This window comes from Streptomyces sp. NPDC001515, from assembly GCF_053597115.1.
Genome location: NZ_JBSFHN010000043.1, coordinates 1 through 56950 on the forward strand (window position 1 = coordinate 1; position 56950 = coordinate 56950).

The 56950-nt window shown below is 72.9% G+C and carries 46 protein-coding genes, 3 pseudogenes and 1 riboswitch (1 of these 50 cut by a window edge); of the genes and pseudogenes, 11 read left to right on the plus strand and 38 right to left on the minus strand.

All coding sequences use genetic code 11. The annotated features are described in order from the left end of the window. Positions 1-79: 79 nt before the first annotated feature. The 9 genes from ACWCXC_RS32875 to ACWCXC_RS32915 form a co-directional block, all read right to left on the minus strand. A complete protein-coding gene (locus ACWCXC_RS32875) occupies positions 80-976 on the minus strand; it encodes a transglycosylase SLT domain-containing protein (RefSeq protein WP_450891397.1) in 897 nt (298 codons plus the stop codon). 5 nt (positions 977-981) lie between these two features. After that, positions 982-1166: riboswitch (cyclic di-AMP (ydaO/yuaA leader) on the minus strand. 532 nt (positions 1167-1698) lie between these two features. Continuing rightward, positions 1699-4515 (minus strand): hypothetical protein, encoded by a 2817-nt coding sequence (locus ACWCXC_RS32880; RefSeq protein ID WP_450685705.1) that lies wholly within the window; start codon positions 4513-4515, stop codon positions 1699-1701. Further along, positions 4512-5624, minus strand: coding sequence for an ATP-binding protein (locus ACWCXC_RS32885; RefSeq protein ID WP_450685706.1), 1113 nt, complete (start codon positions 5622-5624; stop codon positions 4512-4514). The genes ACWCXC_RS32880 and ACWCXC_RS32885 overlap by 4 nt, the downstream gene beginning before the upstream one ends. A gap of 12 nt (positions 5625-5636) precedes the next feature. Then, positions 5637-7082: a VWA domain-containing protein gene (locus tag ACWCXC_RS32890; RefSeq protein ID WP_450891398.1), complete on the minus strand. Its 1446-nt coding sequence runs from the start codon at positions 7080-7082 to the stop codon at positions 5637-5639. Beyond that, positions 7079-8500, minus strand: a complete 1422-nt coding sequence (locus ACWCXC_RS32895; protein ID WP_450891419.1) for a hypothetical protein — start codon at positions 8498-8500, stop codon at positions 7079-7081. The genes ACWCXC_RS32890 and ACWCXC_RS32895 overlap by 4 nt, the downstream gene beginning before the upstream one ends. Further along, the gene (locus ACWCXC_RS32900) at positions 8470-8988 is read right to left on the minus strand and encodes a hypothetical protein (RefSeq protein WP_450891420.1); all 519 of its coding nucleotides are present in this window, start codon (positions 8986-8988) and stop codon (positions 8470-8472) included. Before ACWCXC_RS32900 ends, ACWCXC_RS32895 begins: the two co-directional genes overlap by 31 nt. 160 nt (positions 8989-9148) lie before the next feature. Beyond that, complete coding sequence (locus tag ACWCXC_RS32905; protein ID WP_450685708.1) at positions 9149-9931, minus strand: SGNH/GDSL hydrolase family protein; 783 nt, start codon at positions 9929-9931, stop codon at positions 9149-9151. Positions 9932-10117: 186 nt separating this feature from the next. Further along, on the minus strand, positions 10118-10522 hold the full coding sequence (locus ACWCXC_RS32910; RefSeq protein ID WP_450685709.1) for a VOC family protein: 405 nt from the start codon (positions 10520-10522) through the stop codon (positions 10118-10120). Positions 10523-10675: 153 nt separating this feature from the next. Beyond that, the gene (locus ACWCXC_RS32915; protein ID WP_450685710.1) at positions 10676-11149 is read right to left on the minus strand and encodes a MarR family winged helix-turn-helix transcriptional regulator; all 474 of its coding nucleotides are present in this window, start codon (positions 11147-11149) and stop codon (positions 10676-10678) included. 188 nt (positions 11150-11337) lie between these two features. Here ACWCXC_RS32915 and ACWCXC_RS32920 point away from each other — a divergent pair, with 188 nt between their 5' ends. Then, positions 11338-12153 (plus strand): alpha/beta fold hydrolase, encoded by an 816-nt coding sequence (locus ACWCXC_RS32920; protein ID WP_450891399.1) that lies wholly within the window; start codon positions 11338-11340, stop codon positions 12151-12153. A gap of 146 nt (positions 12154-12299) precedes the next feature. Then, on the plus strand, positions 12300-14510 hold the full coding sequence (locus ACWCXC_RS32925; RefSeq protein WP_450891400.1) for a HelD family protein: 2211 nt from the start codon (positions 12300-12302) through the stop codon (positions 14508-14510). Positions 14511-14516: 6 nt separating this feature from the next. On the opposite strand, the gene ACWCXC_RS32930 is transcribed toward ACWCXC_RS32925, so the two are convergent. Continuing rightward, positions 14517-15065 carry an FABP family protein gene (locus ACWCXC_RS32930; protein WP_450891401.1) on the minus strand — a complete coding sequence of 183 codons (549 nt, stop codon included), beginning with the start codon at positions 15063-15065 and terminating at the stop codon, positions 14517-14519. Positions 15066-15400: 335 nt separating this feature from the next. Continuing rightward, a complete protein-coding gene (gene katG, locus ACWCXC_RS32935) occupies positions 15401-17629 on the minus strand; it encodes a catalase/peroxidase HPI (RefSeq protein ID WP_450891402.1) in 2229 nt (742 codons plus the stop codon). A 236-nt stretch (positions 17630-17865) separates the two neighbouring features. Here katG and ACWCXC_RS32940 point away from each other — a divergent pair. Next, a pseudogene (locus tag ACWCXC_RS32940) lies at positions 17866-18273 on the plus strand (Fur family transcriptional regulator); the annotation flags it as partial. Between the two features lie 128 nt (positions 18274-18401). Here the strand turns inward: ACWCXC_RS32940 and rph are convergent. The 6 genes from rph to ACWCXC_RS32970 form a co-directional block, all read right to left on the minus strand. Continuing rightward, positions 18402-20996 (minus strand): rifamycin-inactivating phosphotransferase, encoded by a 2595-nt coding sequence (gene rph / locus ACWCXC_RS32945; protein WP_450891403.1) that lies wholly within the window; start codon positions 20994-20996, stop codon positions 18402-18404. Between the two features lie 258 nt (positions 20997-21254). Then, positions 21255-23495 (minus strand): serine/threonine-protein kinase, encoded by a 2241-nt coding sequence (locus tag ACWCXC_RS32950; RefSeq protein WP_450891404.1) that lies wholly within the window; start codon positions 23493-23495, stop codon positions 21255-21257. Positions 23496-24221: 726 nt separating this feature from the next. Then, positions 24222-25271: an aldo/keto reductase gene (locus ACWCXC_RS32955; protein WP_450891405.1), complete on the minus strand. Its 1050-nt coding sequence runs from the start codon at positions 25269-25271 to the stop codon at positions 24222-24224. 126 nt (positions 25272-25397) lie between these two features. Beyond that, positions 25398-26924: a hypothetical protein gene (locus ACWCXC_RS32960; protein WP_450891406.1), complete on the minus strand. Its 1527-nt coding sequence runs from the start codon at positions 26922-26924 to the stop codon at positions 25398-25400. 73 nt (positions 26925-26997) lie between these two features. Continuing rightward, positions 26998-28602 carry a VWA domain-containing protein gene (locus ACWCXC_RS32965; protein WP_450684789.1) on the minus strand — a complete coding sequence of 535 codons (1605 nt, stop codon included), beginning with the start codon at positions 28600-28602 and terminating at the stop codon, positions 26998-27000. Next, positions 28599-29873, minus strand: a complete 1275-nt coding sequence (locus ACWCXC_RS32970; protein ID WP_450684788.1) for an AAA family ATPase — start codon at positions 29871-29873, stop codon at positions 28599-28601. Before ACWCXC_RS32970 ends, ACWCXC_RS32965 begins: the two co-directional genes overlap by 4 nt. A 151-nt stretch (positions 29874-30024) precedes the next feature. On the opposite strand from ACWCXC_RS32970, the gene ACWCXC_RS32975 reads away from it, so the two are divergent. Together ACWCXC_RS32975 and ACWCXC_RS32980 are read left to right on the plus strand one after the other, a co-directional pair. Then, the gene (locus tag ACWCXC_RS32975) at positions 30025-30381 is read left to right on the plus strand and encodes a hypothetical protein (RefSeq protein ID WP_450684787.1); all 357 of its coding nucleotides are present in this window, start codon (positions 30025-30027) and stop codon (positions 30379-30381) included. 205 nt (positions 30382-30586) lie between these two features. Continuing rightward, a complete protein-coding gene (locus tag ACWCXC_RS32980) occupies positions 30587-31390 on the plus strand; it encodes a uracil-DNA glycosylase (protein ID WP_450684786.1) in 804 nt (267 codons plus the stop codon). Here the strand turns inward: ACWCXC_RS32980 and ACWCXC_RS32985 are convergent. Together ACWCXC_RS32985 and ACWCXC_RS32990 are read right to left on the minus strand one after the other, a co-directional pair. Continuing rightward, positions 31378-32082, minus strand: a complete 705-nt coding sequence (locus ACWCXC_RS32985) for a restriction endonuclease (RefSeq protein ID WP_450684785.1) — start codon at positions 32080-32082, stop codon at positions 31378-31380. The two genes, ACWCXC_RS32980 and ACWCXC_RS32985, sit on opposite strands and share 13 nt — an antisense overlap. Before the next feature lie 155 nt (positions 32083-32237). Next, on the minus strand, positions 32238-32834 hold the full coding sequence (locus ACWCXC_RS32990) for a TetR/AcrR family transcriptional regulator (protein WP_450684784.1): 597 nt from the start codon (positions 32832-32834) through the stop codon (positions 32238-32240). A 107-nt stretch (positions 32835-32941) separates the two neighbouring features. On the opposite strand from ACWCXC_RS32990, the gene ACWCXC_RS32995 reads away from it, so the two are divergent. The 3 genes from ACWCXC_RS32995 to ACWCXC_RS33005 all read left to right on the plus strand — a co-directional run bounded on the left by ACWCXC_RS32995 (position 32942) and on the right by ACWCXC_RS33005 (position 35412). After that, entirely contained in the window at positions 32942-33880 is a 939-nt protein-coding gene (locus ACWCXC_RS32995; protein ID WP_450684783.1) for a TIGR03620 family F420-dependent LLM class oxidoreductase, read from the plus strand. A gap of 160 nt (positions 33881-34040) precedes the next feature. Next, positions 34041-35198 (plus strand): PP2C family protein-serine/threonine phosphatase, encoded by a 1158-nt coding sequence (locus ACWCXC_RS33000; RefSeq protein ID WP_450891407.1) that lies wholly within the window; start codon positions 34041-34043, stop codon positions 35196-35198. Between the two features lie 19 nt (positions 35199-35217). Further along, entirely contained in the window at positions 35218-35412 is a 195-nt protein-coding gene (locus ACWCXC_RS33005) for a hypothetical protein (protein ID WP_450684781.1), read from the plus strand. A gap of 22 nt (positions 35413-35434) precedes the next feature. Here ACWCXC_RS33005 and ACWCXC_RS33010 read toward each other — a convergent pair whose 3' ends face one another. The 4 genes from ACWCXC_RS33010 to ACWCXC_RS33025 all read right to left on the minus strand — a co-directional run bounded on the left by ACWCXC_RS33010 (position 35435) and on the right by ACWCXC_RS33025 (position 39428). Further along, positions 35435-36412: an aldo/keto reductase gene (locus ACWCXC_RS33010; RefSeq protein WP_450684780.1), complete on the minus strand. Its 978-nt coding sequence runs from the start codon at positions 36410-36412 to the stop codon at positions 35435-35437. Between the two features lie 230 nt (positions 36413-36642). Further along, positions 36643-37653 (minus strand): 4-hydroxy-2-oxovalerate aldolase, encoded by a 1011-nt coding sequence (gene dmpG, locus ACWCXC_RS33015; protein WP_450684779.1) that lies wholly within the window; start codon positions 37651-37653, stop codon positions 36643-36645. Continuing rightward, on the minus strand, positions 37650-38612 hold the full coding sequence (locus ACWCXC_RS33020; RefSeq protein WP_450684778.1) for an acetaldehyde dehydrogenase (acetylating): 963 nt from the start codon (positions 38610-38612) through the stop codon (positions 37650-37652). The genes dmpG and ACWCXC_RS33020 overlap by 4 nt, the downstream gene beginning before the upstream one ends. 9 nt (positions 38613-38621) lie before the next feature. Further along, the gene (locus tag ACWCXC_RS33025) at positions 38622-39428 is read right to left on the minus strand and encodes a 2-keto-4-pentenoate hydratase (protein WP_450684777.1); all 807 of its coding nucleotides are present in this window, start codon (positions 39426-39428) and stop codon (positions 38622-38624) included. A gap of 70 nt (positions 39429-39498) precedes the next feature. On the opposite strand from ACWCXC_RS33025, the gene ACWCXC_RS33030 reads away from it, so the two are divergent. Then, on the plus strand, positions 39499-40248 hold the full coding sequence (locus tag ACWCXC_RS33030; protein WP_450684776.1) for an IclR family transcriptional regulator: 750 nt from the start codon (positions 39499-39501) through the stop codon (positions 40246-40248). Between the two features lie 67 nt (positions 40249-40315). Here ACWCXC_RS33030 and ACWCXC_RS33035 read toward each other — a convergent pair whose 3' ends face one another. The 7 genes from ACWCXC_RS33035 to ACWCXC_RS33065 all read right to left on the minus strand — a co-directional run bounded on the left by ACWCXC_RS33035 (position 40316) and on the right by ACWCXC_RS33065 (position 47840). Then, the gene (locus ACWCXC_RS33035) at positions 40316-41599 is read right to left on the minus strand and encodes an FAD-dependent oxidoreductase (protein ID WP_450684775.1); all 1284 of its coding nucleotides are present in this window, start codon (positions 41597-41599) and stop codon (positions 40316-40318) included. A gap of 36 nt (positions 41600-41635) precedes the next feature. Beyond that, positions 41636-42355: a maleylpyruvate isomerase family mycothiol-dependent enzyme gene (locus ACWCXC_RS33040; protein ID WP_450684774.1), complete on the minus strand. Its 720-nt coding sequence runs from the start codon at positions 42353-42355 to the stop codon at positions 41636-41638. Next, positions 42352-43179: a fumarylacetoacetate hydrolase family protein gene (locus ACWCXC_RS33045; protein ID WP_450891408.1), complete on the minus strand. Its 828-nt coding sequence runs from the start codon at positions 43177-43179 to the stop codon at positions 42352-42354. The genes ACWCXC_RS33040 and ACWCXC_RS33045 overlap by 4 nt, the downstream gene beginning before the upstream one ends. 2 nt (positions 43180-43181) lie before the next feature. Beyond that, on the minus strand, positions 43182-44342 hold the full coding sequence (locus ACWCXC_RS33050; RefSeq protein WP_450891409.1) for a cupin domain-containing protein: 1161 nt from the start codon (positions 44340-44342) through the stop codon (positions 43182-43184). Between the two features lie 149 nt (positions 44343-44491). Continuing rightward, positions 44492-45340: an alpha/beta fold hydrolase gene (locus ACWCXC_RS33055; RefSeq protein WP_450891410.1), complete on the minus strand. Its 849-nt coding sequence runs from the start codon at positions 45338-45340 to the stop codon at positions 44492-44494. Next, positions 45340-47604 (minus strand): FAD-dependent monooxygenase, encoded by a 2265-nt coding sequence (locus ACWCXC_RS33060; RefSeq protein WP_450891411.1) that lies wholly within the window; start codon positions 47602-47604, stop codon positions 45340-45342. Before ACWCXC_RS33060 ends, ACWCXC_RS33055 begins: the two co-directional genes overlap by 1 nt. Continuing rightward, entirely contained in the window at positions 47601-47840 is a 240-nt protein-coding gene (locus ACWCXC_RS33065; RefSeq protein WP_450891412.1) for an FAD-dependent monooxygenase, read from the minus strand. Before ACWCXC_RS33065 ends, ACWCXC_RS33060 begins: the two co-directional genes overlap by 4 nt. Before the next feature lie 177 nt (positions 47841-48017). Here ACWCXC_RS33065 and ACWCXC_RS33070 point away from each other — a divergent pair, with 177 nt between their 5' ends. Next, positions 48018-48674, plus strand: a complete 657-nt coding sequence (locus ACWCXC_RS33070) for a TetR/AcrR family transcriptional regulator (protein ID WP_450684767.1) — start codon at positions 48018-48020, stop codon at positions 48672-48674. Here the strand turns inward: ACWCXC_RS33070 and ACWCXC_RS33075 are convergent. From ACWCXC_RS33075 to ACWCXC_RS33095, 5 genes and pseudogenes are all read right to left on the minus strand, one after another. Continuing rightward, positions 48658-49527 carry an endonuclease/exonuclease/phosphatase family protein gene (locus tag ACWCXC_RS33075; RefSeq protein ID WP_450891413.1) on the minus strand — a complete coding sequence of 290 codons (870 nt, stop codon included), beginning with the start codon at positions 49525-49527 and terminating at the stop codon, positions 48658-48660. The two genes, ACWCXC_RS33070 and ACWCXC_RS33075, sit on opposite strands and share 17 nt — an antisense overlap. Positions 49528-49864: 337 nt before the next feature. After that, complete coding sequence (locus ACWCXC_RS33080; protein WP_450891414.1) at positions 49865-50281, minus strand: FKBP-type peptidyl-prolyl cis-trans isomerase; 417 nt, start codon at positions 50279-50281, stop codon at positions 49865-49867. A gap of 277 nt (positions 50282-50558) precedes the next feature. Then, a pseudogene (locus ACWCXC_RS33085) lies at positions 50559-50735 on the minus strand (IS5/IS1182 family transposase); the annotation flags it as partial. Between the two features lie 362 nt (positions 50736-51097). Further along, positions 51098-51531 (minus strand): annotated as a pseudogene (locus tag ACWCXC_RS33090) (transposase family protein); the annotation flags it as partial. Positions 51532-51728: 197 nt separating this feature from the next. Continuing rightward, on the minus strand, positions 51729-52151 hold the full coding sequence (locus ACWCXC_RS33095) for a YjbQ family protein (RefSeq protein WP_450891415.1): 423 nt from the start codon (positions 52149-52151) through the stop codon (positions 51729-51731). Between the two features lie 70 nt (positions 52152-52221). Here ACWCXC_RS33095 and ACWCXC_RS33100 point away from each other — a divergent pair, with 70 nt between their 5' ends. Next, complete coding sequence (locus ACWCXC_RS33100; RefSeq protein WP_450891416.1) at positions 52222-53301, plus strand: NAD(P)-binding domain-containing protein; 1080 nt, start codon at positions 52222-52224, stop codon at positions 53299-53301. A gap of 219 nt (positions 53302-53520) precedes the next feature. On the opposite strand, the gene mltG is transcribed toward ACWCXC_RS33100, so the two are convergent. The 3 genes from mltG to ACWCXC_RS33115 all read right to left on the minus strand — a co-directional run. Next, positions 53521-54372, minus strand: coding sequence for an endolytic transglycosylase MltG (mltG, locus tag ACWCXC_RS33105; protein ID WP_450891417.1), 852 nt, complete (start codon positions 54370-54372; stop codon positions 53521-53523). A gap of 375 nt (positions 54373-54747) precedes the next feature. Continuing rightward, the gene (locus ACWCXC_RS33110) at positions 54748-55356 is read right to left on the minus strand and encodes a hypothetical protein (RefSeq protein ID WP_450685431.1); all 609 of its coding nucleotides are present in this window, start codon (positions 55354-55356) and stop codon (positions 54748-54750) included. A 76-nt stretch (positions 55357-55432) separates the two neighbouring features. Beyond that, on the minus strand, positions 55433-56950 hold the 3' portion of the coding sequence (locus tag ACWCXC_RS33115) for an ABC transporter ATP-binding protein (RefSeq protein ID WP_450685430.1). It continues 288 nt past the right edge of the window; only the last 1518 of its 1806 coding nucleotides appear in the window; its start codon lies off the right edge, out of view; the stop codon is at positions 55433-55435.

A 56950-nucleotide genomic window follows, 5' to 3' on the forward strand; every position in this document is an offset into this window, starting at 1 on the left:
GGTGCCTGGCCGGGGTCCCGCTCCCGCCCACCCCTGGTCATGCCCGGCTGTGCGGGCGGGTGACGTGTGTCCCGGTGGCTCAGTAGGCGCCGAAGACGTTGTCGATCGAGCCGTAGGTCGCGGCGGCGTAGTTGCATGCGGCGGTGATGTTGGCGACCGGGTCGTAGATGTCCAGCGAGGTGCCGGGCACGTGGTACGCGTCGAAGGTGGGCTGGATCACCTGGAGCAGGCCCTTGGACGGGGTACCGGCGACGGCGTTGGAGTCCCAGTTGTTGATGGCCTGGGGGTTGCCCGTGGACTCCCGCATGATGTTGCGGTAGATGCCGTCGTAGCTGCCGGGGATGCCGTGCTCGGCCATGACGGCGAGCGATTCCTTGATCCAGCCGTCGAGGTCGTCGGTGTACGCGGTGGCGGTCTTCTCCGCGACGGGCACGGCCTCGGTGGTCTCCTCGGCGACGGGCGCGGCCGTCGGGCGCTCGGAGCGGTCGGCGCGGTCGGTGCTCTCGACGCGGTCGGCCGTGGCCTCGGCCTTCTTCTCCACCGGCTTCTCGGCCTTCTCGACCTTGAATTCGGCGCCGGTCGCGGCCTTCGGAGCGACGGCCTGGGAGGTGGCGCCGATGACGAGCTTCAGACCGGGGTGGATGAGGTCGGGGTTGGCGCCGACGGCACTCCGGTTGTCCTTGTACAGACGCTCCCAGCCACCGCTGAGGGAATGTCCCTGAGCGATCTTGTAAAGCGAATCGCCGGAGACCACGGAATAGGTCGTGGGCGTGGCCTCGCGCTCGGCAATTACCTTGCCGGCGAAGGAGGTCGGGGCCGCGGCCTTTTCGGCGACGACGGTCTTGGCGGGGGCGGCGGAGGCCGATCCGGCAGCGATCAGGGGCAGTGCGAGAACGACTCCACCCGTGCTCACGGCGATGAAGCCGCGGGTCAGGGCGGTGGACTGGGCACGACGGTGCTTACCCACGATGGGCATGGCGCTGTTCCTCTCCGTCGCCTGCGAGGTGAGCTGTCGGGTTCGGACTGGAGATGTCCGGTCGCACAAGGCGACTTCACCCCTAGCCGCTCCGGAATTCCCGGACCGGCGGCAAACCTGGGTCCCCCGCTCCTGCCGTACGTATGTGGTCGGGTTCCCGGACGGCGGCAGGATTCGGCGTTCCATCCGGTGGACCGAGACCGTAGGCGAGAAAGTCCGAACCGAACAAGCCCGGAATTCCTGATCATTATCGAATTCCAAGATCAATGAACGGAAATATGTGTCACGGGCCACATGAACCGAGGTCAATTTTCTTGGCGCGCCAGGGAACCGGACGCGACGATCTTGCGTCCGGGCCGGCAAACGTGACGCTGCCCACTCGGTCCGATATGGGCGATTTGAGCACTCGATCGAGCGCGCGAAGCGGCGAACACGGACCCGGAGCGCACCGATTGACCATCGGGGGGATCGGGGGGGTGATCGGGGCCATCGGGGCCATCAGAGGGTGATCGGGGTGTTCGGCGGGGGATCGTGACGTTCGGCGCGATTCGGGCTCATCGCTCGCGTGCTTCCGGGCACCCCGGGGTGCGCCGCCCCGGCAGGCCCCGGTCCGGGCTGGTGGGACCGGGGCCGGCGAGGCGGTTCCAGCCGTGGTCGGTCGCACGCCCGCCGGACCGCCCCGGCCCCTCCCTCTCCCCTCCCCCGGCCCCGTTCCCCGGCGCTCAGCCCGCCAGCAGCGCCCCCACGGCCGAGGCGGTGTCCGGGTAGCGGCCGATGAGTGCCGCGCCGGCCGGTGCGGCACCGGCGACTCCCCAGGGCTCGTCGCAGCCGAGCAGCGCCGCGACCGCGCCGCACGTCTCCCGGTGGGCCCGGAGCAGGACGGAACCGGTCGCCGCTCCCGCCGCGCCGGGCGGCGGCGCGGTCTCCGGCTGGGCGCGCCACGGCGGTATCCAGCCGTCCAGCTCCGCCAGCCGGCCCGGGAAGGTGCGTCCGGCTTCGCGGATGAGGAGCGGGGCGAGGTCGGCGCCGCCCGCCCGGAGGGTGGTGATCAGGGTCGGGAGCCAGGGCAGGAGCACGGGGTCGGGCAGCCGGCCGAATGCCTGGGACACCGCCTCCACGACGAGGTCGCCGAGCGCGGGCACCGGATCCAGGGCGTGGACCAGACCGCTCAGGTAGCGCGGGTAGGCCGGCACGACCAGGGGGTTGTCCAGCAGCTCGGCGAGCCGGGCCCGCAGCTCGGTGCGGGAGAGGTGGCCGAGCTGGACCTGCGCCGCCCACAGCAGGGCCGTTCTCGCCGGGTCCTTCGGGTGCGACTGGGCCAGCGCCAGACGGAGCTGGGCCCGGTCGCAGCCCAGCGAGAGCGCCAGGTTCTCCATGCTGAACAGGAAGCCGAGCATGGCCGCGACCTGTCCCACGGTGGCGTCCTCGTCGGCGCACGCGGTGGGCAGCAGGGTGCAGTAGTGCGCGTAGCCGGTCTTGACGAAGGCTTCGATCCACGCGGGCAGGGCGGGCTCGTTGGTCCGGTAGTGGGCCAGCAGCCGGCGGATCCGGCGCAGGACGTCCGGTGCCCCGTCGACCGTGCGCTCGGCGGCCAGCACCTCCAGGGCACGGGTGCCCAGCTCGTCGGCGAGCCGCCGGCTGCGCAGGTACAGCATCGCGTCCTCGACGGCCTCCAGGACGGTGGCCGTCGTGGCCTGTGGCGCGTACGCGGTGCGGCGCAGCCGCTGTTCCAGGACCTGCTCGATGCTGACGCCCTCGTAGCCCAGCTCGATCAGCGCCCGCTGATGGGTGCCGAGGGCGAGGTCCCAGGACTCCTGGATCGAGCGCTCCCCCAGGCTCCTTTCGCCCATGATGGGCCGGACGGCGGCCGGCGGCATCAGCCGGCGCAGCATCCACAGGACGTCGGAGCACGGCTCCAGCTCCGGCCGGGAGGCGAGGTCCAGGAGCGCCCGGCGCACCCCGCGCTGTTCGAGGCGGAGTCCGAGGACGGCCAGCCGGTCGTGGACGTCGCGGGCGAGCGGCGGCAGGGCGTCGTAGCCGACCCGGCCGATCCGGTCGCCGCCCATCATGATCTCCACGAGGCGGCGCACATCGCGCCGGCCGGGCACGGTGTCCTTCTCGATGCAGGTGACGGCCGCGTCCTGGAAGTCGTACGGCGTCGGCCGGGCCCGGTCGCGCATCCCGGCCAGCAGGATCGACGTCTCGAACACCGCGATGGCGTCGGCCGTGGAGGCGAGATAGCCGTTGCGCCGGGCGGCGCGCACGATCTCCACGCACCAGCCGAGGAGTTCGGCCTCGTCCAGCCGGTCCGGGACGGGTGCCTGGGCGAGGAAGCCGGAGAGCCGGTCGGTGGCGGGCGCCTCCGGTTCCGGGGCCGGGAGGGCGGTCGCCTTCGCGGCCCTCGCGGACTTCGCGCCCGCCTGGCCGGCGAGGCGGTAGGGCTTCACCCGGGTGCGCTTGACGTTCTTCGCCCAGAGGGACGCGGCGATCGACACGGAGCCGGGGGCGAGGCCGAACTGCCTCTCGATGGCCGCGTGGCTGGACGGGATCAGGCCGTGCTGCCAGGTGGTGGCGGTGCGCGGGCCGATCTCGAAGGTGTCGGTGCCGTGGAGGCCGAACTCCGGGACGCGGCTGGCCGCGTGGAAGGCGCCGCAGACGTAGAGGCAGTCGGCGGGGTCGGTCCCGGTCGCCGCCAGGTGGTCCCGCATCCGCTTCCACATGTGGCGTTCGCGGTCCTCGTCGACGCGCACCCGGTGCGGGTCGCCGGGGGCCAGGTGCCGGAACAGACTGCCGATCAGCAGCATGACCTGGCGGTAGGTGTCATCGTCGCCGTCGCCGAGCGGCAGCTCCACGTACTGGTGCCACCACTCCGACCAGTGCCGCACCTTGCCGTGGCGCAGCAGGTGCTCCTCCAGTTCGGCGAAACGGGGGCGCAGATCGCCGATCTCCACGCCGACGGCGTCGCCGTGCAGCGCCGCCTCCTCGGCCGTGGCCTCCCCCGCCCCGGCCGCCGGGGGCTCGTCGGAGGGCGGGGTGGTGTCGCCGGTGTGCTCGCCCGGCGCGTCCCACTGGTAGACGTGGTCCGAGGAGCGGTCGACCAGGACCAGCTCGACGCCGGGGGTGTCCAGCGCGTAGGCGATGGCCTGGTACTCGGCGGATGCCTCCGTCAGGGGGGCGACCACCGACAGCGGTGCCCAGTCGGCGGGGAAACCGTCGATCTCGGCCGCGAACGCCTGGACGGCCACGGGCAGGGTGCAGTTGCGCAGTTCGGGCAGGAGCGGTGCCATGTCCTCGCACAGCTCCAGGTAGATCACCTTGGGCTGTTTCTCGCGCAGCCGGCGGGCCATGGCGAGCGCGGAGGCGGGCGAGTGGTGGCAGACCGGGAAGATCTCCAGCGGCTCGCGCACGGCGCGGTCCACGTCGTCGACGATGCCGAGGAGGATGCTCTCCAGGGCGTCGGGCCCGTCCGCGAAGGTGGCGGCGGCCCCCTGCAACTGGGTGCGCAGCGCCTCGAAACCGGGCCGGTCGGGGCCGGTCACGAGAGCGTGGCGATCGCGTCGCGGCCGCCCTCCAGGAACTCGGGCCAGGAGCCGCCCTCCTCCTTGCTGCGCGGCTCGACCACCCCGTGCAGGTACTTGTTGAGGATGGCCAGGTCCTCGGGGTCGCGCCGGGCCAGCGAGCCGACGAGCGAGGAGGCGAGGGTGCGGGCGGTGAGATCGCGTTCGCCGAAGAAGTCGCCGTGCAGGATCGCGTCCTCCAGGACGCCGATCTGCTCGGCGGTGGAGAGGGAGGACTCCAGCTTCTCGTCGTCGCTCGCGGCCGCCGCGGCCGAGGCCCGCAGATCGGCGAAGCTCCGCAGCAGGACGTCCAGGAGCGTGGGCGGCACGTCCAGCTCGATGCTGTGCCGGCGCAGCAGTTCCTCGGTGCGGAAACGGACGATCTCCGCCTCGCTCTTCTTGTTGGTGACGACCGGGATCCGTACGAAGTTGAAGCGGCGCTTGAGCGCGGACGAGAGGTCGTTGACGCCCCGGTCGCGGCTGTTGGCGGTGGCGATGACGGAGAAACCGGGCTTGGCGAAGACGATGTTGTCGCTGTCCAGTTCGGGGACAGAGATGTACTTCTCGGAGAGGATCGAGATCAGCGCGTCCTGGACGTCGCTGGTGGAGCGGGTCAGCTCCTCGAAGCGTCCGATCGCCCCGGTCTCCATCGCCGTCATGATCGGTGAGGGGATCATGGACTCGCGGGACTGTCCCTTGGCGATGACCATGGAGACGTTCCACGAGTACTTGATGTGGTCCTCGGTGGTGCCGGCCGTGCCCTGCACCACCAGGGTGGAGTTGCGGCAGATGGCGGCCGAGAGCAGCTCGGCCAGCCAGCTCTTGCCCGTGCCGGGGTCACCGATGAGCAGCAGTCCCCGGTCGGAGGCCAGGGTGACGATGGAGCGCTCGACGAAGCTGCGGTCGCCGTACCACTTCTGGGTGATCTCCCGGTCCAGGCCGTCGGAGCGCTCGGAGCCCAGGATGAACAGGCGGACCATCTTCGGGGAGAGCCGCCAGGAGAACGGCTTGGGGTGGTGGTCGACGGATTCGAGCCAGGCCAGCTCCTCGGCGTACTTGATCTCGGCGGGGGCGCGCAACAGGTCGGACATGGAGGGGCCTTTCTAGGCGAGGAAGGTCTTGAGCTCGTGGACGAGCTTGCTGATGTGTCCGGAGACGACCGGGGTGCCGAGCGCCTTGAACCGCTCGCGGAACCAGGGGTTGACCTGCTGACGGCCGGAGCTGGTGACGGATCCGACCGGAATGAACTTCACGCCCGAGCGGTGCACGGCCTCGATGCCCTCGAAGAGCGGCTGGGAGCGGTCGAATTCGTAGAAGTCGGAGATCCAGACCATCACCGTGTCCTGCGGGTCCGTGATCTTCGGACGGGCCATCGCCATGGCGACGGGCCCGTCGTTGCCCCCGCCGAGTTGCGTGCGCAGCAGGGTCTCGAAGGGGTCGTGCACCCAGGGGGTCAGGTCGAGCGCCTGGGTGTCGTACGCGATCAGGTGGACGTCCACCTTGGGCAGTCCGGCGAAGACGGAGGCGAGGATGGTGCAGTTGACCATCGAGTCGACCATGGAGCCGGACTGGTCCACCACGACGATCAGCCGCTGGGGTGTCGTTCTGCGGACGGTGTGCCGGTAGTAGAGGCGGTCGACGTAGAGCCGCTCCTCCTCCGGGCTCCAGTTGGTCAGGTTCTTCCAGATGGTGCGGTCGAGGTCGAGGTTGCGGAACACCCGCTTGGGCGGCACGGAGCGGTCCAGCTCGCCCACCGTGGACTTCGCTACCTGGGTCCGCAGGACCTCGGCGACCTCGTCGACGAAGCGGCGGATCAGGGCTTTGGCATTGGCCAGGGCGATGCCGGAGAGGTTGCTCTTGTCGCGCAGCAACTGCTCGACGAGCGACATGCTGGGGGTCAGCCGAGCGGCGAGCACGGGATCGCCGAGCACTTCGCGCAGCCGCATGCGGCGGACCAGGCCGGCTTCCAGGGAGCCGAGTTCGGGGCCCGTGCCCGGTGCCGCGCCGGTCCGTCCGCTGCCCCCGGTCCGGCCGCCGCGCAGATCGCCGGGTTCATGGCCGAGGGCGCGCTCCAGCCAGCCCGCGTCCGACTGCCAGCGGGCCAGTTGTTCGGCCGAGACCGCGCCGGAGCCGGTGGAGAAGACGTTGAGGAGGACCTTGGAGACGAGTGCGGCGCGGCGCACCTCGGCGGCCCGGTCGCGGGTGTCCTCGGGGTCCGGGGTCATCAGGCCGTCGAACTCGCCGGCCAGCTCCGGATGGCGCTGCACGACGGAGTCGACGGATGCCTGCGGGTCCAGCAGGGCGGCGGGCAGTCCGAGGTCCTCGAGGATGTCGAGACCGGCGGACTCCAGGCCGGCCTGCTCCTCGGGGTCGAAGAGCCGGGCGAGCAGCCGCCAGTACAGCACCTGGCGGCGGTTCTCGTGCGGGTCGGCCTCGGGGGTGCGCGGGGCGAGCGCCGGGTCGAAGGGGGTGGCCGGTGCGGTTCCGGCGGTCTGTGCCGGGAGTACGGGGGTGGCGGCGACGGGGGCGGCGGTGCGGGGATCGGTCATTTCCGCAGCAGCCTTCCCGCGCGCTCGCGGAGGACCGCGACGGCGTCGGTGGCGGCCTTCTCCGCCTTGACACCGGCCTTGTCCGTCGTCCCGCCGGCCCAGGCGCCGCCGTGCAGCACGACGGCCTTCTTCCGCACGGTGGCCTCGACGGCCAGTGGCTGGAGGAGGTAGGCACCCGCGTCCCAGCGGAGCAGGGCGATGCAGGCGCCGGACGCGGCGACGGCCTCGGGCGTGAGCGGACCGGCGGCCGGGACGCGGTCGGTGTCGACGGCCAGCGGCTGCCCCGCGACCGTGAAGGCGAGGGCACCGTCCTCCTGGTGCGCGGTGTATCCCTCCAGGAACACGGGGACGGCGATGCGCACCGGGTGGCGGTCCAGCGGCGCGGTGTACGCGTCGGTGGCGGTGGGCAGCACGACCCTGGCGGTGGCGAACGGGTCGGCGGGCTGTCCGGTGCGGGCCTGCGCGTCGCTCCAGATCAGATCGCCCTCGGCGGTGACGGGCATGGCGTCGAGGTCCATCGACAGGCCGTCACCGAGGGCCGCCAGCAGGGACATGCGCGGGCGGAGCAGTTGCCAGAGCCCGGCGCCGACGACCGTGTCCGGCTTCGGGGCGGACGCCCCGGCGCGGACCAGCCGGGGCGCGGAACCGTCGGCCGGTTCGAGCACGGCGTGGACCTGGGCCTGGACGGCCGTGGGGTGTTCGTGCAGGTCGACGCCGAGGGGCAGCAGCCGCCCGGTCGCCGTCTCCGTCGCGGGGGTGGTGGCCGCGCCGGGCACGGTCAGCAGCATCGCGCGGGCCCAGAGGTCCGCCCAGCGACGGGCGGGCACCCGGTCGACCGCCGTTCCCGGGCCCGAGGCGGCGAGTTCGGCGGCGAAGCCGTCGAGCAGGGTCGCGAGTCGGCGCAGCGAGGGGTCGGGGAGCATCGCGGAGACGACCGGGGCCGAGGCGGCGATCGTGTCGTGGTCGAGGCCCGTCCATCCGGCCCGGGCCAGGTCGGCCAGCCAGGAACGGGCGGCGAGGAGCAGAGGGGCCGGCGGGGGCGTCCCGGCCACGGACGGGGGCGTGGACTGCGCGCGTCCCCGTCCCGTCGCTTCCGCGATGCGCTCGGTCAGCGCGTCGTGGACCGAGCCGAGCAGGGCGGTGCGGGCTCCCGCGAGGGCGAGGTAGTCGTCCTCGCCCGAGGATCCCTCCGCGGTGCGGGCGGCGGCCTCGGCGGCCGACGTGGCGAGCGGGGTGCCGGCGAGGGCCCCGGCGAACGCGGTGAGTCGGGCGGTCTGGTCCGGGCGGGGGCGGAGCACCCCGGAGACGAGCGCGTCGTCGAAGCCGTCGACGGCCTCCATCGCCTCGTCGAGTCCGGGGACGGGTGCGAGCAGGAGATCCGTACGCATCAGGCCACCGCCCGGGTCGGCGGGAACCAGTGCATCTCCGGCAACGGGTCGGTGCTCGGGGCCAGTTCCAGATAGGCGAGGTGGCGCAGGAACCTACTGAAGACGGGTGCCGCGTCCTTGCTGTCGCCCTGGGCGGGCCGGGCGGCGCTCATGTGCGCCGCGACACCGTGCGCGGTCGGTTCCCCGTTCCCGTCCTCGGCCTTCAGATAACGGGCGACGCGCGCCGCTCCGTACTGGAGCACGGCCTCGCTGACGAGGGCCCGGATGTGATTGCAGAACGAGCCCCGAGCACCGCCGCAGGGCCGGTTGTTGTTGGTGCTGCACGCGAAGACGTAGGTGCCGGCCGCTACCGACGAGACGTAGACGCGTCCGATGTCCGAGCCGCTCGACACCACGCCCTGCAACCGCCCGTCGGCCAGCTCCACGAACGGGACCTTGGACAGTTTCCGTGGCCGCGCGGGCGCCGCCACCCGTGCCGTGCTCGACCTCTCCCAGTCCGACAACGCGCCATCTCCTATGCACCGAGGGGGTGTCCACGCCGGATCGGCGGGACACCACTGAACCTACGTGCGACCACTGACAACGGGGCCGGAGCAGAACGGATGGAGAGGTTCCTGGAGGGTGCGGAACGCGGGGCGCCGCCGGCGCGCCCGGACATCCCGACGGACTGGTCCGCCGTCAGAACTCGACGGTCACGGGCCGGAGTTGAGGCCGTTTGGCGGTGCGCCCCTCGCCGGACGAACGCCCCCGGATCCGGCGCCCGAGCCAGGGGCCGAGGAACCCCGCCGCCCAGCGCAGCTCGGCGGTCGCGGTCTGCCATCCGGTGCGGCGGGCGAGCGGCGGGAGCGGCGTCGTCCAACTGGCGTCGCTGCCGGGCAGGCCGACGGCCTCGGCGACGGCAGCGGCGATCCGCGCGTGACCGAGCGGTGCGGCGTGCAGCCGGTCCGCGCTCCACAGGCGCGGGTCGGTGGCGACGTCGGCGAGGCCGGTCTCCGCGATCGCGACCCCGTACCGGGCAGCCGCCTCCCGGATGCCGGTGTTCAGCTCCCTCACCCGGTTCCTGACGGGCCGGGCGAGGGGTGCGATCTCGGCCACATCGGGAAAGGTCAGCGTCACCACGCGCGCACCGGCTGCCGTGAGCGCGGCAAACATCTCCTCCAGGTGCCCGGCCGTCGCCACGGCATCGAACCGCGGCCGGAGCACGTCGTTGACGCCGGCGACGACGGTGGCCAGATCGGGGCGGAGCGCCAGCGCGGGTTCCAGTTGTTCGGCGCGGACCTGGGCGGCGGTCTTGCCCCGTACCGCGAGGTTGGCGTACCGCACGCCCGGCCCGGCGGCAGCGAGGTGTTCGGCGAGGCGGTCGGCCCAGCCACGGAGCCCGACGGTGTCGTCGCCGTCGCCGAGCCCTTCGGTCTGACTGTCGCCCAGGGCGACATACCGCAGATACGTGCCGTTCGGCATCGGGCCGCCTTCCTGTCCCGCCGCATCACACCCAAGGATGTGAGTATTCAACTCCTTGACTAGGTGAGAGGACACAGCGGGGTACGGAAACCGCCCGGACCCGGTGGCGAACCGGGTCCGGGCATGGCTGACCGGACATCAGGAAAGGACGGACTCACCCCCGCTCGGGGCGTGGGGCGTCGGACGTCAGGACGCGTCGGGCGCCGTCTCCGCGAAGCCGTAGGGCCGCGTGATGATCTCCATGCCGTGACCGGCGGGATCCATGAAATACAGCCCGCGTCCGCCGTGCTCGTGATTGATCTCGCCGGGCTGCTTCAGATGCGGGTCCGCGTAGTACGCGACTCCCGCGTCCTCGATGCGTCGGAACGCCGCGTCGAACGCGGCGTCGTCGATCAGGAAGCAGTAGTGCTGCGGGGTGATGGACGCGGCCGGAATGGTGGCGAAGTCGAGCGTGACGCCGTTGGTGAGCGAGACCGGAATGAAGGGTCCCCATTCCTGACCGATCTCCAGATCGAGCAGGTGCGCCAGGAATTCGGCGGAATCCCGGTTGGACCGGGCGTGAACGATGGTGTGATTGAACTCTACAGACACGGTGGAATGCCTCCGAGGGCATCTCCCGGACACCTCCATGCCTCACCCAGTCGGTGACCGACACGCGATGTCGTCCGAAGATCATACGAGGCCCGCGCGACGCCTGTCGAGACCTTATTCTTCCGGCGCCCCGCCCGCGCGCGCTCGCGGAGGTCAGGGCCGCAGACGCCCCACGGCCTCCGGCGTCAGATACCGGGCGAGCACATCGAGCGCGTCGGCGACCTCGCGCAACCGCTCGGCGTCGTCCGTGCCGAGGGCGCGGCCGAGCGCGTCGTCGATCCGGGACCGCCGCACCTCCGCCACCCGCTCGGACACCTCGGGGGCCCTGCGGATCAACTGCCGCCTGCCGTCGGCGGGATCGGGTGCGGTCTCGACGGAGCCCGCCTCCTTCAACCGGGCCACGGCCCCCGACACCTGACTCTGCGGCAGCCCCGTGCGCCGCGCGATCGCACTCACGGACGTGTCCGGATGGCCCAGCAGATCACTGAGCACGACGAGCGAGGCACGGGTGCCGGTGCGGTGCGCGTCGGCGCCCGCGGCCGGCCCGGGAAGGGACTCCTCCCCGATCTTCATCAGGGTCCGCCCGAGGAGGAACAACTCGACGGGGGTCATCTCGGAGGACGTCATGGCCCGCATGCTACCCAGCTTCCATCACTCCCGATGCATCCGAACCGATACATCCCCACCGTCGAACGCGCGGATCGACGCATCGATAATGATGCATCACTCTTGATGTATCGAAATAGATGGACTAGATTACGGAGCACGGAACGGCACCCGCCGCTCCCCGTCCCCACCCCTGCCCGGAGGCACTCATGCTGCTCCCCACCGACGGCGCCACGCTCCACTACGAGGTCCGGGGCTCCGGCCCGCTGCTGCTCATCTCCCAGAGCGGTGAGGGCGACGCCGACCGCAGCACGGATCTGGTGGACCGCCTCGTGGACCGCTACCGCGTGGTCACGTACGACCGCCGCGGCCTCTCCCGCAGCCCGCTCGTCCGTCCCGAGCGGGGCGTGACCATGGAACAGCACACCGACGACGTGCACCGGCTCCTCGGTGAGCTGACCGACGAGCCCGCGCTGATGCTCGGCTGCAGCATGGGCGCCGCCATCGGACTGCACCTCGCGGCCCGCCACCCCGGGCAGCTCCGCGCGCTCGTGGCGCACGACCCCGTCACCCCGTCCCTGCTGCCCCCGCGACGGCGCGCACAGCACGTGGCCGAGCTGACGCGTCTGCAGACCGTCTACCGCGAAGGCGGATTGAAGGCGGCCTTCCCGGCGATAGCCGCGGTGCTCGGCATCGATCCGGCACACCAGGACACCGAGCCGAATCTCACCCCCATGCCCCTCACACCGCGGCGGCTGGCGAACTTCGACTTCTTCATCGGTCAGGACTTCACGGCCGTCATCGGCGCCGAACTCGCCGCGGACGCTCTGCGCGGCTCGCCCGTGCGGATCATCGCCGCGCGGGGAAGCACCACGGCCCCCTCGGTCTTCGTCGGGCAGTGCGCCCGGCACCTCGGGGAGCTGCTCGGCCACGACCCCGTGCCCTTCCCCGGCGGACACAACGGGAACACCACGCATCCGCGCGCCTACGCGGCCCGACTCCAGGAGGTTCTGGCCGACGTGTGAACCGTCGGCGGCAATTGCGGACCCGGGTTTTCGGGGCGTATATTGAGTGTTTCTGTGTGCCCACAGAAAAAGGCCCCTCAAGGGGGCCTGACAAGAAACACCATATCTGTCAGGGAGTAGTTTTGTCAACTCGGGAAAGTGCCGAATTGCAGAAGGAACAGCAATTCATCGACCGGCTCTACGACCGGGTCGACGTGCTGCGCGGCGCCGCCGCGCAGCAGGTGGAGGACGCCCTGACGCCGGTCGGGAACGGGCTCCAGGCCCGACTGGAACGCGATGTGCAGCTCGCCGAGCGGTCGGGGCTGCTGGCCGCGCTGAACGCGGTGGACGGTTCTCTCTGCTTCGGCCGGATCGATCTCACCGACGGCGCCGCGCACCATATCGGCCGTATCGGAATTCGCGAGGACGACGACGCGCACACTCCGCTGCTCATCGACTGGCGGGCACCGGTGGCCCGGCCTTTCTACCTCGCCACCGGCCACACTCCGATGGGTCTGCGCAGACGCCGGCATCTGACCACCGAGGGGCGCACCGTCACCGAACTCCACGACGAGATCCTGGATGTCGCCGACACCCGGCGCACCGGGTTCGAGGACCCCAGCGGGGACGCGGTACTGCTCGCCGCCGTGAACTCCGCGCGCACCGGCCGCATGGGCGACATCGTGCGGACCATCCAGGCCGAGCAGGACCGCATCATCCGCGCGCCGCACCAGGGGGTCATGGTCGTCGAGGGCGGCCCCGGCACCGGAAAGACGGCGGTGGCCCTGCACCGGGCGGCCTTCCTTCTCTACGAACACCGAGAACTGCTGGCCAAGCGGGCCGTACTGATCGTCGGCCCCAACCCCGCGTTCCTCAGCTACATCGGCGAGGTGCTGCCCGCCCTGGGCGAGACCGGGGTGCTGCTCGCCACGCAGGCCGAGCTGTTCCCGGGGGTGCGGGCCGAGGGCACGGACACGCCCCGGGCCGCCGCCGTGAAGGGCGGGGCGGCGATGGCGGAGGCGCTGGCCCTGGCCGTGCGCGACCGGCAGACCCTGCCCGAGCCGGGCGCGCCCCTGATCGTGGCCCACGACGACGGCGATCTGATCCTCGACTGGGAGATCGCCTACGAGGCCCGGCAGGCCGCCCGGGACACCCGCCTTCCCCACAACCTGGCCCGTCCGCACTTCGCGTTCCGCATCATCGACGCGCTGACCGAGCAGCTGACCGAGCGCATCGGGGCGGACCCGTACGGCGGCCCCAACTTCCTCGGTCCGGACGACATCGCCCAGCTCGGCAAGGCGGTCGCGGTCAGCGAGGCGGTGCACGAGGCCATCGATGCGCTGTGGCCGCCGCTCACCCCTCAGGGGTTCCTGGCCGGCTATCTGGCCGACCCCCTGTTCGTCCCGGACGCGGACGCCGACGCGATCCGGCGCGCACCGGGCGAGGGTGGCTGGACCCCGGCCGATGTGCCGCTGCTGGACGAGGTGGCGGAGCTTCTGGGTGTCGACGACAGTGCCGAGCGCGCCGCCGCCGAGGCCGAGCGGCAGGAGCGCATCGCCTACGCGCAGGGGGTGCTGGAGCTGTCGCGGGGTTCGGAGTCCTTCGAGTTCGAGGACGAGGAGTCCGAGCTGCTGGCCGCCCACGACATCATCGACGCCGAGCGGATGGCGGAGCGGCAGGAGGAGGCCGACCACCGCAGCGCGGCCGAGCGCGCCGCGGCCGACCGCACCTGGGCGTTCGGGCACATCATCGTCGACGAGGCGCAGGAGCTGTCCCCGATGGCCTGGCGGCTGCTGATGCGGCGCGCGCCGAGCCGTTCCATGACCCTGGTCGGCGACCCCGCGCAGACCTCGGAGGAAGCGGGGGTCGGGGCGTGGAAGGAGATCCTGGAGCCGTACGTGGGCGACCGCTTCGAGCATGTCTCGCTCAAGGTCAACTACCGTACGCCCGCCGAGATCATGGAGCTGGCGGCGCGGGTGCGGCGCGCCCAGGACCCGTCCTTCGAACCGCCCGCCTCGGTGCGGTCCACGGGCGAGGCACCGTGGCTGCGGGAGACCGGCCAGGACCTCGCGGGAGGTGTGGCCCGCGCGGTCGCGGAGCTGACGCCGGCCGAGGGGCGTCTCGGTGTGATCGCGCCGCCGGCGCTCCACGCCGAGATCGCGGCCCGGCTCGACGGGGTGACGGCCGGTGCGGAGCCCGACCTGACCCGTCCGGTGGTGCTGCTCGGTCCGCGGCAGGCCAAGGGGCTCGAATTCGACCATGTGCTGGTCGTGGAGCCCGCGTTGTTCGGGGCGAACGATCTGTACGTGGCGCTGACCCGGGCCACGCAGCGCCTGGGGGTGGTGTACCGGGAGGAGTTGCCGCAGGCGCTGCGCTGAGCGCGCTCAGCCGTGGGTGGCGCGGTGCAGCCGCGCCGAGAGGTGGTGCTGGAGCGGACGGCCCATGGCCGCGAGGTCGTGGACGAAGTCCAGCGTTCCGTCGTCGGTCACGGTGTAGCGGCGGCGGGTGGCCTCGACGTCCTTGGCGGTGGGGCTGAGCGCGACCTGGTGGGTGGCGAGGTCGACGGTGCCGTCCGCCGCGCGGCCCGTCATCAGCTCGGCGATGCCCGTGGGCTGGGTGATCAGGGCCTCCACATCGCCCTCCGGCCGCATGCGCCACCAGCCGCTCTCCCGGGCGGCGGGCCGCAGCGGCTGCCCCTCGGCGTCCAGGATCCAGGCGCGCGCCTCGTAGTGCAGGAACGGCCGGCCGTCGTGGCTGAAGGTGACCACCTGGGCGTAGCGGAAGTCCTCGGCGAGGGTCGGATAGCCGCCGCTGCCGTGTCCGGTCCAGGTTCCCAGCAGTCCGGCGACGGGGGCCAGCGCGGGGTGCGGCGCGGGGGTCTCGTCCGGCCCGTGGGCGTCGGGGTAGGGGAACATCGGGGCGGGGCCGGGCATGGTGAGCGCTCCTGGATCGGGTGGGGGCCGTCGAGGTCCGGTGACGGTTCGTTCGCAGCCTAGGGCCTGTCCGACCGTCCCCGTCGTCCGCCCGGCGGACGGGAATGGTCGGACAGGCCCTGAGGCCCTGTGGTCGCCCTCGCGCCGCAACGCCGGAGGGCGGACAGGGGCGTGACGGCGGGCGCCGTGTCACCGCCGCCGGACCGCCGCGCCCCCGTGCGGGGCCCCCACGGCACGTACCACTCGTACGGCACGTGACGCTCGCACGGCGGGTATCGCCCGGACGGACGGAGGGCCGGCTCCCTCGCGGGAGCCGGCCCTCCGGGGCGGGGTGCTCAGGCCAGGTCGAAGCGGTCCAGGTTCATCACCTTGTCCCAGGCGGCGACGAAGTCCTTGACGAACTTCTCCTCGGCGTCGTCCGAGGCGTAGACCTCGGCGACCGCGCGCAGCTCGGAGTTGGAGCCGAAGACCAGGTCGGCGCGGCTGCCGGTCCACTTGACCGCGCCCGTGGCGTCGCGGCCCTCGAAGGTGCTCGCGTCGTCCGAGGTCGCCGACCAGGTCGTGCCCAGGTCGAGCAGGTTGACGAAGAAGTCGTTCGTCAGGAGACCGGGGGTCTCGGTGAGAACGCCCTGCGAGGACTGCTGGTAGGTGGCGCCGAGGACGCGCAGACCACCGACGAGGACGGTCAGTTCGGGGGCGCTGAGGTTGAGCAGGTTGGCCCGGTCGAGCAGCAGGTATTCGGCGGGGAGCCGGTTGCCCTTGCCGAGGTAGTTGCGGAACCCGTCGGCGGACGGCTCCAGTTCGACGAAGGACTCCACGTCGGTCTGGTCCTGCGTGGCGTCGACGCGGCCCGGGGTGACCGGCACCTCGATGGTGTGCCCGGCGTCCTTGGCGGCCTTCTCGACGCCCGCGGCGCCGGCGATGACGACGAGGTCGGCGAAGGAGACCTGCTTGCCGTCGGTGCGGCCGGAGTTGAAGGCTTCCTGGATGCCTTCGAGGGTGCGCAGGACCGGGGCGAGGCGCTCCGGCTCGTTGACCTCCCAGCCGGACTGCGGTTCCAGGCGGATGCGGGCTCCGTTGGCGCCGCCGCGCTTGTCGCTGCCCCGGAAGGAGGAGGCGGACGCCCAGGCCGTGGAGACCAGGTCGGCCACCGACAGACCGGAGGCGAGGACCCGCTCCTTGAGGGAGGCGATGTCCGTCGCGTCGATGAGGTCGTACGTGCGGGCGGGCAGCGGGTCCTGCCAGATCAGCACCTCGCTCGGGACCTCCGGACCGAGGTAGCGCACGACCGGGCCCATGTCGCGGTGGGTCAGCTTGAACCAGGCGCGGGCGAAGGCGTCGGCGAACTGCTCCGGGTTCTCGTGGAAGCGCCGCGAGATCTGCTCGTAGGCCGGGTCGAAACGGAGCGAGAGGTCGGTCGTGAGCATCGTCGGGGCGTGGGTCTTCGCCGGGTCGAACGCGTCGGGGACCGTGCCGGCCCCGGCACCGTTCTTCGGCCGCCACTGGTGGGCGCCCGCGGGGCTCTTGAACAGCTCCCACTCATAGCCGAAGAGGATGTCGAAGAAGCTGTTGTCCCAGGTCGTCGGGGTGTTCGTCCAGATGCCCTCCAGACCACTGGTGATGGCGTCGGGGCCCACTCCGCTTCCGTGCGAGCTCTTCCAGCCGAGGCCCATCTGCTCCATCGGAGCGCCCTCGGGGTCGGCGCCGACCGCGTCGGCGGGTCCGGCTCCGTGGGTCTTGCCGAAGGTGTGGCCGCCGGCGATGAGCGCGACGGTCTCCTCGTCGTTCATCGCCATGCGGCGGAAGGTCTCGCGGATGTCGCGGGCGGCGGCGATCGGGTCCGGGGTGCCGTTGGGGCCCTCGGGGTTGACGTAGATGAGGCCCATCTGGACGGCGCCGAGGGGGTTCTCCAGCTCGCGGTCGCCGGTGTAGCGCTCGTCGCCCAGCCAGGTGGTCTCGGGGCCCCAGTAGACGTCCTCGTCGGGCTCCCACACGTCGGCGCGTCCGCCGCCGAAGCCGAAGGTCTTGAAGCCCATCGTCTCCAGGGCGACGTTGCCGGTCAGGATGAGGAGGTCGGCCCAGGACAGGCTCTTTCCGTACTTCTTCTTGACCGGCCAGAGCAGGCGGCGCGCCTTGTCCAAGCTGGCGTTGTCCGGCCAGCTGTTGAGCGGGGCGAAGCGCTGCTGTCCGGCACCGGCGCCGCCCCGGCCGTCGCTGATGCGGTAGGTGCCGGCGCTGTGCCAGGCCATCCGGACCATGAACGGGCCGTAGTTGCCGAAGTCGGCGGGCCACCAGTCCTGCGAGGTCGTCAGGACCTCGGCGATGTCCCGCTTGACCGCCGGGAGGTCGAGGGAGTTGAACGCCTCGGCGTAGTCGAAGTCCTCTCCGAGCGGATTGGCCACGGCGGGGTTCTTGGCGAGGATCTTCAGGTTGAGCCGCTCCGGCCACCACTGGCGGTTGCCGCCGCCCTGGGTCGGGTGGGGCGCGCGACCGTGCGCGACCGGGCAGCCACCGGCCTCCTCTGCCTTCGGATCGGCGACGATCGCGTCGTGGTTCTCAGTCATGGAAATCCTTCCGGACGGGGCGGATCACGGTGCTGAGGAGCTACGGACGGTGGAGACCCCGGGCCGGAATCCGGGCGGTGAGCCCCTCCCCCGGCCTCGCGGAGTCTTCCGCGCTGCTGTCCTGTCCCTTGGCTGTCAGCCAGAACCGATCCTACGATGGACATAGTCCAAGTCAATACGACTGACAGGCGTGTACTGATTCATTCGTCGGACAACGCACAGTTAGGCTGGTGGGCATGAGTGACCTGCTGCAACGGCTTCGCGCACGTGGCTGGCGGATGACCGCTCAACGCCGGGTGGTGGCCGAGGTGCTCGCCGGGGACCACGTCCATCTCACCGCGGACGAGGTGCTGGACCGGGCCACGTCCCGTCTTCCGGAGATTTCCCGCGCCACGGTCTACAACACGCTGGGGGAACTGGTCTCGCTCGGGGAGGTGATCGAGGTGACCACGGACGGCCGCGCCAAGCGCTACGACCCCAACGCGCACCGCCCGCACCAGCATCTGGTCTGCTCGGCCTGCGGCACCATCCGCGACGTCCACCCGGCGGTCGACCCGCTGGCGGGGCTGCCCGCGTCCGAGCGGTTCGGCTTCACCGTCTCGGATGTCGAGGTCACGTACCGCGGCCTGTGCCCGACGTGTGCGGAGGCGCCCGAGCCCGGCCGCCGCCCCGCACGCCCGGCACCGCTCCCGGGGACGGGCGCACCGGACGGCCGGGCGTAGGGCGAGGGCGGCGGTCCGGGAGGGCCCCGGGGCCCCTCCGGGTGACGCGGTCAGTCCAGGATCTCCACGTACCCCTCCGCCCCGTGGAGCCGGATCCGCTGTCCGTCCCGGATGAGCGTGGTGGCCCGGGGCACGCCCACGACGGCCGGCAGGCCGTACTCCCGGGCGATGACCGCGCCGTGGGTCATCTGGCCGCCCACCTCGGTGACCAGGCCCGCGATGCCGACGAAGAGCGCGGTCCAGCTGGGATCGGTGAAGGCCGTGACCAGGATGTCGCCCGCCGCGAGGTCGGCCCGCGCCAGATCGAGGACCACACGGGCCCGGCCCTCGACGGTCCCGGTGGAGGCGGGCACCCCGACCAGCGCCCCGGACGGCGCGTCGTCGCGCCGGTGCGACCCCGTGAGGGCTTCGCCGTCGGAGGTGAGCACGCGGGGCGGGGTGAGCGCGTGGAAGGAGCGGAACTCCGCCTCGCGCCGCCGGACGAGTGCCTCGTCGAACCGGCGCGTACGGACCGCCTCGCGCAGTTCCTCGAACGTGAGGTAGAAGATGTCCTCCGGATCGGCGAGGGCTCCCTCCCGCACCAGCCGTCCGGCCTCGGCGAGCAGGGCGCGTTTGTAGACGAGCATGCGGCTGACCAGGGCGTACTTGGGGTATTCGCGGTAGCCGATGAAGGCGCGGACCTGGTCGATCATCCGCTTGGTCTCCTCGGCCCTGCGCTCGCCGTCCGGCAGCGCCCGTACCCGCTCCAGCACCTCCCGTTCCTTCTCCCGCGCCCGGCGCAGGCCCTCGTCGAAGCGGCGGGCGGCGGCGCCGGGGCCGAAGTTGCGCACGTTGTCGAGGATCGCGGGCACCAGGGTGCTCGGGTTCTCGGCCCAGCGGGGGCGGGTGATGTCGATCTCGCCGGCGCAGCGCATGCCGTACCGGTCGAGGAAGGAGGCGAGCGCGTCACGTGCCTCGGCGCCGCCCTCGACCTCGGCCAGGCCGTCGAGGAAGCCGTCGTCCCGGGCCTCCCGGAGACGGGCGACGACCTCGGGGCGCGGGCGGACGACGTCGGCGACGTCGAGAAGGGCGAGGCCCATCTCGGAGGTGATGTTGCCCGGCGCGGACAGGGTGAGCGTGTCGACGGCGTTCTTCTCGCCCAGCCACTCGCCCAGCTTCTCGCCGAGCCACCAGGTGCCCTCGTGCGAGGCCATGATGGCGCGCATGCTGAGCGGATCGCCGAGCAGGGCGCGCTGTTCGGCCAGGGCCTCGTCCAGGAAGTCGAACAGGGCGGGCCCGCTCACCGTCCGGATGCCGCGCTCCAGTGCGTCGAGGGAGGCGCGGCTGCGCTCGATCAGCTCGTCGACGACGGCCGGATCGGGGTGCGCCGGGGTCCCGGCGTCCGGGGCGGGCGGCGCGGGCGGGGCCGCGTCCGGGAGGGTCGGGACGAAGTCGCCGCGGTCGAGCACCGTCTCCAGCGCGTCCCTGACCAGCGGGTCGCCGCGCCCCATGGCCTCCAGCAGGGCGGCGCGCGCCGCAGGCGCCGCCAGTCGGCGGGTGACGTCGACGAAGAGCCGGCCGCCCGCCTCGCACATGGGCGTCAGAGCCGTCCGCCGCCAGACCGAGAGCCCGAGGGGCTTCATGGCGTCGGTCATCATCTGGCCGTGCCCGACGGACACATAGACGTGGTTCTCGTCGTCGCCGGCCTCGGGAACGGGGAACAGGGTCGTGATCGGCCGGCTCTGGACCACACGGAACGAGCCGTCGTCGGCCAGGCACCATTCGATGTCCTGCGGCCGTCCGGCATGTGCCTCGATCCGCCGTCCGATGTCCACGAGGCGCAGGACCTGGTCGTCCGTGAGCGCCGGTCGTCCGCGCAGCCGCTCGTCGACGGCCGCCTCCTCGGTACCGCCGCCGGGACGGGCCCGCAGGACGCGGTGCTTGGGCGCGACGGACCGGGAGACGATCTCGCCCCGGCGCACCCGGTAGCGGTCCGGTTCGGCCAGTCCGGAGACCAGGGTCTCACCGAGGCCGAGGCCGGCGTCGAGCGTGGCGGTGGTCCGGTCGCCGGTGACGGGGTCGGCCGTGAAGAGGATGCCGGAGGCGTGCGGGAGGACCATCTCCTGCACGATCACCGCCATCCGGACGTCCCGGTGTCCGATGCCGTTGCGCCGGCGGTAGACGACGGCCCGCTCGGTGAACAGCGAGGCCCAGCACCTGCGGATGTGCCGCAGGACCTCCGCGGCTCCGACGACGTGGAGGTAGGTGTCCTGCTGTCCGGCGAAGGAGGCGGTCGGCAGGTCCTCCGCCGTGGCGCTGGAGCGCACGGCGCACCCGGTCCGCTCCCCCAGCGCGGTGAGCGCCTCGGTGACCTCGTCCGCGAGCCCGGCCGGCAGCGGCGCATCCTCAATGATCCGGCGGATCGCGGCGGCGAGCGCGCGCGTCGCGTCCGCGTCCTCGGCGCCCTCCTTGTCCAGGCGCTCCAGCGCGTCGAGCCGCTCGTCCAGCGCCGGCAGGTGCGCCGTCGCGTCCCGGAACGCGTCCGTCGTCACGCAGAAGCCGGCCGGCACCCGGACGCCCTCGATCCGCGCCAGTGTGCCGAGGTTGACGGCCTTGCCGCCCGCCAGCGCGAGCGCTCCCTCGTCGATCGCGGTCAGATTCCGCACCCGGCGCGCACGCGTCGTGCCGCCGTCCCTCCCCCGGGGTCCGCTCCCGTGTCCGTCGCCCGCTCCACGCACGTATGGCCCTCGTTTCCGCAGCTGGTGGCTGTCTCGGCCGTCGATTGTGCGGCACCACGGGGGCCTTGCGGCAAGGCCCCCGGTGCGCTATACGTTAGGAGAGGCAGGGAGAGTGATCTTCCTGCCTTCGCCATGTGTGCCGCGTGTCGTACGCCGTGCGCGCCGCTGTTCCGGCCGTGCGGGCGGTCAGTCCGACACCGGCGGTTCGCGCGTGTCGAAGGCGAAAAGGGTGTTGTCGTCGGCGGCGACGACCAGCGCGCGGCCCAGAAGGGTCACGCGCGGGCTCGCGCCCATCTCCCCGGTCAGTCCGTCGGCCTGCGGATCCGTGGTCCACAGGACCTCGCCGCGGTGCGGGTCCAGGGCGACGACGCGGCCGGTCGCGGAGCTGAAGTACACCGCGTCGTCCCCCGCCGCGGGCCCCGACGCCCCCTCCACATTCGTCTGCCGGGACCACTTCTTCCGTCCCGTCACGGGGTCGAGGGCGGTGACGCGTCCGGTCCGGGCGCTCACGTAGAGGGTGCCGTCGGCCATGCCGGGTGTGCCCTCGTACGTCTCGGGCAGCCGCGCGTAGCCGACCTCGCGCGTCACCGGGTCGACCCGCGCGACCCCGTCGTATCCGTCAAGCGCCGGTCCTTCCCGGTGCTCGCGGACCAGGACGAGGCTGCCGCCCACCGTGCCCATGGGGGTGGCGGGGCCGTCCAGGGCGATCGGCTCGCCGAGGGCTCCCGTGGCCGCGTCGACGGTGGAGAGGGTGGGCCTGCGCACCTCCACGGCGTCGACCTCCTCCTGCGGGGCGCACATCGCGAGCAGCCGTGCGCCCGTGGCGACGGGGGCGCACCACGTGCCCGAGGGGAACGGCGTGCTCCAGGCGACCCGGCCGCTGTGCGCGTCACGGGCCTCGAAGCGGGTGTTGGCGGCGTTCACCGTCACGACGTCGGTGCCGATGACGACGGCGTCCTCGGTCCGGCCGGTGACGGCTGTGGACTGGGCTCCGGAGGGGGTGGCCCACAGTTCGCGGCCGCTGGCGGCGTCGACGGCCACGACCTCGCTCGCGGGGCCGCGCGGAGCGTCCTGGTCGGCGAAGCGGAATCCGATCACCGTGTCCTCGGTGGCGCCCACCAGATGCATTCCCTGGACGGGGACGCCGGGGCTCTCGACGGTCCAGACGCGTGAGCCGTCCGAGGCGTTGATCCGGGCCGCGACGACGCCTCCGCCACCGCAGAACAGCGCGTCGCCGCGTGCCACGCACCGCAGTTCGTCGGGGATGTCGGCCCGGCCGCCGGGGACGGTCTCGTGCCAGGCCGCGAAGCCCCGTGGCAGTGTGGCGCCGGGTGTGGCGACGCCGCCGCTCTTCGTGTCCTCGTCGCCCTCGCCGATGCCGCTCGCCGTCAGTGCGGCGACTCCCCCGCCGATGGCGGCCACCGCGACGGCGGCCGCGAGCACCGGGCGCCACCGGCCGCGCAGCCTCCGCGCGAGGGTGAGCGGTCCGGTGCCGGCCGCCGCGCCCGCCGGGCCCGGGGCGGGCGCGGACGGCGGCGGGGTGGCGAGGTGGTGCTGCGTGGTCATGTCACGGGTGCGCCCCGTACCGGAGTCGGCACCGGCCGCCCGCGCGGAGCCGAGGTCGGCCGGCAGATCGCGCAGCAGCACGAGGAGTTCGTCGGCGGAGGGGCGCGCGTCCGCCTCCTTGTCCAGGCAGGGTTCGACGACGGCCCGCAGGGCCCTGGGCACCGCGTCCAGCGAGGGTTCCTCGTGCACCACCTGATAGGCGGTCAGATAGGGGCTGTCCGCGTCGAAGGGGCCGTGGCCGGTCGCCGCGTAGACGAGGAGTGTGCCGAGCGAGAAGACGTCGGAGCGCGGTCCCACCCCTCGGGGTGCCTGGAGTTGTTCGGGGGACATGAAGGGCGGGGTGCCGATGACGCGGCCGGTCATCGTGAGCGTCTGCTGGTCGACGGCGCGCGAGATGCCGAAGTCGATGACGCGGGGCCCCTCGGGCGAGAGCACCACGTTCGACGGTTTGAGGTCGCGGTGGACGACGCCGACCCGGTGGATGTCGCGCAGCGCCTCGGCCAGGCCGATGGCGAGCCTCCGCAGCTCCGGTCCGTCCAGGGGGCCCTCGGCCGCGATGTGCTGGGCGAGGGTGGGTCCCTCGATGTAGGTCGTCGCCATCCACGGCTGGGCCGCGTCGGGGGCGGCGTCGACCACGGCGGCGGTGAACGCCCCGCTGACCCGCCGGGCCGCGGCGACCTCCTGCCGGAAACGGATGCGGAACTCGTCGTCGCCGGCGAACTGCTGGTGGATCAGCTTGATCGCGACCGGCCGCCCCGAACTCGTACGGGCCAGGAAGACCGTGCCCATGCCGCCCGTGCCGAGCCGGGCCTCCAGCGGATAGCCGCCGATCTCCGCCGGATCCCCGTCGCGCAGCGACACTCGCCCCGACCTCCTGTTCCCCCCGTACGCCCGTGCCGTCACGGAGCCGCGTATCTGCTGGCACACAAACTAGCCGCATCACGGGGCGACGGAGCACGGCGGGGGACGCAGCGGAACCCCTCGGGTGCGGCGGGGGACGGCGTCCGCGCCTCCGGAGCGCAGCGAGCGATGTGACCCGATCCGGGGAACCGCCGTCCGGAGGGCGGGCGTTCGCGCGGCGGATCGGGCCGGGTGTGAGGTTCGGCTCCCTGACGACCGGGACGGCCTCGGGCCCCACACGAATCGGTGACCCGGCCCTCCCCTGACTGCCGTCCGGGCCCCCGGGCCCGGGTCATGAGGGGCGGAGCGGGGTGGCCCGCGCGCCCCCGTCCTCGGTGTCGATCAGCGGACGAACCCCCTCGACGCCCTGGAACTCCCCTGCCCGGCACCACCCTGATCGTGCCCACGCCGGACGGGCCGGCCGACGCGTTCGACGCCGGGGCGTCCGCCCACCACTGGGACCGGCGGCTGTCGCTGCCCGGGAGCGCGCTGCCCGCCGGCTGAGCCCCGTCCGGGGTCTCACCGGCATGGACGGGGTCGCGGAGGCGGCGATGATGTTGAGCAGCGCCGTGTCGAGGGACTGGCTGATCTGCTGGGTGCTGACGGTCGGTGCGCAACCGGAGAAAGCTGGTGCGGCCGGCGACCACGGTCAGCGGTGACCGCCCGCCGGGCCCGTGTCCGTGCCGGTCAGCCCGCCGCGCGCTCCGCGACGGGGCGGCGCCGGCGGGCCGGGTCGGCCAGCGAGGCAGGGGTCCAGGCGGCGTCCGCGCGGTAGATGTCGGTGCCCGGCGGCACGATCGCGTCGATGCGGTCGAGGGTCGCGTCGTCGAGCGTCAGGGCGGCGCCCTTCAGCAGGCCCTCCAACTGGTCGAGGGTGCGCGGACCGATGATGACCGAGGTGACGGCGGGGTGCGCGGCGGCGAAGGCCACGGCCAGTTCGGGCAGCGTGCATCCGAGATCGGCGGCCAGCTCGGCCAGTTGTTCCACGGCGGCGTACTTGGCGGCGTTCTCGGGAAGCGCGGGATCGAAGCGGAAGGGCTGGCGGGCGGCGCGGCCGGTGGTCAGGTCGACGGCGCCGCCGGCCCGGTACTTCCCCGACAGGAATCCGGCAGCCAGCGGGCTCCAGGTGAGCACGCCCATGCCGTACCGCTCGCAGACCGGCAGCAGGGAGCGCTCGATGCCCCGGGCCAGGATGGAGTACGGCGGCTGCTCGGTGCGCATCCGCAGCAGGGCCCGACGCTCGGCGACGTGCTGGGCCTCGACCACGTCCTCGGCGGGGAACGTCGATCCGCCGAAGGCGCGGATCTTCCCCTGGTGGACGAGGTCGCTCAGGGCCGACAGGGTCTCCTCGATGTCGGTGTTCTCGTCGGGGCGGTGGATCTGGTAAAGGTCGATCCAGTCGGTTCCCAGCCGCCGCAGGCTGTCCTCCACCGCCCGGATGATCCAGCGGCGCGAGTTCCCGCCCCGGTTGCGGCCCTCCCCCATCGGGAAGTGCACCTTGGTGGCGAGCACGACGTCGTCGCGGCGGCCCTTGAGCGCCTTGCCGACGATCTCCTCGCTCTCTCCCGCCGAGTACATGTCGGCGGTGTCCACGAAGTTGATCCCCGCGTCGAGCGCCGCGTGGATCACCCGGGCACCGTCCTCGTGGTCGGGGTTGCCGACCGCCCCGAGCATCATCGTGCCGAGGCAGTGCACGCTGACGTCGATGCCGGTGCGGCCGAGCATGCGGTAACGCAAGAGGACTCCTGGTGAACGGCGCGGACTGCGGACTGTCCGGCGGAGCCTACGAGTTGGAGCACGCTCGAAGTCAAGTGGTTTCGGACGCCCGGCAGACCGGTGGCACGGTGAGACGGACCGCCCGCCTCACCCCGTGCGTCCGCGCCGGCGCCGGCGTACGAGCGCGGTCGCCGCACCCGCGACCGCGCACCCGAGCAGGCCGGTCGCCGCCGCCCGGTACAGCCCGGGGGTGGCCCAGGACGGCCCCGGCCAGACGGACACCGGGACACCGGCGGTGTCGTTGGCCGCCGCACGGTCGTGGCTCAGGCGACCCGACGCACCGTCGGACACGGTCACCCGGCCCCGCCCCCGGGGACGTTCCGCGTCGATCCGGAGCGTGAAGGGGAAGGTGGTCGTCGCCCCCACCGGTCCGGCCGTGGCCGAGCACACGTACCGGCGCGCGGCCGGCTGGCGGGCGGACGGCTCGGTGAGCGGCGTGCCGTCGGGGGCGAGCGCACGGCAGTCCTGGTCGATCAGTTCCTCGTCGCGCTCGGCGTCGTACGGGGAGGCGACGACGGTGGTGCCCGGCGGCACCTCGAACGCGACCCGCGCCGTGGCGGGCAGCGAGCCGGGGCCGTCGTTGCGCAGACCGACGCGCACCGGGACCCGGCTGCCCACGGGGCCGGTCACGGTGCCGGCGACCGCGACGAGATCGGCCGCGTTGCGCACGGACACCTTCAGCTCGGCCGCGCCCCGTCCGCCCGTCCCGCCGGACGCCCCGCCGCCGGGGACGAGCCGGAGGGCGGGCCCGTCACCGTCCTCGTACCGCGACGCCACCGCGGGCGGAGGCACGTAGTCCCTCCCGAGCGGAGCCGCCTCGAACACGGCCTTCGGGTGGGTGGCGTCGTCCCGCGCCCGCAGGGTCTCGGGCACCCGCACGCGGTACGAGGCGCCGGGCGCGATGACGACCTCGGACGCGGGCAGCCGGCACCACGCCGCTGTGCCGCCCCGGTAGCCGCAGTTGCGGTGGCGTGCGGCGAACACCAGGCCCTCGCGCGCCGTCATGAAGAGCGACACGCCCCGGGCCGGGGCGTCGCCCGTGTTGCGTACGGTCAGGGTCACCGACAGCGTCCCGCCCGGATCCATGGTGTCCGCGTCGGCTCGGGCCTCGACGGCCAGTTCGGGTGCGCCGACGACGACGCGGGTGCTGCCCGTGACCACGGGCCGCCCCGGCACGCTCACGCGGTAGCGCAGCACCCCCGTGTCCCCGGCGGCGGCGCTCCCGGCCGCCCGCACCCGGAAGGACTGGCTGCTCCGCTCACGCGCCGTGGCGTCGTCGCGTACGGCGCAGCGGAAGACGGGCGGGTGCGCCGGGCAGGCGTCCTGGGCGGTCTCGACGGCCGCGACCCCCTCCAGCCCCGTCGCGTCGAACGTGACAGTGGCTCCCGCCGCCCCGGTTTCCTCGACCCGCAGTGCGGTGGGGCTCTCCGCATCGCGGGGGACGTACAGCACCGGGGGCACGGCCAGCGCGGGCTCGCGCGGCGGGGCGCAGCCGACCGGCCCCGCCCCGAGCAGCCCCAGGAGCAGCGCGGCGAGGCCGAGCCTCCACGGCGTCCGGAGGCGCGCGGAGCGGCCCTCCCGTCCCGGGACCGGGTGCATGGTTCCTTCACGCATGTCCATCGGCCCCACCCTGCCGTCACGACGTCACGACCCCGCATCGGCCCGGTCACATCGCCCCGACGCCCCTTCAGATCAGCCGGAAGAGACCGGCGGCGGCACGGACGTCGGTGAGGTCGCCGACCGCGCGCAGGTTGTCGCAGAGGCGGTCCAGGACGGAGTCCTCCCCGGCGGCGTGCGGGGCGCCGACGGCCACCCCGAAGACCCGGAATCCGAGGCGGCGCCGCGCCGTTCGCCAGTCGCGCAGCCACGCGTCGGTGACCGCGCACTCGTCGTCCGTGATCATCACGATGTCGCCGTGCGCGCGGCCCGTCCGGTCGTGCTCCCGGCCCAGCAGGTCCGCCGCCGCGCCCAGCGGGGTCTCGTAGCTCGTGCCGCCGCCGAGGAAGGTCTCGGCGAACTCCATGACGTCGGCGGTCCCGGCCGGTTCGCCCGCCGGGAAGCGGAAGACCTCGTACCGGCCGGGCGAGGAGAAGAGGATCCCGACGAAATCGCGCCGGGCGTGACGGGCCTGGTCGAGCAGGGCCAGGGCACACGCCTTGGCCCATGCCTCCCTGGTCACACCGCCGGGCCCGGCCTCGTACATGGAGTGCGAGGTGTCGACGCAGGCGATGATCGCGCCCCGGCCGGTGGCCCGTTCGCCCCGGTGGTCGTAGAGCATCAGCTCGCCCGCCGCGTAGCGGGCGGCGAACACGGCACGCAGTGCGGGCAGGCCGAGATGGGCGAGTTCGGAGGGGACGACGCGGGAGAGGTCGTCGCCCAGGGTGACGCCGACGAGTTCGCCGGAGGCGCCGCTCACCCTGTGGGACCGCTCGCCCTCGGCCATCTGCCGGAAGCGGCCGATCAGATCCGCCCAGCGGGCGAGCCGTCCGGTTCCCATCCGCCGGGCGAGGCGCAGCCGCTGGTCGAAGGACATGCGTTCCTTCTCGGCCGCGCCGACGCCCCAGGCGCGCAGGAGCGCGGCCTCGGCGCGGGTCGCGGTGACCGCGCGGGTCGTCGCGGTCCGCGCGGCGGAGCGGATCCCGGGCACGATCGCGCTGAGCGCCCGGTCCGCGTCACGGGCCGAGGTCCGGGCGGCCCGGCCGGCCAGCTCGGCGGTGCGCACGGCGCGGTGCACGTCCTCGGCGTCGGCGCTGGTGCCGGCAGCGCCCCCGGCGGCGTCGCGGAGCGCGTCGGCCACGGCGGTGGCCGCCTCCCCGGCGTGGCGCTCCGCCTCCTGTGCCCGCCGTGCCAGGTCCTGTTCCCTGCCGGTCTGCTCCAGGATCCTCCGCAGCTCCGGGGCCAGGGCCAGCACGGCGAGGGCCGCCGCGCAGGGGTCGCCGGCCGACAGCCCGCGGAGTTCACCGAAGGCGGGCGTTCCCAGGAGAGCCGCGATGATCGCGTGGTGCGGCAGCCGTGCCGGGTCCATGGCCTCGCGGGCGCGCAGCCGGGGCCGGACGGCGTGGACGGCCGTGAAGACATCGGCGAGGAGGTCGGCCGCGCCGGGGTGAGCGGCCTCCAGCTCCGCGGCCAGGTCACGCAGGGCCGTCGCCCGTGCGAAGGTCTCGTGCCGGGTGGCGGTGTCGAAGGGGTCGGCGAGCACGGCGGCGGTGCGGCGTTCGGCCGGGGCCGACGAACGGGCCAGCCAGGGTCCGGCCCGCCGGATCAGGTCCGCCGTCTCCGGGCCCTCGCTCACGGCGTGCCCCCGGATTCCGTGACCACCATGTCCGCGTCGAGGCCCAGTGCCTCGGTGAGGACCCGGGTGCGCACCGCCTGGTGGCGGGCCGTCACCCGGTCGATCGTCGCGGTGGAGCGCCCCGCCCGCTCGGCCTCGCCGCGCAGGTGCTCCAGGCGCGTGCCGGCCGTGGCGAGCCGGTGGTGCGCGTTCCTGATCACCCAGTCGCTCAACGCCTCCCGGGACTGCCCGGCCATGGCGTCGAGCTGGGTCTCCAGTTCGTCGAGCAGGTCGGCGAGATCGAGCACCTCCCTGCCCCCGGGGTCCACCAGGTGGAGCACCTCGCGTGCGACGGTGGGCCGTTCGGCGGGCGTGTTCCAGAGGACGTGCGTGAGCACCGGGAGGTCCTCGGCCGCGGCGGCCGTGCGTCCGTCCAGGTACGCGGATGCCTGGAGGAGGCGTACGGCCTGCCGCCAGCGCCGGTCCGAGGCGATGACGTCCTTGCGGCCCAGGGCCGCGCGCAGGGTGCAGATCGCGTCCACGACCGGGTCGGGCACGTCCACGGCGGGCACCTCCCGCGCCACGGCGCGCCGCAGCGCGGACAGGTCCACCGTCGTCCTGGCGGGCGGGCCGGGGCGGCTGACGGCGGAGCGGACGAGCGCGGCGAAGTTCTCGGGGTCCGTCAGATAGCCGACCTCGATCCGGACGAGCAGCCGGTCGTAGATCGCGGCGGTGTCCTCCCCGGCGGGCAGTTCGTTGCTCGCGGTGATCGCGCCGATCAAGGGGCAGCGGAGGGGTTCGCCGCCGTTCTCCGGGTGGTAGATCCGCTCGTTGAGGTAGCCCAGCGTCTCGTTCAGGGCAGCGGTGGAGCACTTGAAGATCTCGTCGATGAACGCGATGTCGGCGGTGGTCGCGCGCCCGTCGTAGACCTGGCGGTATTCGCCCCGCGCCAGGGCGGCGACGTCGATCGGCCCGAACATCCTGGTCGGCGCGGTGAACCGGGAGAGCAGTATCTCCCAGTAGGACGCTCCGTCGATGCGGCCGGTGAGTTCCCGGGCCAGTTCGGACTTGGCGGTTCCGGGCGGGCCGAGCAGCAGCGAATGCTGACCGGCGAGCAGGGTCACGACCAGGGTGCGGACGACGTCGTCCCGTTCGTAGAAGCGCGCGGACAGCTCCCGGACGACCGCGCGCAGACGCGCGGCGGTGGTGTGCGCGGTGGGCTCGGCCACCGGGTCCGGCCCGTCCGCCGGCCCGAGCGCGCCGCCCGTGTGCCGTGTCCCCCGCACGTCCATGAACCCACCCCGCATATGTCCGTCATCACCCGTCCTGACCGGGTCCGGGCGGTGCGATGTCGCCCGCCCGGCACCCCAACGGAACCACACGCCTCGTCGCGGGCGTCTGGCGAGGCACAGGACGCGTGCCGGAGGGTGGAGCGGAAAGCGCATGAAACGGGATACGAGGGCGATGTCGGGCACGGCGGGAGGCGCGGGCTGCCTCGTCGCCGGAATCGGTGCGGCGAGCGCGCCGCTGGCCTGGGCGCCACGGGCCTCGGGCAGCGTCTTCGGCGGCTTCGAGGGCGAGAACCGCGATCCGAGCGTCCTGTTCGTCGACCTCCCGCTCATCGCGCTCGGCGGTGCGGTGCTTCCGCTGGTCGTCTGGATGCTGACGACGCGCTGGACGGGGCGTCCCTGGGCGGCGGCGCTGATGGGTCTGGCGGCGCTCTCGCTCGGCATCTGGGGAATGCTGGAGTGGTGGGTGCCGCAGCGTCCCGGAGAGGCGGGCTACGAGTCCGGTGTCTGACCGGCCCCGGCCGCGCCACCCGAACGGCGCCCGAAAGCCGGGCCCGCGCGTGCCCGGCACCGGCTATACCTGAGCGGTGGGCGCGCGGCGGCGTACGAGCGTCCACCGCGGTCGTCGGCCCCCCGGGTTCGCCGGTCGGTTCGCCCGTCGTCCGTGCCCGTGTCGCCTGTTCGCGCGTTGCCCGTTCGTCCGGAAGGGTCCGGCCATGTCGCCCGCCGAGGAGTGTCCCGCGTCGGCCGCCGCCGGGGCGCGCACCACGGCGGCGCTGGACGCGCGTCTGGTGGAGTGCCGGGCCTGTCCGCGCCTCGTGGCCTGGCGGGAGGAGACCGCGCGCACCAAACGGGCCGCGTTCCGGGACTGGACGTACTGGGCGCGCCCGGTGCCCGGCTTCGGCCCGCCGGACGCGGCGCTGGTGATCATCGGGCTGGCCCCCGCCGCGCACGGCGCGAACCGGACGGGCCGCATGTTCACCGGAGACCAGGCCGGTGATCTGCTGTTCTCGACGCTGTACGGGCTCGGCCTGACCTCGCGGCCCACGGCCACGCACCGGGGCGACGGCCTGGAACTGTACGGCGTCAGAGTCACCGCACCCGTGCACTGCGCGCCGCCCGACAACCACCCCACCACAAAGGAGCGCGACACCTGCCGCCCCTGGCTCACCGGCGAACTCCGGCTGCTGGCCCCGACGGTGCGCGCGGCCGTCGTCCTCGGCGGATTCGGCTGGCAGGCGGCCTTCCCGGCGCTGCGGCAGGCGGGCTGGGAACCGCCCCGCCCCCGCCCCGCCTTCGGTCACGGCGTCCGCGCGGAACTGCGGCCCGGGGAAGGGGGCTCGCGGGCCCCGCTGTCGGTGTTCGGCTGCTACCACGTCAGCCGCAGGAACGTCTCCACCCGGCGCCTGACCCCGGCGATGCTGCGCGAAGTCCTGCTGGAGGCCGCCCTGACGGCCGGTCTGCCCGTCCGCCCGGACGGGCCGCTCCCCGGTCCGGCCGGGCCGCCCTACTCCCCGTAGACGCGCCGCCGACGCGTGCGGTGCGCGGCGTCGCCCTGGCCGCCGCCGTTGACTTCGCCCAGGGACAGCAGGGAGGCACCGCTGTTCCACAGCCCGAGGTGATCACGGTGCACGGCGATGATGCCGTGCTGGAGGGCGAAGCCCTCGGAGGGGCGGCTGAACCACGTCGTCGTGACGAACACGGCCACGTCGACCCCGAAGTGCACCTTGGCGCCCAGCAGATCGCGCATCTCCCGGCTCGCGATGGTGCGGGTGGGCGCGTAGCGCTTGCACTGGACGACCATGCTCCGGCCGTCGGGGAGTCGTCCGACGACATCGGCGCCGTGGTCGTTCGCGCCCCCGACCCGGCGCACGTCGGTGCAGCCGTCCCGCCGGCACAACACCGCGACCTGCTCCTCGAACTCGGTGCCCGTCATCACGTCCATCTCGGCCAGTGTCCGCCGCCCCGCCCGGACGCGGTCGTCCTGCCGCCACCGCCGGTCCCGCTCGCGGATCCCCCGGTCCGTACGCCGGACCCACCAGGCGGACGCGCCCACGGCTCCCAGGACCAGCGTGCCGAGGAGATAGGGCCAGACGGCGGACCAGAACACGATCAGCACCAGAGCGCCGACGGCCCCGCCCCAGGCCGCCCGCCTCAGCCGGGCCGCCCGCCGCCTTCGCGCGGCCGCCCCTCGTCCCCGCCGCGCCGCCATCGTCGCCGCCCCTTCCCGCACCGCACCCGTTCCGGCCCGCGAACGGGCCGGACCAGTCTGGGGCGCGCCCGGCCCGCGCGAGAAGAACGCGAAGTCGGCCACTGGCGCGAACCGGTCGTGCGGGGCGGGCCGGAACAGTGCGTCCCCATGCCGGTTCAGCCTTCGGAGGCGGGGTGCGGGCGCGCCCGCGCGGCGTCGCGCACCAGCGACAGCAGTCGGCGGGCGGGCTCCTCGTCGGCGTCCCGGACCGTGGCGAGCGCGATTCCGGTGACCAGCCGGATCAGGTCCTCGGCGGTCAGGTCGGGACGGACGGTGCCCTCCCGTTGCGCGCGGACGAGCACCCGGAGCGCCGCGTCGAGAATCAGCCGGTGGCAGTCGAGGTCCGTCTCCTCGGCCCCGTCGATCATCAGCGCGCCCCCGATGCCCTGGTTGGCGCGGGCGTGCGTCAGGAACGCGTCCAGCCACCGGGCCAGGGCCTCGTCGGGCCCGTACGCCGCCGAGAACGCCTCCGCCCGCTCGCAGAGGATGCGGATCCGGTCGGCGAGGACCGCCGTCACCAGGGCGCGGCGGTGGGGGAAGTGGCGGTACAGCGTGCCGGGGCCCACGCCGGCGCGGCGGGCGATCGCGTTGAGGGACGCCTCGGGACCCGCCTCGGTGAACTCCTCGTGCGCGGCGGCCACCAGGCGCTCCCGGTTGAGACGCGCGTCGGCGCGCCGAGGTGACCGTACGTCCTGACCGGGTCCGGTCGTCATCGTCCTGCCCTTCGACGGTCTCCGGGACTAGCCAAGCGGAGAGGGTCTCCGTATCGTAGCGAACCCAAACCGGAGAACCTCTCCGGTTGGCGGAATCGGGGAGAACCATGACGGACAGCCCATCGCCCGCACTCGGCCGGGTAGGAATCTGGACCTTCGCCTACGAGGGGCAGCCGGCCGCCCGCGTGACGGAGTCGGCGGCGGAGATCGAGGAGCTGGGGTACGGCGCCCTCTGGTACGGCGAGGCGTTCGGGCGGGACGCCGTGGGCCAGGCGTGGCTGCTGCTCTCTGCGACCCGGCGGATGACCGTGGCGTCGGGCATCGCCAACATCGCGCTGCGCGAGCCGCGCGCGACGGCGGCGGCGGAACGCACGCTCGGCGAGGCGTTCCCCGGGCGCTTCGTGCTCGGGCTGGGCGGCCACCGGGTCGACGACACCGTGCACGTCGTCGACGGCTACCCGGTTCCGGGCCTCGGCCGGGCGGTGCCCACGGTGCGTGCCTACCTCGACTCGATGGACGCCTCACCCGCCCACGGCCCGCGCCCCGACCCCGCGCCGCGTCGTCTGCTCGCCGCCCTCGGCCCGAAGATGCTGGGCCTGGCGGCCGAACGCACCTGGGGAGCGCACACGTACTTCGTCCCTGTCGCACACACGGAACGGGCACGGCGGCTCATGGGTCCCGCCGCGTTCCTCGCCGTCGAGCAGGCCGTCGTGCTCGACCACGACGCCGGGCGGGCGCGCGAGGTGGCGACGGCCCATGTCGCCGGATACCTGGAGGCGCCGCACCAGGTCGCCAGTCTGCGCCGGCTCGGCTTCGGGGACGAGGACATCGTCGGCGGCCCGAGCCGCAGACTGGTGGACGCGATCGTCGCGTACGGCGACCTGGAGGCGATCCGCCGCCGGGTGGACCAGCATCTGGCGGCGGGCGCCGACCACGTCTGTGTGCAGGTGCTGACGGCGGATCCGTCCGCACTGCCGCTCCAGGAGTGGCGCACGCTCGCACCCGCGCTCGTCCCTCGCCCCGCCCCGGCGGTCGGCGACGGGTGATCTCCACCGATCACCGCCGCCCGGCGCGGCTCCGGAGGGGCCGATGCCGCCTGTGCGAGCGTGGCTGCCTGGGATCCGGAACGGGGAGTCCCGGAGTACGGACGGACAAGCGCTCCGGCCGCGGGCGAGGGCCGCGGTCCGGGGGCGGTGAGGAGTGGGGATGCCGCTCGGTGACGGGGTGGCCGGTACGGGGCCGAGGGCCGGCCGGGCCACCAGGATCGCGGCGCTGGGCACGGCCCTGGTGCTGTACGCGCTGGTCGTGATCCTCCAGGTGAGCACCCCGCCGTCCTCGCACATCGCCTCCGTGCTGGTCGCCGTGCCCGCCGTCGTCTCCTTCGGCTTCGGCCCCTGGGTGATCATCGGCTCGGCGGTGGTCGCGGCCTGCACCCGGTGGCTGCTCCTGCCGACCGAGCCCGAGCGGATCGGCTCGGTGGTCGGGACGACGGTGGTGATCTGTGTCATCGCCGCGCTGGGCTGCTTCGTCGTCCGCCGCCGGGAGCGGGAGTTCGCCCGGCTGCGCCAGGTCGCCTCGGTGGCGGAGGCCGCGCAGCGGGCGGTGCTGCGTCCGCCGCCCCGGACGCTGGGCGCCTTCCGTACGGCGGCGAGCTACCGCGCCGCGGCGGAGTACGCCCGCATCGGCGGTGATCTGTACGCCGTGGCGGACACCGATTTCGGGGTCCGCGCCCTGATCGGGGATGTGCGCGGCAAGGGACTCGACGCGGTGTCCACCGCCTCCGCCGTGCTCGGTTCCTTCTACGAGGCCGCGTACGACCAGCCGACCCTGGGTCTCCTGGCCGACCGTCTGGACACCGGCCTGAACCGCTTCCTGCGCGACGAGGAAGCCTTCGTCACCGCCTTCCTCATCCAGATCGCCCCGGACGGCCACACCCACGCCCACTCCTGCGGGCACCCCGCCTCACTCGTCCTGCACGCCGGCACCGTCCGCGAACTCCCCGCCGCCCACGGGCTCCCCCTCGGCCTGCGCGGCATCGAAACCGCCCCCGCCCCGCCGGACCCCACCTCCCTCCCGGGCACCCGCCTCCACCCGGGCGACACCCTTCTCCTCTACACCGACGGCATCGCCGAGACCCGCGACGCCACCGGCGCCTTCTACCCCCTCACCCAGCGCCTGACGGCCTACCTCCACACCCACCCGCACCCCGTCGACCCGCACGGCCTCCTCGACTGGCTGCTCCGCGACGCCCAGGAGTACGGCGACAACGACGCACACGACGACGCCGCGCTCCTGGCGCTCACCTGGGAGACGGGGGCGGGAGGCCCGCCCCCCGGCGAACGGCACGGTGCCGGCTCCGCATAGGCTTCGGCCGGGGGTGGCCATGAGCGGTCAGGACTGGAACGACGACAGCGACTATCAGGACGCGCTCCGCCGCGGCGAGCGGGCGGAGCGGTCCGGTTGGGTCGCCATCACGGGGACGCTGGGGGTCCTGGGGTGCGCGTTGGTCGCGCTCGGGGTGCTCTGTGTCGCGGCCGTGGTGGCGGGTCTGTACGTGGTGATGGCGGCGGACTCGTAGGGGCGGCGTGCGGGGGCGGCGGTCAGACCCAGTTCGGGACGCTTCCCTCGTTGTAGCGAGCGCCGAAGCCGCCGGTCGGGAGGATGGCGTGGATCGCGGCGAGGTCGGCCTCGGTGAGGGCGATGTCGGTGGCGGCGGCGTTCTCCTCCATGCGGGCGGCGCTGCGGGTGCCGGGGATGGGGACGATGTGCTCGCCCCGGGCCAGCAGCCAGGCGAGGGCGAGCTGGGGGACGGTGATGCCCTTGTCGGCGGCGAGGCGGGTCAGGCGATCGACGGCCTCGGTGTTCTTCTCGAAGTTGCCGGGCTGCCAGCGGGGGTCGGTGTTGCGCATGTCGGTGGGGTCGTACTGGCCGGCGGGCTTCGCGGTGCCGGTGATGAAGCCGCGGCCGAGGGGCGAGTAGGCGACGAGGCCGATGCCGAGCTCCTCCAGGGTGGGGAAGAGCTGCTCGACGTCGCGTTCGAAGAGGGAGTACTCGGTCTGGAGGACGGAGACCGGCTGGACGGCGTGGGCGCGCCGGATGGTCTGCGGGCCCGCCTCGCTGAGGCCGAAGTACCTCACCTTTCCGGCGTCGATCAGCTCCTTGACGGTTCCGGCGACGTCCTCGATCGGTACGGCGGGGTCGACGCGGTGCTGGTAGAGGACGTCGAGGTGGTCGACGCCGAGGTAGCGCAGGCTGTTGTCGGCGACCCGACGGATGTTGTCCGGGGTGCTGTCCAGGCCGAAGCCCTTCTCCTCGAAGGTGAAGCCGAACTTGGTGGCCAGGACCACCTCGTCGCGGAAGTCCTTCACGGCCTTGCCGACCAGGATCTCGTTGGAGCCGGTGCCCCAGCCGTACAGCTCGGCCGTGTCGAAGAAGGTGACGCCCAGGTCATGGGCGCGGCGGAGGGCGGCCACGCCGGCCGCCTCGTCGCCGGGGCCGTATCCCATGGTCAGCCCCATCGCGCCGTAACCGATCGCGGAGACGGTCAGGCCCTGCGTGCCGAGTGTCCTGTGCTGCATGAGGGGCTCCCAGGAGTGTCGAACCGAACGGTGGAGGAACACGTCGGGGTGCAGTCTCCCGGAAGGCGGCCGTGTGTCGGTTCGTTTCCGGCCGGGGACCGGCGGGCGTCGCGCGGGCGACCCGTTCGGACCCGCCGGCCCGCCCGAGTGCGCGGGGAGCGGTCCGGTGTCCCGGGGCAGGGCCGTCTCTCCGGCCGTGCCCCGGGCGCGCGGAGCGATCGGTCCCGGGCTCAGCGGCTCGCGGCCAGGCCCAGCGCGATGTCGACGATCATGTCCTCCTGGCCGCCGACCAGGCGGCGCCGGCCGCACTCCATCAGGATGTCGCGCACATCGACCTCGTAGCGCTGGGCCGCCGCCTCCGCGTGGCGCAGGAAGCTGGAGTAGACCCCGGCGTAGCCCAGCGTGAGGGTCTCGCGGTCGACGCGGACCGGGCGGTCCTGCAGCGGGCGGACGATGTCGTCGGCGGCGTCCTGGAGCTTGAACAGGTCGCAGCGGTGCTCGAAGTCCGCGAGGTTGGCGACGGCGATGAATGCCTCGATGGGGCAGTTGCCGGCGCCCGCCCCGTGGCCGGCGAGCGAGGCGTCGACGCGGCGGACGCCGTTCTCCACGGCGACGACCGAGTTGGCGACGGAGAGCGAGAGGTTCTCGTGGGCGTGGATGCCGATCTCGGTCTCCGGGTCGAGTACGTCGCGGTAGGCGCGCACCCGGGCGGCGACGTCCTTCATCGTCAGCCGGCCGCCGGAGTCGGTGACGTAGACGCAGTGGGCGCCGTACGACTCCATCAGCGCGGCCTGCTTCGCGAGTTCGGCGGGCTCGGCCATGTGGGAGAGCATCAGGAAGCCGGAGACGTCCATGCCCAGCTCGCGGGCGGCGGCGATGTGCTGCGCGGAGATGTCGGCCTCGGTACAGTGGGTGGCCACGCGCACGGAGCGGACGCCGAGGTCGTAGGCGTGCTTCAGCTCGTGGATGGTGCCGACGCCCGGCAGGAGCAGCGTGGTGAGGCGGGCCCGCTCCAGGACGGAGGCGGCGGCCTCGATCCACTCCCAGTCGGTGTGGGAGCCGGGTCCGTAGTTGAGGGAGCCGCCGGCGAGCCCGTCGCCGTGCGCTACCTCGATCGCGTCGACTCCGGCCTCCTCCAGGGCCACGACGATCCGCTTGACGTCGTCGGGGGTGATGCGGTGCCGGACGGCGTGCATGCCGTCGCGGAGGGTGACGTCCTGGACAAAGATCGGGGTGCTCACTTCGTGGCCTCCTTCGCGGCGGCGATCTTCTCGGCCATCTGCACCGCGGCCGAGGTCATGATGTCGAGGTTTCCGGCGTACGCGGGGAGGTACATGCCCGCGCCCTCGACCCGGAGGAAGACCGAGACCTGGTGCGTCGGCCGCGCGGTCGCGCCCTCGGCCAGCAGGGTCTCGACCGGCTGGTCGGCCGGGATCTCGGTGATCTGGACGTCCTGGACCATCCGGTAGCCCGGGACGTACGCCGAGACCTCGGCGACCATCGTGCGGACCGACTCCGTGATCCGCGCCTTCGCGCTCTCGCCGTCCTCGCCCTCGGGGAGGGTGACCAGGGCGAGGACCGTGTCGCGCATCATCAGCGGCGGTTCGGCCGGGTTGAGGATGATGATCGCCTTGCCGCGCTCGGCGCCGCCGACCCGCACGATCGCCTCGGAGGTCGTCTCGGTGAACTCGTCGATGTTGGCCCGGGTGCCGGGGCCCGCCGACTTGGACGCGATGGAGGCGACGATCTCCGCGTACGCCACCGGCACGACCCGGCTGATCGCGGCGACGACCGGGATCGTCGCCTGGCCGCCGCAGGTGACCATGTTGACGTTCGGCGCGTCGAGGTGCTCCTCCAGGTTGACCGCGGGGATGACGTACGGGCCGATCGCGGCCGGCGTCAGGTCGATCATGCGGATGCCCAGCGGGCGCAGCTTCTCGTCGTTGGTGCGGTGCGCGCCGGCCGAGGTGGCGTCGAAGACGATGCCGATCTCGTCGATCTGCCGGGACTTCAGCAGCCCGTCCACGCCTTCGTGGGTGGTCTCGAAGCCGAAACGGGCGGCGCGGGCCAGACCGTCGGAGGCCGGGTCGATGCCGACCATGACCCCCATGTCGAGGTGGTGCGCGTTGCGCATGATCTTGATCATGAGGTCGGTGCCGATGTTGCCCGACCCGATGATGGCGACCTTCGTCTTGCTCATCGTGGTTCCTTACGCGGAGAAGGTGACCGACACCGTGCCGAGGCCGGTGACGGTGGCGTGGACGGCGGCGCCCGGCGCCACGGGCCGCATCGGGCCGAGGGCGCCGGAGAGGACGACCTGGCCGGCCCGGAGCGGGTCGCCCAGGTCGCGGGCCTGACGGGCGAGCCAGACGACCGCGTTGACCGGGTCGCCGAGGCAGGCGGCGCCGCTGCCGGTGGAGACGGTCTCGCCGTCGACGGTCATGGTCATCTCGGCCGCGACGGTGTCCAGGGCCGCGAGCGGGACACGGCGCGCGCCGAGGACGTAGCCGCCGGCCGAGGCGTTGTCGGCGACCGTGTCACCGAAGCTGATGTCCCAGTCGGCCACCCGGCTACCGCAGATCTCGATCGCGGCGACGGCGTGGTCGATGGCGGCGCGCACCTGCGCGTCGTCGAGCGGACCCTCCGCGAGGTCGGCGCCGAGGACGAAGGCGATCTCGGCCTCGACGCGCGGCTGGAGGACCGCGCCGGCCGGTACGGCCGAGCCGTCGGCGTACTCCATGTCGTCGAAGAGGACGCCGAAATCGGGCTGGCCGACGCCGAGCTGCCGCTGCACGGCCTCGGAGGTGAGGCCGATCTTCCGGCCGACGACCGCGGCACCGGCCGCGATCCGCTCGGCGGTGAGCCGCTGCTGCACGGCGTACGCGGCGGCGACGTCGTCGCTGCCGATCAGGTCGCGCACGGGGGCGGCGGGGGTGCCGGTGGCGGCGGCGTCACGGAGCCGGGCCGCGGCGGCGGCGATGCTGTCGGACCCGACAGTGGGGTGGTTCTGGGGCATGCCGTCCAATCTGCGGTACCGGGCGCGGGGAACTCCACGCCGACGTTCCACTCAGCGGTACGCTCTTTCCATGGAGGACAGCGACACCGTCCTGGGCAAGGCACTGGGCATCCTGCGGGCGTTCGGCCCGGCCGACTCCGTGCTGCCGCTCGCCGAGCTGGTGCGGCGCACGGGCCTGGCGAAGGGCACCGTCCACCGCGTCGCGGGCGATCTGGTCCACCACCGGCTGCTCGACAAGACCGAGCACGGCTACCGGCTCTCCGGCGGCCTGTTCGAGCTGGGGCTGCGGGCGGCCACCGAGCGCACGCTGCTGGAGGTGGCGATGCCGTTCCTCCAGGACCTCTACGAACGCACCCACGAGACCGTGCACCTGGGCGTGCGCGAGGGGCACGAGGTCGTCTACGTCGCCAAGATCGGCGGACACCGCCAGGCCAAGGCCCCCTCCCGCACGGGCGGCCGGATGCCGATGCACTGCACGGCCATCGGCAAGGTGCTGCTGGCGTACGCCGGGGAGGACGAGCGGACCGCCGTACTGACGGCCCCGCTCGAACGCCGCACCCCGCACACCGTGATCGCGCCGGGCCTGCTGCGCCGACAGCTCGTGAAGGCGGTGGAGACGGGGATCGCCTACGAGCACGAGGAGTCGACGCCGGGCCTGCTCTGCGTCGCCGCGCCGGTCCTCGCGCCCGACGGTCTGACGGCGGTCGCCGCGATCAGCGTGACCGGCCCGGTCGGCCGCTTCCGGCCCGAGTCCCACGCCAACGCCGTACGGGCCGCGGCGACGGCCCTGGGGTCCACGCTGGCCCGCAGACGCCCCTGAAACCGGTCGCGGCCGGGCGCGACGCGCAAGGCGTCGCACCCGGCCGGCGCCGGTGACGTGCGGCCGGTCAGGCCGCCCGGTCCGTCACATCGGCGGAGTCGAGCGGGATCGGCGTGAACATCTCGGGTTCCTCGTCCGGGGTCAGCGCGGTCGGACCGTACACCCAGTCGGTGAAGGAGTAGTCGTCCACGGCGCGGGCCCGCATGATCGCGTTCCGCCGGAGCCGGGACTCGCCGTCGAGGTGCCACAGCTCGCCCCAGGCGCGGGCCGTCGTCTGCACCCGCCGGCAGTGCTCGACGCGGACCGCCTCGTACGCGGCCAGCGCGCCGTCCCAGTCGGGGGCGGTGGCTTCCGGGGCGGCCCCGGCCATCCGGGCGTAGTGCCGGGCGAGGACCCAGCCGTCCTCGATCGCCATGATCGCGCCCTGCGCCATGTACTGGAGCGGGGGGTGCGCGGCGTCGCCGAGCAGGGCGATCCGGCCGTGCACCCACGTCTCGATCGGGTCCCGGTCGAACATCCGCCACCAGCGGTCCCGCCACATCAGCGGAATGCCCCGGGTCACGGGCCCGCAGCTGCCCTCGAAGGCCCCGTCCAGCTCGTCGGGGGTGCCCCAGTCCTCCTCGCCGGCCAGGGCCTTGGGCGACTCGAAGACCGCGACCTGGTTGAACATCTCGCCGCCGCGCAGCGCGTACTGGACGAAGTGGCGGCGCGGGCCGACGTACACGGTGACGTCGTTCTCCGCGATGCCGTTGTCCCTGACCTGCTCGATGGGGACGGCCGCGCGGTAGGCGACGTAGGAGGAGTTGACCATGTCGTCGCCGATCAGCGCGCGCCGGGCCACGGAGTGCAGCCCGTCGGCGGCGACGACCAGCGGCGCGGACTCGACGCGTCCGTCCTTCAGCAGGACCCGGGCGCCGTCCCCCGTGTTCTCGTAGCCGACGACCACCTGGTCGTTCAGCAGCTCCACACCGGCGCGCCGGCAGGCCCGCAGGAAGATGCCGTGCAGGTCGCTGCGGTGGATGACCATGTACGGGAAGCCGTAGCGGCGCTCCAGGTCGCGCAGGTCCAGCCGGGTCAGCTCCCGGGAGTCGACGGCGTCCCGCATCACCATGTTCTCCGGGACGACGCCCAGCGACACCGCCTCGTCCAGCAGACCGTACTCGGCGAGGATGCGGGTGCAGTTGGGGGCGATCTGGAGGCCGGCGCCGACCTCGCCGTACTCCGGGGCCTGTTCGAGGACGCGGACCCGCAGTCCCTCGCGGGACAGGGCGAAGGCGGTGGAGAGGCCGCCGATGCCGCCGCCGACCACGAGGACGTCGGGCTGTCCGGCAGGCGTGGGTTCAGGGTTCATGAGCTGTTCCTTGCGTGTGCGGGGCGGGCCCCGGGTTCAGAGCCAGGCGCCCAGCGCGGGGGCGGGGGTGCCGTCCTCGGCGCGGAGGCCGGTGTCGCGTCCGGTGAGGTAGGCCGCGAGGTCCTGCGGGGCGCCGGTGACCGGGACCGGCACGCCGTCGCCGGGCAGCTCCCAGACGTCTCCGGTGGCCGGTGCCCGCAGGATCACGGCCGGTCCGGGGGCGGCGGCGCGCTTGGCGGCGACGTCGTCGCACAGGGCGGCGAGGAAGTCGGCCGGCAGGTCCGCGAAGGAGACGCCGTTCGCCAGGTCGACGGCGTGGACGCACACTTCGCGCGAGCGCATCCAGGGCAGTTCGGTGGCGGGGACCGTGCGGCCCTGGGCGGTGACGACCTCGCGGTGCCACTGCTCCTCGGTGAGCCGGTCCATCCCCGCCTCCAGCGCGTCGGCCGAGCGGCGCAGCCAGGCGGTGAGCCGGGCGGCGGGGAGGGCGCGACCGCGTTCGATGCCGGCGGCGCGCTCCTCGGGCGAGGCGTACATCGGGGTGGGTTCGCCGGTGGCGGCCCAGTGGACCAGGTTGGACAGGGCCTCGGCGTTGGCGGCGACGTGCGCGGCGACATGGGCGCGGCTCCAGCCGGGCAGGGTGCTCGGCGCGGCGTAGCCGGCGTCGTCGAGACCGGCGACGGCGTCGGAGGTCAGCTCGGCGCCGATCAGGGCCCAGCGGCGGGCGTCGTCGAAGGTGCGGGCGGTGCGGGTCACGACGCGACGACCTCGTTGGCGCAGGCGCCGAGGCCGGTGATCTCCGTGGTCACGTGCTGGCCGGGGAGGAGGAAGACCTTGGGGTCGCGGGCGTTGCCGACGCCGGCCGGGGTGCCGGTGGCGATGATGTCGCCGGGCCGCAGGGTGATGACGGTGGAGATGTACCGCACGAGGAAGACCGGGTCGAAGAGCAGCGTGCCGGTGTCGTCCTGCTGCATGACCCGGCCGTCGACGACCGTCCTGACCTCCAGCGCGGGGCGGACGCCGCCGACCTCGTCGGGGGTGACGACGTAGGGACCGACCGGGGTGGTCGCCTCCCAGATCTTGCCCTGGGTCCACTCGATGGTGCGGAACTGCCAGTCGCGGACCGAGATGTCGTTCATGACGGTGAATCCGGCGATGGCGTCGGCGGCCTGCTGCTCGTCGGCGCGGCGGACCTCCGTGCCGATCACGACGGCCAGCTCGACCTCCCAGTCGAAGGCGTCGGTCTCGGCGGGCCGGACGATGGGGTCGTTCGCGCCGATGAGGGTCTCGGCGAACTTCGGGAAGAGGGTCGGGTAGTCGGGGAGTTCCCGGCCCATCTCCTTGATGTGGTTGGTGTAGTTGTGGCCGACGCAGACGACCTTGGAGGGGTTAGAGACGACCGGCGCGAAGTCCGCGCCCTCGACCGGGTAGGTGGGGCCGGTCGCGGCGGCGGCCTTGGCCCGCCAGTCGCTGTCGGCGAACAGCGCGCCCAGGTCGGAGTGGCCGAGGTCGACGTGGACGTCGCCGTCGAGGCGGACCGCCCGGGTGCCGTCGGGGGTGCGGAGGGTGGCGAGCTTCATGGTCAGGCGTCCTTCTGGGTGCGGTTGAGCCGGAGCGCCTCGAAGACGGGCGCGTCGGAGAAGCGGAAGAGGTCGAGGGCTCCGGAGTCCGAGTCGGTCCCGCCGGCCTCGGACCGGGCGGAGAACGGCTCCCACGACGGGACGACGAACAGGTCGCCGCGGCTGACCGTCCAGGACTTCTCGCCGACGGTCACGACGCCGGAGCCGTCGAAGACCTGGTAGACGGAGGAGCCGGTCTCGCGCACGGGCGCGGTCTCGGCGCCCCGGGCGATGCGGTGGAACTCCGCGCGGAGGGTGGGCAGCACGTCGGAGCCGTCGTGCGGGTTGGAGTAGCGGACCGCGGCGTGGCCGGGCTCGACGGTGCCGCCGTAGCCCTCCTTCTCCAGCAGCAGCTGGTCGTTCAGGGCGGCGTCGGTGAACTCCCACTTGTACGAGAGCAGCGGGCTGCCCGGCGTGGCGGGTGCGGCCGACAGCGGGCGCAGGCCCGGATGGCCCCACAGGCGCTCCGAGCGGGAGCGCTCCGGGGTGGTCCGCTCGGCGTCGCTGATCTCGTCGCGGCCGAACTCGAAGAACTGCGCCTCGGTGACGTACTGGAAGGGGATGTCCAGGCCGTCGATCCAGGCCATCGGCTCGGAGGTGGCGTTGTGGTGGGCGTGCCAGTTCCAGCCGGCCTGCGGGAGGAAGTCGCCCCGGTTCATCGGGACGGGGTCGCCGCCGACGACCGTCCAGACGCCCGAGCCCTCGACGACGAAGCGGAAGGCGTGCTGGGTGTGGCGGTGCTCGGGGGCGTCCTCCCCCGGCATCAGGTACTGGATGGCCGCCCAGAGGGTGGGGGTGGCGAAGGGACGGCCGCCGAGCGAGGGATTGGCCAGCGCGATCGCGCGGCGTTCGCCGCCGCGGCCGACCGGGACGATGTCGCCAGCCTGCGCGGCCAGTTCGCGCAGCCGCTGCCAGCGCCACAGGTGCGGGACGGCGCGCGAGCGCGGGTGGGCGGGCATGAGGTCGCCGATCTCGGTCCACAGCGGGACGAGCAGCTCGTTCTCGAAGCCCCGGTACAGCTCTTTCAGGGCCGGGGTGACCTCGGGCTGCCCCTCCGCGGTGACGGCCTGCAGCCGCACCGGGGAGCCCGGGGCGTGGTCATGGGCGAGGAAGGAGTGAGTCACAGCCACAGCGTGCGTCGTCTCTCTTTGAAGAACACGTGGATTCTGTACAGCAGAACCGCGCCGGAAGGGGGCCGTGGAACGGGCGGGGGCCCGTACGGCACCGCCGGGACAGCGGTGTCGTACGGGCCCCCTCCCGGCCGGCAGGTGGTTCAGTTGTGGGCGACGAAGTCGGTGACCAGCCGGTTGAACTCGTCGGCGTGCTCGATCATGGCCCAGTGGCCGCAGTGGTTGAGGACGACCAGACGGCTGTTGGGGATGTTCGCCAGCAGGAACAGCGAGTTCTCGTACGAGACGACACGGTCGTCGCGGCCGTGGATCAGCAGGGTCGGCACCGTGATGCCGGACAGCAGCTCCGGCTTGACCCATATCGGCAGCGGGGCGCCCTGGGGCAGGCCGTCGACGTAGTTGCGCAGGTGCTCGGGGCGGGCGAGCGCGGCGTCGGAACGGGCCCGGCACAGCTCGGGGGTCGCGAACCGGGCCTTGTCGTAGACCATGATCTCGACGAGCCGACGCATGTTCTCCGGGCTGGCGTCGCGGTACGCCTCGATGAGGACCTTGAGGCCCTCGGAGGGGCCGTCGCCGGCGCCGAAGAGGGTGGGCAGCCGCATGCCGACCGGCGGGCCCATCGTCACCAGGTGCGTGATCCGCTCGGGGTGCTCGGTCGCCAGACGGAGCGAGGTCTGGCCGCCCATGGAGTTGCCGACGAACGCGGCCTTATCGATGCCGAGGGTGTCCATGAACTGGATCGCGGCGTCCACGTGGTCGAGGCGGTCGACCGTGGCGGCGTCCGACTCGCCCCAGCCGGGCATGTCGACCGCGTACACGTGGAAGTGCTCGGCCAGCGCCTCGATGTTGCCAGCGAAGTTGCTCCAGCCGGTGGCGCCGGGGCCGCTGCCGTGGAGCAGGATAAGGGGGTGCCCGGACCCGGCCTCGTAGCAGCGGAGCGTCCAGTCGGCGGTCCGGACGGTGCGGGCGATGTCCTGCGGGTCGAGCGCCATCAGTGGTTCTCCTCCATCGGGTTCGGTGCGGCGGCGAGGAGTCCGGCGACGACGCCCGGCGGACGGTGGCCCCAGCTGTGCAGCCGGTCGAGAGTCTTCACCTCCCAGGTCTCGTCGTCGATGATCAGCCCGCCCCAGCCGTACTCGATGCTGAATCCGGACGGCGTGAAGACGTAGAAGCTGAACATGTGGTCGTTCGGGTGCATGCCGAGCGTCATCTCGAACGGCTGCTTGGCGTCCATGCACCGGTCGTAGGCCAGGCCGACGTCGCGGATGTCGGTGACCTCGACCATGAAGTGGTGGGTCTTCTTCGGATGCGGCATGTCACCGAAGGCGACGGTGTGGTGGCGGCCGTTGCAGTGCAGGAAGATCAGGTCCGCGAAGACGCCCGGGGCCAGCTCCTCGACGATCATGTCGCTGATCCGGAAGCCCAGCAGGTCCATGTAGAAGCCCAGGTAGTCCTCCCGGGAGACGCCGTGGGCCAGCAGGACCTGGTGGCCGGCGCCGCCGGCACCGGTGACGAATCCGCCCAGCAGCGAGGGGGACGCGAAGGGCGTGGCGGCGTCGGCCAGGCCGTTGACCAGCTCGATCCGGTTGCCCATCGGGTCGGTGGTGAGGAAGATCCGGTCGACCTTCCGGGCGGCGGCGAGGGCCGCGTCGCCCTCGGTGACCTCGACGCCCGCCGCGCGCACCTTCTCGACCAGGGCGTCGAGCGCGTCCGCGCCCTCGACCTCGTAGCCGGTGGCCACCAGATCGTCGGCCGGGCCTTCGGTGACGACCCAGCGGTGGGCCTTCTCGTCGGTGCGCAGGGTGAAGCCGTCGGCCGTGCGCTCACCGAGCTGCATGCCGAGCAGGCCGACCCCGAAGTGCTCCCAGTCGGCGAGGCCGCTCACCTCGTAGACGACGTATCCGAGTTCCTTGACTCCGGACATGGTCTTGCTCCTTCTTCGTACGGGATCAGAGGCGGGCACGGCGAGGCCGTGGGTGTCGGCGGCGGCGACGAACCGGTCGGGCCGGACCGCGACGACCCGGGCGCCGTACCGCCGCATCCACGGCAGGAGGACCTCGTCCAGGTCGACCAGGTCGTCCGGTCCCTCCGTGTGGGCGGTCTTCGGGCGGACCGCGCGGTAGTGGGCGCCGAGCGCGTCCCAGCCGGCCTTCTCCTCGGCGGACAGCACGTCCGCCGGGTCGACCTCGTCGCCGAGGAGCACGAAGTGGGCGCCGAGGTGGTGGTCCAGGCGGGCCATGCGGCCGGCGGTGTCGCCGGTCACCGGCTGCGGGACCATGCGGCCGATGACGCCGGCGTCACCGGTCTCGCCGCGCATCCAGCCGCCCGCCAGCACCGGCGGGGCGGTGAGCGGCGGCTCGAACGGGGTGACCGTGCCCTCGGGCACGGCGTTCATCGCCGCCTGCTCCTCCTCGGTGGCCTCCTGCTTGATGACCCGGCCGAGGCCGACCGCGAGGCCGGTGTAGAAGGCCGCGCTGGGACGCCGCTCGGCCTCGTAGGTGTCGAGCCAGCTCTCGGGCAGCTCGCCCTTGAGCACCCGGGCGAGCTTCCAGCCCAGGTTGTGGGCGTCCCGCATGCCGGTCTGCATGCCGGCCCCCGCCCACGGCGGCATCAGGTGCGCGGCGTCTCCGGCCAGGAACACCCGTCCCTGCCGGAAGGTGTCGGCCATCCGGACGTGGTGCTGGTAGAAGGCGTGCTGGTGGATCTCGACGTCGTCCTCGGAGACGCCGAGGGCCTTGAGCAGCGGCCAGATCTCGGCGCTCGTCGGATAGTCCGCGGGCGTCTCGTCGGGTTTGAGCGGGATCTCCCAGCGGTGGTTGCCCGCGGACAGGGCGATGTCGACGACGGGGCGCTCCTTGTCGGACCAGAAGGTCAGGAAGTCCCGGTCGGGCCACCACCGCTTGACGTGGCAGTCGACGACGACCCACGTGACGTTGTCGGTGTCGCCCAGCAGCGTGCAGCCGATCCTGCCGCGCGTGGCGCTGCTGCCGCCATCGGCGGCGATCGCGTAGCGGGCGCGGGTGGTGCGGGTCTCCCCGTCGACGGCCGAGGTGAGCGTGACGCCGTCGGCGTCCTGCTCGATGCCGGTGACCTCGGAGCCGTAGTGGACGGTGACCAGGTCGTCGTACCCGTTCCGGACGGCCGCGCGCAGCTCGGCCTCCATCGTGGGCTGGTAGATGTTGTAGAAGCGCGGGGTGCGGCCGAGGGTGGACGGCGGGTGCTCGATCCGCATGATCTCCCTGCGGTCGTACGTCATCCAGGCAGGGCGCGCTGCGGGTCGATCACCTTGTCGATCCGCTCGTCGATGCCGAGGTCCTGGAAGATCCGCATCGTCCAGTCGTTCACGGTGACGGCACGCGCCCGGGAGTAGATGTACCGGTCCCGTTCAAAAGCGACGGCGGAGACGCCGTATCGGGCGAGGGTGAGGGCGGCGATCACACCAGTCGGGCCATAGCCGACAATCGCGACATCCGCGTCACATCTCTTGGTCATGCGCTGACTCCGTTGCGCACGCAAAGACGGGAAGGTTTTGGACCGAGCGGTCGGTACATTCCGAAAGGTAACAGCGCCCCCGCGCAAGCCGTCAAGGGGTTCTGGCCAGGGATTTTCCGCACATCGGGGGCGGAGACCCGGCCAGGGCACCCCGTCGGACCGGATAGAATCCGGCGAGTGGAGAAGATCGAGCAGCCCGCGCCGGAAGCACGTACCAACCGCCGCGGCCGCCGGTCACGGCAGGAGATCCTCGACGCGGCGGCCCGCGTGATGGCCGTGCGCGGCTACGCGGGAACACCCATGTCGGTGCTGGTCAAGGAGACCGGTCTGCCGAAGAGCGCCTTCTACCACCACTTCGAGTCCAAGGCCGGACTGCTCGCCGCCGTCATGGAGCAGGGCGCGCAGGGCTTCTTCGACGCCATGCGCGCCGCCCATCGCAACCCTCCCGAGGGCGGGACGCCGAGCGAGCGCCTGCACTGGTATCTGCGCCGGACCGGCAACGTCCTGGAGGACGGTGAGGACTTCCTGCGTCTCCTGCTGGTCCTGGTAATGAGCCGTGAGGCGGCCGAGGCGCCCGAGGCCCTGCGCACCGTCATCGCGGTCCGCGACGAGGGGCGCGCCTACATGGCGCACATGATCAGCTCGTCCTTCCGGAGCGCCGGCGAGGAGACCGCCGCCAGGATCGGGGAGGCCCTCGCCCCCTTCGGCATGGCCGGCTACGACGGCGCGTTCGTCGCACTCCAGTCCGAGGGCGGCCGGCCCATCTCGGCGTGGATGGACGAACTCGCCGACTCCCTGGCCGCGTTGGGCGCAGCCCTCATCGCGGCCGGCTGACGGACCCCGGCCGCGCCCGCCGCACCTCGGCCGCCACCAGATCGTGGTCCGAGTACGGAGTCAGGTGCACGCGCTGCCCGACCGGGGCGAAGCCGCGCAGGAAGATGTAGTCGAACTTGCTGCGCCAGTCGGTCGTCGGCGTGCACCCGCCCGTCCCCGAGGGCCCGCACCCCGCGTCGGCGTCCGCGAACAGCCGCCACATCGGAGCGAGTTCGCCGGCCTCCGGCACCGCGTTGAAGTCACCGAGCACGATCGTACGGTCGTAGCGCCCGACCGCCTTCGCCAGCGCGGCGGCCTGCTTCGCGCGGACCGATTCCTGACGCCGCTGGGCGAAGTGCGTGTTGAAGACCCGGACGGGCCGGCCGTCCACGAGCGTGGTGACGGCCAGATACCCCCGGTCCTCCGAGCCGCCGTCCGCGTACTCCACGTTCTCCGTGTCGGTCATCGGGGCGGCCGACAGGATCGCCTGCCCGAAACCCCCCGGCTTCCACGGCACTCCCCCGCAACGGCTCCAACTCCGCAGCACCGACCCGTACGTGACGTGGTACGTCAGCCCGTACCGGTACCGCAGACGCTCGACGATCCTCTCGACGTCCCCCACGCACGCCTCCTGAAGACCGATCACCTGGGGTGCGTACGTCGCTATCTCCGCCGCGCGTCCGGCGTTGGGGTCGCCGTCCTTGCAGGGGTTGCAGATGTTCCACGTCATGACCCGGTTCGGCACCGGCTTCGCGGGCGCGTCGGCCGGCAGCGGATCGGCGACGCGCTCACCGTTCGTCGCCCCCGGCCCGGCGATCAGCACAGCGACCACGATCAGCGCACCCACCAGCCACCGCGCGCCGGTTCCGGTCACCTTCGCCTCCTCGGTGTCGGGGACGCCCACCCGCAGGGGAGCCCCCGGGCCACCGCAGGGCCGGGCGCCCGGTCCGCGGCGGCCGGGTTCATGAGCATCGCCGTGCGGAACAGGCCGCGAGGCGAGGCGTGGATACCCGTAGACACGTGCCAGACCTCCGTTCCTTGGCGTACGCGAGTGGCTCGAAGGACAGCCACCACCTTGGGGCACGTGGTTCAGTGCCGCACACCAGTGTCCCGCACCGGGTGCCAACGCCCGTCATCGGCCGAGGAGAAGAGAGAGGTGTACGTCCTCGGAGCCCGGCCCCGGCGCGGGCCCCCGCGATCCGGCAGCGGCCTCAGCCCGCACCGTCCGGCCGGGGCGCCGCCACGCCCGGCCCCACGACGGTGAGCAGGTCCACGACGAACACCAGGGTCGACCCCGCCGGGATCAGGACCGAGGGCGACTGCTTGCCGTACCCGAGACGCGGGGGCACGACGATCTCGCGCCGCCCGCCGGCCCTCATGCCCCGCACTCCCCGGTCCAGGCCCTTGATGGCCTTGCCGCCGCCCACGGCGAACTTGAACGGCTCACCCCCCTCCCAGGAGGAGTCGAACTCCCGCCCCGAGGCGAACGTGACCCCGACGTAGTGGATCCGCACCACCCTGCCGGGCCGCGCCTCCGCCCCGTCCCCGACCACCAGATCCCGGACAACCAGCTCCGCGGGCGCGGCCCCCTCGCCCACCCGGACCTCGGGCTTCACCGGTTCACCCATCACACTCTCCTCGCTCGCCACCAGCAGCCCGGGAGCGGTCCGCCGTAAGGATGGTCCCGCAGAGCCGATCCTGCCGTAGTGGCGGGCCGGGGGCCTCTCCGACCATTCCTGTCGGCGGGGCCCCAGCCGAGGAAGCTCAGCCGCACCTCACGGGTGGGGTTGTCGACATTCGTGTCCACCAAACGTGGCGTGGCGGCAGGCCTGACTTCGGCTGCGTGTACAAGCACGCCTTCGAGGAGGCTGCCGAGCACAATGACCGCAGAGGTATAAGCGCCGTTGCGGCGCGTTCGTATCCGCAGCCGAAGACCAGGACCTGTACCAGCCGGTCGAGGACGACGGCGTCGCTGATCCGAGGGTTGTGACAGCCCAGCGGGTGCCGGTCCTCGCGCACGGGCAGGAGCGCGAGGAACTGGTCGCGGATCGGGTCGCGAATGCATGATGGGACGGCAGACACGGATCCCCCGATGATCACGAAGCGTAGAGAACTCCATGATCTGGTGAACCGTGCCTGCCCTGCTCCCAAGCACCTACTGGCGGACCCCCTAGGGCGTGTGGTGAAAGTCCCGCCTGCTCGGCGACGCCTGGTACTCACTCCCCCATGGTCTCGACGTCGCTCGACTGCGGGGGACCCCCTCCCGCGTTGTCGGGATCACCCCGATACATCCAGTATCGGGGCGGCCCTCCGCCTTGCGATCGCACGCGCCAGACGCCGCCGATCCCGCCCTACGGGCGGACGGCGCACTGTCACCACACGCCCTAAAGGGTGTTGCAGAAGGTCCGGCTATGGCAGGCGGAAGTGGTGTCTGGCCTGCTGTTTCACCGTGCCATGGCGAGGTTGTGCATGGTGGCGACGGCTTGGACGGCGTGGTGGAGGCCGTCTCCCTTCTGGCGGCAGTCGCGGAGGATCTTCCAGTTCTTCATGCGGGCGAAGGTGCGCTCGACGCGCGGGCACGGACGCGTCGGTGTTCGGCGTTGTCCTCCTCCTGGCCGCGCAGGAGTGGGCGCCCGGCTCTCTTGCGGTGCGGGACGACCAGGCCCGTGCCGAGGTAGGCGCCGTCCGCGAGGACCGTTGTCCCGGCCGCGACGACGGGCAGGTCCGAGGCCCGCCAGACGTGGGCGTCGGGCTTGTTCCCCGGCGCCGGCCGGCCCGAAGCGATGACCAGGCGGCTGTCCGCATCGATGATGACCTGCACGTTCGCCGCGAACCGGTAGTTGCGGGAGGAGGCGGCGACGCTGCGGTCGCGAACCGGTCGATCCGCAAGCCCGTGAACGTCTCAACCCACACGGGCTCAGCCCGCCCATACAGGAAAAATGCCCGGACCTGAGCCTTCTGCAACACCCTTTAGGGTCGTTCGATCGCATTGAGGTCCGTACCGCGCATTTCTTCTCTCCGTTCGAGCGCGCATGGTACGGAGGATCGGCGGCACACCCAGCTGAATGATCTTGATCAGCCGAGGAAGCTCAGCCGCACCTCACGGGTGGGGTTGTCGACATTCGTGTCGACCAGGCACACCGACTGCCACGTCCCCAGCTCCAGCCGTCCCCCGATCACCGGAAGTGTGGCGTGCGGTGGGACGAGGGCCGGGAGGACGTGGTCGCGGCCGTGGCCGGGGGTGCCGTGGCGGTGCTGCCAGCGGTTGTCGGCCGGGAGGAGAGTGTGCAGGGCGGAGAGGAGGTCGGCGTCGCTGCCCGCACCGGTCTCCAGGACGGCGATGCCCACGGTGGCGTGGGGGACGAAGACGTTGAGGAGGCCGTCGCGGCCGGCCGCCGTGCGGGCCAGGAACTGTTCGCAGTCGGCCGTCAGGTCGGTGACGGTCTCGGTCGTGCCGGTGGTCAGGTGCAGGACGCTGGTGCTGAACGCGGAAGGCATGGGGCCATTGTGCTGCCCCGGGAAGATCGGGGCCTCCCGCACGGTTGGTAGAAACGTGAACGATATGGGTGTGCGCGCGAGGGATGTCGTGGTGATCGGCGCCGGGCAGGCGGGGCTGTCGGGCGCGTTCCACCTGCGGCGCGTCGGCCTGGAGCCGGACCGCGACTTCGTGGTGCTGGATCACGCGCCGCGCCCCGGTGGCGCCTGGCAGTTCCGGTGGCCGTCGTTGACGTACGGCAAGGTGCACGGCATGCACGCGCTGCCCGGGATGGAGCTGACGGGGGCCGACGACACCAGGCCGTCGTCCGAGGTGATCGGGGAGTACTTCGAGCGCTACGAGCGCACCTTCGGGCTGCGCGTGCACCGGCCCGTCGAGGTGGCCGCCGTACGCGAGGGGGAGGGCGGGCGGCTGCTCGTCGAGACGTCCGAGGGACCGTATGCCGCGCGGGCGCTGATCAACGCCACCGGGACCTGGGACCGGCCGTTCTGGCCGCGCTATCCGGGGCAGGAGACCTTCCGAGGACACCAGCTGCACACGGCCGACTACCCCGGTCCCGAGGCGTTCGCCGGGCAGCGGGTGGTGGTCGTGGGCGGCGGGGCCTCCGGGACGCAGCATCTGATGGAGATCGCCGAGGTGGCGGCGGACACCTTCTGGGTGACGCGCCGGCCCCCGGTCTTCCGGGAGGGGCCGTTCGGGGCCGAGGAGGGGCGGGCGGCCGTGGCCATGGTCGAGGAACGCGTTCGGCGCGGGCTGCCCCCGCAGAGCGTCGTGAGCGTCACCGGGCTGCCCCTGAACGACGCCGTCCGGCGCGCCCGCGCCTCCGGCGTCCTGGACCGGCTGCCGATGTTCGACCGCATCACGCCGACGGGTGTGGCCTGGGACGACGGCCGGAGCGTCGAGGCCGACGTCATCCTCTGGGCGACCGGCTTCCGCGCCGCGGTCGACCATCTCGCACCGCTACGGCTGCGTGAGCCCGGCGGCGGCATCCGTGTCGAGGGCACGCGGGCCGTACGCGACGAACGGGTGCACCTGGTCGGGTACGGGCCCTCCGCCAGCACCATCGGCGCCAACCGCGCCGGGCGGGCGGCCGTGCGCGACATCACCCGGCTGCTCGCGCGGGAGGCGACGGCTCCGGTCCCGGCCGCGTGACCCGCCGGCGCGGGGGCCTGCGGGGGCCGGCCGGCGCCCCCTCCGGCCGGCGGAGGCCGGGCGGCACCCGACGCCCTCCGGTCGGCGGAGGCAGGCAGGCGCCCGGCTCTCTCCGGTGGGCGGGGGTCAGCCGACCGGCCCTCTCCGGTGGCGGGGGTCGCTGGCCGGCTCTCTCCGGTGGGCGGGGGTCAGCCGACCGACTCCCTCCGGTGCGCGGGGTCAGCCGGTCGGCTCCCTCCGGTTGCGGTTGAACTCCGCGACGTTGCGCTGGTGTTCGGCGTAGTCCGCGGTGAACCGGGTGTCGCCGGGGGCGACCGTGACGAAGTACAGCCAGGGGCCGGGGGTCGGGTTGATCGCCGCCACCATCGCCTGCTCCCCCGGGTTGCCGATGGGCGTGGGCGGGAGGCCCTTGCGCGTGTAGCTGTTGTACGGGCTGTCGATCCTCGTGTCCCCAGTGGTGGTGTCCAGCGTGCTGCGGTTCAGGGCGTAGTTGAGGGTGGAGTCCATCTGGAGCGGCATGCCCCGGTCGAGCCGGTTGTGGACGACGCGGGACACCTTGCCCATGTCGGAGACGGTGTCGGCCTCGGCCTGGACGAGGGAGGCGATGGTGACCGTCTGGTAGACGGAGACGTCGTTTCGCTGGGCGCCGGCGGTGATGTGGTCCGCGCCGAAGCGCTTCAGCGCGGTGTCGGTCATGTACCGCAGGAGACCGGCGGGGGTCGTGCCGGAGGTGACCGGGTACGTCGCGGGGAAGAGGTAGCCCTCGGGGTTGCCCTTCGCCTCGGCCGGCAGGGGTAGATCCGCCGCCGGCACGGCCTTCTCCGCGGTGCCGGCGGGTTCGCGCAGGGCCTTGTCGACGGCGGCGTACACCTGGAAGGCCCGTCGGCCCTCGGGGATCACCAGGGTGCGGGCCTGTTCGGTCGTCGGTTCCTCCCGGGTCAGCAGGGGCACGAGGACGGCGGCGCCGAGGGCGAGGACCAGGACGGCGCCGAGCAACAGCACCAGCCGGCCCCGTCTGGTCGGGCGGATCCTGCGGCGGGAGGGACGGCCCTCCGGGGACTCGTTCACCATGCGGGCACGGTATCCGGCGCCGGTCCGCGGAACGGGGAGCCAGACGGCCGCGTCACCCGCCGGCGGCACCTCGGGGAACACACGAACAGGGGATCGGATGTTCGCTGGAACGCGTGATCGTATCGCCATTCGTTGCTCAACTGCTGTGCGCCGGTTGATGATTACCGAGCGCAAGCGACGGGCTGCAGACCGCGATCGCGCTGTCCCAGAGATTGACCATGTACAAGGAGAAACACCCGATGAACCTGATCACCAACCTGCTGGCCGGTGTCGTCCACTTCGTGGGTTGGCTCATCTGACCCTTGCTCCACCCGGCGCCGTCGCTCCCCGTCCCACGGGAGCGGCGGCGCCGTCGCGTGCGCCGGGCGCAGGTGCTCAGCCGCGTGGTGCGGGGCCGGCGAACGGGGGCTGCGCCGCGAACTCCGGTGCCACCGTGACGGCCTGGACCAGGGCGTCGAGGGTGCGCCGGACCCGGGTCAGCGGATGGCCGGGAAACTCCGCGTCCCACCGCGCGTGGTCCGCTTCGTGGAACGGCAGCCCGCCCTGGGCGTCCGGAGCGTAGGGATGGGGCCGGAAGTAGTCCTGCGGTCCGAGCCGGGCCATGACCACCGCCTCACGCATGCCCGTCATGCCCTCTTCCCGCGCCTGGATCTTGACCACCGTGCTGCACGCGGCGCGCGGCACGGTGAAGCTGCCGATGAACGCCAGGCCGCTCGGCCGGTCCGGCAGCGGGAGCTTGAGTATCTGGCGCAGCGCCGGAAGTCCCCCGAGCGTCTTCACGGACGCCTCGATGAGGCCGCCGCCCGCCCGCGCGGTGTGGTGGGTGAGCGCGCTGCGCAGGGCGGGACCGTCGTCGAGTGCGGCCGGCAGATCCGGGGGAAGACCGAAGAAGTGCAGCGACAGCACGTCGTTGTCCTCGTTCGCCCAGGCGTCGTCCGCGACGGGCCGATATCCGGGGAGTTCGACCCCGAGGAGAGCTCTCATGCGCGGGGATCATGCCGTATCGCACTCCGGTGCGATACGCCGGGCGGGCGCGCCCGGGCCCGCCACGTCTCGGGGCTCAGCCCGCCACGGGCGCCAGCCGGGTGTCCCTGCGCACCAGGTCCGCGTACCGTCCGTCCTGCCGGATCAGTTCCTCGTGGGTGCCGCGCTCCGCGGTGCGTCCGCCGTCCAGGACGACGATCTCGTCGGCGTCGCGCACGGTGGAGAGCCGGTGGGCGATGGTGAGGGTGGTGCGGCCGGCGGAGAGCGCGTCGATCGCCTCCTGAACCGCGCCTTCGGTACGGGTGTCCAGGGCGCTGGTGGCCTCGTCGAGGATCAGGATCGGTGGATCGCGCAGGATCGTACGGGCGATGGCGAGGCGTTGTTTCTCGCCGCCGGAGAAGCGGTAGCCGCGTTCGCCGACGAGGGTGTCGTAGCCGTCGGGCAGGGAGGCGATGTGGTCGTGGATCTGTGCGGCGCGGGCGGCCGCCTCGATCTCGGCGTCGGTCGCCCCGGGCTTGGCGAAGCGCAGGTTCTCCGCGACGGAGGCGTGGAAGAGGTAGGTCTCCTGGGAGACCACTCCCACGGCGCGGGCGAGCGTGTCGAAGTCCAGGTCGCGGACGTCGACGCCGTCGATCGTGACACGTCCGCCGGTGACGTCGTACAGGCGCGGCACGAGATAGCTGAGGGTGGACTTGCCGGAACCGGTGGGGCCGACGACGGCGAGGCTCCCCCCGGCGGGCACGGTCAGGTCGATGGAGCTGAGGGTCTGCGCGCCGGTCCGGTCGTAGGCGAAGTCGACGTTCTCGAAGCGGACCTCGCCGCGGACCGTGTCCAGGTGGACCGGCGCGTCGGCCTCGGTGATGTCGGGCTTCAGGTCGAGGTATTCGAAGATCCGCTGGAACAGGGCGAGGGAGGTCTGCATCTGCACACCGGTGGAGAGCAGGCTCACGGCGGGGCGGAACAGGCCCTGCTGGAGCGAGACGAAGGCGACGAGGGTGCCGATGGAGACGTCCGGGCCGCCGGACTGGAGGGCGATGCCCGCCGCCCAGTAGATGACGGCCGGCATGGCGGCCATGACGATGCCGATCGTCGACATCCGCCAGCGTCCGGCCATGCTGGAGCGCACTTCGAGGTCGACCAGGCGCTCGGACTCCTCGGCGAAGCTCCGGGCCAGCGAGTCCGTGCGGCCCATGGTGCGGCCCAGCAGAATGCCGCTGACGGAGAGCGACTCGGTGACGGTGGCGGCCATCGCGGCCATCTGCTTCTGGCGCTGAGTGGTGATCTTCTTGCGCTCGCGGCCCACCCGGCGGCTGATCCAGACGAAGACCGGCAGCAGGAGCAGGGAGACGATCGTCAGACGCCAGTCGAGTGCCAGCATGGCGACGACCGTGGCGACGACGGCGGTGAGGTTGGAGACCAGCGAGGTCGCGGTCGAGGTGACGGTGGCCTGCATGCCGCCGATGTCGTTGGCTATGCGGGACTGGACCTCACCCGTGCGGGTCCTGGTGAAGAAGGCGAGCGGCATCTGCTGGAGCCGGGTGTAGACGGCGGTGCGCAGGTCGTGCATGACGCGCTGGCCGACGGTGGTCGAGAT

What these genes read in the sequence shown, in the direction of transcription:
- ACWCXC_RS32875 (WP_450891397.1), bottom strand. Translation starts at nt 976, where the DNA reads ATGCCCATCGTGGGTAAGCACCGTCGTGCCCAGTCCACCGCCCTGACC.
- ACWCXC_RS32885 (WP_450685706.1), bottom strand. Translation starts at nt 5,624, where the DNA reads ATGTCCGACCTGTTGCGCGCCCCCGCCGAGATCAAGTACGCCGAGGAG.
- ACWCXC_RS32890 (WP_450891398.1), bottom strand. Translation starts at nt 7,082, where the DNA reads ATGACCGATCCCCGCACCGCCGCCCCCGTCGCCGCCACCCCCGTACTC.
- ACWCXC_RS32905 (WP_450685708.1), bottom strand. Translation starts at nt 9,931, where the DNA reads ATGCCGAACGGCACGTATCTGCGGTATGTCGCCCTGGGCGACAGTCAG.
- ACWCXC_RS32915 (WP_450685710.1), bottom strand. Translation starts at nt 11,149, where the DNA reads ATGACGTCCTCCGAGATGACCCCCGTCGAGTTGTTCCTCCTCGGGCGG.
- ACWCXC_RS32920 (WP_450891399.1), top strand. Translation starts at nt 11,338, where the DNA reads ATGCTGCTCCCCACCGACGGCGCCACGCTCCACTACGAGGTCCGGGGC.
- ACWCXC_RS32930 (WP_450891401.1), bottom strand. Translation starts at nt 15,065, where the DNA reads ATGCCCGGCCCCGCCCCGATGTTCCCCTACCCCGACGCCCACGGGCCG.
- katG (WP_450891402.1), bottom strand. Translation starts at nt 17,629, where the DNA reads ATGACTGAGAACCACGACGCGATCGTCGCCGATCCGAAGGCAGAGGAG.
- ACWCXC_RS32960 (WP_450891406.1), bottom strand. Translation starts at nt 26,924, where the DNA reads ATGCGTGAAGGAACCATGCACCCGGTCCCGGGACGGGAGGGCCGCTCC.
- ACWCXC_RS32970 (WP_450684788.1), bottom strand. Translation starts at nt 29,873, where the DNA reads ATGGACGTGCGGGGGACACGGCACACGGGCGGCGCGCTCGGGCCGGCG.
- ACWCXC_RS32975 (WP_450684787.1), top strand. Translation starts at nt 30,025, where the DNA reads ATGAAACGGGATACGAGGGCGATGTCGGGCACGGCGGGAGGCGCGGGC.
- ACWCXC_RS32980 (WP_450684786.1), top strand. Translation starts at nt 30,587, where the DNA reads ATGTCGCCCGCCGAGGAGTGTCCCGCGTCGGCCGCCGCCGGGGCGCGC.
- ACWCXC_RS32985 (WP_450684785.1), bottom strand. Translation starts at nt 32,082, where the DNA reads ATGGCGGCGCGGCGGGGACGAGGGGCGGCCGCGCGAAGGCGGCGGGCG.
- ACWCXC_RS32990 (WP_450684784.1), bottom strand. Translation starts at nt 32,834, where the DNA reads ATGACGACCGGACCCGGTCAGGACGTACGGTCACCTCGGCGCGCCGAC.
- ACWCXC_RS32995 (WP_450684783.1), top strand. Translation starts at nt 32,942, where the DNA reads ATGACGGACAGCCCATCGCCCGCACTCGGCCGGGTAGGAATCTGGACC.
- ACWCXC_RS33000 (WP_450891407.1), top strand. Translation starts at nt 34,041, where the DNA reads ATGCCGCTCGGTGACGGGGTGGCCGGTACGGGGCCGAGGGCCGGCCGG.
- ACWCXC_RS33005 (WP_450684781.1), top strand. Translation starts at nt 35,218, where the DNA reads ATGAGCGGTCAGGACTGGAACGACGACAGCGACTATCAGGACGCGCTC.
- ACWCXC_RS33010 (WP_450684780.1), bottom strand. Translation starts at nt 36,412, where the DNA reads ATGCAGCACAGGACACTCGGCACGCAGGGCCTGACCGTCTCCGCGATC.
- ACWCXC_RS33020 (WP_450684778.1), bottom strand. Translation starts at nt 38,612, where the DNA reads ATGAGCAAGACGAAGGTCGCCATCATCGGGTCGGGCAACATCGGCACC.
- ACWCXC_RS33025 (WP_450684777.1), bottom strand. Translation starts at nt 39,428, where the DNA reads ATGCCCCAGAACCACCCCACTGTCGGGTCCGACAGCATCGCCGCCGCC.
- ACWCXC_RS33030 (WP_450684776.1), top strand. Translation starts at nt 39,499, where the DNA reads ATGGAGGACAGCGACACCGTCCTGGGCAAGGCACTGGGCATCCTGCGG.
- ACWCXC_RS33035 (WP_450684775.1), bottom strand. Translation starts at nt 41,599, where the DNA reads ATGAACCCTGAACCCACGCCTGCCGGACAGCCCGACGTCCTCGTGGTC.
- ACWCXC_RS33045 (WP_450891408.1), bottom strand. Translation starts at nt 43,179, where the DNA reads ATGAAGCTCGCCACCCTCCGCACCCCCGACGGCACCCGGGCGGTCCGC.
- ACWCXC_RS33055 (WP_450891410.1), bottom strand. Translation starts at nt 45,340, where the DNA reads ATGGCGCTCGACCCGCAGGACATCGCCCGCACCGTCCGGACCGCCGAC.
- ACWCXC_RS33060 (WP_450891411.1), bottom strand. Translation starts at nt 47,604, where the DNA reads ATGACGTACGACCGCAGGGAGATCATGCGGATCGAGCACCCGCCGTCC.
- ACWCXC_RS33065 (WP_450891412.1), bottom strand. Translation starts at nt 47,840, where the DNA reads ATGACCAAGAGATGTGACGCGGATGTCGCGATTGTCGGCTATGGCCCG.
- ACWCXC_RS33080 (WP_450891414.1), bottom strand. Translation starts at nt 50,281, where the DNA reads ATGGGTGAACCGGTGAAGCCCGAGGTCCGGGTGGGCGAGGGGGCCGCG.
- ACWCXC_RS33095 (WP_450891415.1), bottom strand. Translation starts at nt 52,151, where the DNA reads ATGCCTTCCGCGTTCAGCACCAGCGTCCTGCACCTGACCACCGGCACG.
- mltG (WP_450891417.1), bottom strand. Translation starts at nt 54,372, where the DNA reads ATGGTGAACGAGTCCCCGGAGGGCCGTCCCTCCCGCCGCAGGATCCGC.
- ACWCXC_RS33110 (WP_450685431.1), bottom strand. Translation starts at nt 55,356, where the DNA reads ATGAGAGCTCTCCTCGGGGTCGAACTCCCCGGATATCGGCCCGTCGCG.